The 42741-nt window shown below is 60.8% G+C and carries 36 protein-coding genes and 2 pseudogenes (1 of these 38 cut by a window edge); 27 read left to right on the top strand and 11 right to left on the bottom strand.

From position 1 onward, the window contains the following. Positions 1-326 precede the first annotated feature (326 nt). Complete coding sequence (locus AC3WL8_RS26995; RefSeq protein WP_492379161.1) at positions 327-590, bottom strand: helix-turn-helix domain-containing protein; 264 nt, start codon at positions 588-590, stop codon at positions 327-329. After that, positions 500-1273, bottom strand: coding sequence for an integrase/recombinase (locus AC3WL8_RS26990; RefSeq protein WP_492379160.1), 774 nt, complete (start codon positions 1271-1273; stop codon positions 500-502). The genes AC3WL8_RS26995 and AC3WL8_RS26990 overlap by 91 nt, the downstream gene beginning before the upstream one ends. 53 nt (positions 1274-1326) lie before the next feature. Between AC3WL8_RS26990 and AC3WL8_RS26985 the strand changes: the two are divergent. From AC3WL8_RS26985 to AC3WL8_RS26950, 8 genes and pseudogenes are all read left to right on the top strand, one after another. After that, positions 1327-2121, top strand: a pseudogene (locus AC3WL8_RS26985) (hypothetical protein). Next, a pseudogene (locus AC3WL8_RS26980) lies at positions 2105-2355 on the top strand (H-NS histone family protein). The pseudogenes AC3WL8_RS26985 and AC3WL8_RS26980 overlap by 17 nt, the downstream one beginning before the upstream one ends. A 259-nt stretch (positions 2356-2614) precedes the next feature. Further along, the gene (locus AC3WL8_RS26975; protein ID WP_492379159.1) at positions 2615-3766 is read left to right on the top strand and encodes a P-loop NTPase family protein; all 1152 of its coding nucleotides are present in this window, start codon (positions 2615-2617) and stop codon (positions 3764-3766) included. A gap of 200 nt (positions 3767-3966) precedes the next feature. Then, the gene (locus tag AC3WL8_RS26970) at positions 3967-4185 is read left to right on the top strand and encodes a helix-turn-helix domain-containing protein (protein WP_051591465.1); all 219 of its coding nucleotides are present in this window, start codon (positions 3967-3969) and stop codon (positions 4183-4185) included. 145 nt (positions 4186-4330) lie between these two features. Next, the gene (locus tag AC3WL8_RS26965) at positions 4331-5353 is read left to right on the top strand and encodes a sigma-54 interaction domain-containing protein (protein ID WP_492379158.1); all 1023 of its coding nucleotides are present in this window, start codon (positions 4331-4333) and stop codon (positions 5351-5353) included. A gap of 204 nt (positions 5354-5557) precedes the next feature. After that, the gene (locus tag AC3WL8_RS26960) at positions 5558-6919 is read left to right on the top strand and encodes an acyclic terpene utilization AtuA family protein (RefSeq protein ID WP_492379157.1); all 1362 of its coding nucleotides are present in this window, start codon (positions 5558-5560) and stop codon (positions 6917-6919) included. A gap of 28 nt (positions 6920-6947) precedes the next feature. Further along, positions 6948-7301 carry a DUF4387 domain-containing protein gene (locus tag AC3WL8_RS26955; RefSeq protein WP_013958725.1) on the top strand — a complete coding sequence of 118 codons (354 nt, stop codon included), beginning with the start codon at positions 6948-6950 and terminating at the stop codon, positions 7299-7301. Positions 7302-7438: 137 nt separating this feature from the next. Further along, positions 7439-8467 carry a tripartite tricarboxylate transporter substrate-binding protein gene (locus AC3WL8_RS26950; protein ID WP_049800698.1) on the top strand — a complete coding sequence of 343 codons (1029 nt, stop codon included), beginning with the start codon at positions 7439-7441 and terminating at the stop codon, positions 8465-8467. Positions 8468-9141: 674 nt separating this feature from the next. On the opposite strand, the gene AC3WL8_RS26945 is transcribed toward AC3WL8_RS26950, so the two are convergent. Continuing rightward, positions 9142-11118 carry an aconitase family protein gene (locus AC3WL8_RS26945; protein WP_492379156.1) on the bottom strand — a complete coding sequence of 659 codons (1977 nt, stop codon included), beginning with the start codon at positions 11116-11118 and terminating at the stop codon, positions 9142-9144. A 150-nt stretch (positions 11119-11268) separates the two neighbouring features. On the opposite strand from AC3WL8_RS26945, the gene AC3WL8_RS26940 reads away from it, so the two are divergent. From AC3WL8_RS26940 to AC3WL8_RS26910, 7 genes are all read left to right on the top strand, one after another. Then, entirely contained in the window at positions 11269-12159 is an 891-nt protein-coding gene (locus tag AC3WL8_RS26940) for a LysR family transcriptional regulator (RefSeq protein WP_041228985.1), read from the top strand. A gap of 128 nt (positions 12160-12287) precedes the next feature. Then, the gene (locus tag AC3WL8_RS26935) at positions 12288-13268 is read left to right on the top strand and encodes a tripartite tricarboxylate transporter substrate binding protein (protein WP_492379155.1); all 981 of its coding nucleotides are present in this window, start codon (positions 12288-12290) and stop codon (positions 13266-13268) included. A 491-nt stretch (positions 13269-13759) separates the two neighbouring features. Further along, positions 13760-14671, top strand: coding sequence for a LysR family transcriptional regulator (locus AC3WL8_RS26930; protein WP_492379154.1), 912 nt, complete (start codon positions 13760-13762; stop codon positions 14669-14671). 158 nt (positions 14672-14829) lie between these two features. After that, positions 14830-15498: a hypothetical protein gene (locus tag AC3WL8_RS26925; RefSeq protein WP_492379153.1), complete on the top strand. Its 669-nt coding sequence runs from the start codon at positions 14830-14832 to the stop codon at positions 15496-15498. A 71-nt stretch (positions 15499-15569) separates the two neighbouring features. Next, entirely contained in the window at positions 15570-16829 is a 1260-nt protein-coding gene (locus AC3WL8_RS26920) for an MFS transporter (RefSeq protein ID WP_492379166.1), read from the top strand. An 87-nt stretch (positions 16830-16916) separates the two neighbouring features. After that, positions 16917-17594 (top strand): DUF2848 domain-containing protein, encoded by a 678-nt coding sequence (locus AC3WL8_RS26915; protein WP_492379165.1) that lies wholly within the window; start codon positions 16917-16919, stop codon positions 17592-17594. Continuing rightward, positions 17594-18928, top strand: coding sequence for an amidase (locus AC3WL8_RS26910; protein WP_492379152.1), 1335 nt, complete (start codon positions 17594-17596; stop codon positions 18926-18928). Before AC3WL8_RS26915 ends, AC3WL8_RS26910 begins: the two co-directional genes overlap by 1 nt. Before the next feature lie 1038 nt (positions 18929-19966). On the opposite strand, the gene AC3WL8_RS26905 is transcribed toward AC3WL8_RS26910, so the two are convergent. The 7 genes from AC3WL8_RS26905 to AC3WL8_RS26875 all read right to left on the bottom strand — a co-directional run bounded on the left by AC3WL8_RS26905 (position 19967) and on the right by AC3WL8_RS26875 (position 29539). Then, positions 19967-20113 carry a hypothetical protein gene (locus AC3WL8_RS26905; protein ID WP_492379151.1) on the bottom strand — a complete coding sequence of 49 codons (147 nt, stop codon included), beginning with the start codon at positions 20111-20113 and terminating at the stop codon, positions 19967-19969. A 150-nt stretch (positions 20114-20263) separates the two neighbouring features. Further along, the gene (locus AC3WL8_RS26900) at positions 20264-21097 is read right to left on the bottom strand and encodes an enoyl-CoA hydratase/isomerase family protein (protein WP_492379150.1); all 834 of its coding nucleotides are present in this window, start codon (positions 21095-21097) and stop codon (positions 20264-20266) included. Positions 21098-21146: 49 nt separating this feature from the next. Then, positions 21147-22004, bottom strand: a complete 858-nt coding sequence (locus AC3WL8_RS26895) for a fumarylacetoacetate hydrolase family protein (protein WP_492379149.1) — start codon at positions 22002-22004, stop codon at positions 21147-21149. Between the two features lie 224 nt (positions 22005-22228). Next, positions 22229-25168, bottom strand: a complete 2940-nt coding sequence (locus tag AC3WL8_RS26890; RefSeq protein WP_492379148.1) for an FAD-binding and (Fe-S)-binding domain-containing protein — start codon at positions 25166-25168, stop codon at positions 22229-22231. Between the two features lie 141 nt (positions 25169-25309). After that, on the bottom strand, positions 25310-27031 hold the full coding sequence (poxB, locus tag AC3WL8_RS26885; RefSeq protein ID WP_492379147.1) for a ubiquinone-dependent pyruvate dehydrogenase: 1722 nt from the start codon (positions 27029-27031) through the stop codon (positions 25310-25312). Between the two features lie 630 nt (positions 27032-27661). Next, positions 27662-28015: a DUF3331 domain-containing protein gene (locus AC3WL8_RS26880; protein WP_492379146.1), complete on the bottom strand. Its 354-nt coding sequence runs from the start codon at positions 28013-28015 to the stop codon at positions 27662-27664. Positions 28016-28432: 417 nt separating this feature from the next. Next, complete coding sequence (locus AC3WL8_RS26875) at positions 28433-29539, bottom strand: porin (protein WP_492379164.1); 1107 nt, start codon at positions 29537-29539, stop codon at positions 28433-28435. 618 nt (positions 29540-30157) lie between these two features. Here AC3WL8_RS26875 and AC3WL8_RS26870 point away from each other — a divergent pair. Continuing rightward, on the top strand, positions 30158-30793 hold the full coding sequence (locus AC3WL8_RS26870; protein ID WP_492379145.1) for a response regulator transcription factor: 636 nt from the start codon (positions 30158-30160) through the stop codon (positions 30791-30793). Between the two features lie 49 nt (positions 30794-30842). Here the strand turns inward: AC3WL8_RS26870 and AC3WL8_RS26865 are convergent, their stop codons facing one another. Further along, positions 30843-31586, bottom strand: a complete 744-nt coding sequence (locus tag AC3WL8_RS26865; RefSeq protein ID WP_492379144.1) for a winged helix-turn-helix domain-containing protein — start codon at positions 31584-31586, stop codon at positions 30843-30845. 687 nt (positions 31587-32273) lie between these two features. On the opposite strand from AC3WL8_RS26865, the gene AC3WL8_RS26860 reads away from it, so the two are divergent. The 11 genes from AC3WL8_RS26860 to AC3WL8_RS26810 form a co-directional block, all read left to right on the top strand. Then, positions 32274-32639, top strand: coding sequence for a response regulator (locus AC3WL8_RS26860; RefSeq protein ID WP_492379143.1), 366 nt, complete (start codon positions 32274-32276; stop codon positions 32637-32639). Between the two features lie 218 nt (positions 32640-32857). Then, a complete protein-coding gene (locus AC3WL8_RS26855) occupies positions 32858-33541 on the top strand; it encodes a hydrolase (RefSeq protein ID WP_492379142.1) in 684 nt (227 codons plus the stop codon). A gap of 128 nt (positions 33542-33669) precedes the next feature. After that, positions 33670-35538 carry an amidohydrolase gene (locus AC3WL8_RS26850; protein WP_492379141.1) on the top strand — a complete coding sequence of 623 codons (1869 nt, stop codon included), beginning with the start codon at positions 33670-33672 and terminating at the stop codon, positions 35536-35538. Positions 35539-35564: 26 nt separating this feature from the next. Then, positions 35565-35993, top strand: coding sequence for a DoxX family protein (locus AC3WL8_RS26845; protein ID WP_492379140.1), 429 nt, complete (start codon positions 35565-35567; stop codon positions 35991-35993). 26 nt (positions 35994-36019) lie between these two features. After that, positions 36020-36316 carry a XapX domain-containing protein gene (locus AC3WL8_RS26840; protein WP_492379139.1) on the top strand — a complete coding sequence of 99 codons (297 nt, stop codon included), beginning with the start codon at positions 36020-36022 and terminating at the stop codon, positions 36314-36316. 3 nt (positions 36317-36319) lie between these two features. Then, the gene (locus AC3WL8_RS26835) at positions 36320-37063 is read left to right on the top strand and encodes a YoaK family protein (RefSeq protein ID WP_492379138.1); all 744 of its coding nucleotides are present in this window, start codon (positions 36320-36322) and stop codon (positions 37061-37063) included. Next, positions 37060-37635 carry an acyloxyacyl hydrolase gene (locus AC3WL8_RS26830; RefSeq protein WP_492379137.1) on the top strand — a complete coding sequence of 192 codons (576 nt, stop codon included), beginning with the start codon at positions 37060-37062 and terminating at the stop codon, positions 37633-37635. Before AC3WL8_RS26835 ends, AC3WL8_RS26830 begins: the two co-directional genes overlap by 4 nt. A 289-nt stretch (positions 37636-37924) precedes the next feature. After that, positions 37925-38224 (top strand): YtcA family lipoprotein, encoded by a 300-nt coding sequence (locus tag AC3WL8_RS26825; protein ID WP_492379136.1) that lies wholly within the window; start codon positions 37925-37927, stop codon positions 38222-38224. A gap of 22 nt (positions 38225-38246) precedes the next feature. After that, entirely contained in the window at positions 38247-39302 is a 1056-nt protein-coding gene (gene mdtN / locus AC3WL8_RS26820; protein WP_492379135.1) for a multidrug transporter subunit MdtN, read from the top strand. Between the two features lie 22 nt (positions 39303-39324). Then, positions 39325-41430, top strand: a complete 2106-nt coding sequence (locus AC3WL8_RS26815; protein ID WP_492379134.1) for an FUSC family protein — start codon at positions 39325-39327, stop codon at positions 41428-41430. Positions 41431-41489: 59 nt separating this feature from the next. Beyond that, positions 41490-42741 carry the 5' portion of an efflux transporter outer membrane subunit gene (locus AC3WL8_RS26810; protein WP_492379133.1) on the top strand. 167 nt of this gene lie beyond the right edge of the window, so the window shows 1252 of its 1419 coding nt (coding positions 1-1252); it begins with the start codon at positions 41490-41492; the stop codon falls past the right edge of the window.

The following is a 42741-nucleotide window of genomic DNA, read 5'->3' as shown; positions in this document are numbered from 1 at the left end:
TTGCTGAGCTCCGCACCGATCGTGCAAGTGACTTGCTCGACCTGGATCGAATTGCCCAGAGAGGTTGCGCGGACCACTGCGGGTGCCGCTTTGAGGCGCTGAATCATGAACCCTGTCTCCTATTGTCGATTAGGCCGATCGATCATTGAGAGTTTGGGCGTCGCGAGTTTCTCCCGCTTGTCAATACGTGACAGGCATTTATCATTCTATGTCAGTTGCCCGATGTGACTGGCACCCTCGCGGATCGCGACGCGGTGCAGACCTCCCTGCCGGCTCTGCCGTTCCGAACTGACACGCCGAGCAGAATGCTCGGGGGGGGCGGCTGCTCAGACAGAGGGCGCGCTGCCGCCGGTCCAGTCCTGGACCTTGTACCCAAACTCGTGCCTGAACCAGCGCGAGAATGAACTGGGGCCGCTGAAACCAAGGAGCAACGCAATTTCCGCATGCTTGCGCGACACCTCACTCAGGTATCGCACCACCAGATCCTTGCGTACCTCGTTCAGAAGCTCGTTGTACGACGTGCCCCGAGCCGGCGCCGGATGGTCCGTACATCCACGCCGAGCAGGCCAGCAATACGGGCGAGGGAACATTCCCCCGAGGGCATCAACGCGACAATCATTTGACGCACTTTCTCGTCCGCCGTCTGCCCGCTGCGCGCGCTGACCGACTCGACATACTGCCGTGCATACTGATCCAGGCTGGAATAGGTGGAGAGGGGCGTTTGCAGGGGACTCTGGAAAAATGCGATGCCATTGAATGCCGCGCCAAGTTCCACCCGGTGCGAAAAGAGGCTCTGTCGCAGTAAGTGGGTCGAGAAGTGAAGAACCCCTGAGGTGCGGGTCCAGAACGTCCCCATGGGGGTACCCGTCACCTCGGCGGCCCGCAACCCGCCCGGGTAGAGCACCGTCAGCACCCAGCGGCAGCGCGCCGGGTGCAGGCGTTCACGCTCGGTCGCGACCGGCATCGCCGCGACGGTCTCTTTGACCGCGTCCCACAAGTCGTGACTGAGGTAGCGCGTGATGCGCGGCCGGTTCGGCGCGCGCCGGCGGCGCGCCAGCGCGAGCGGATTGCCGGCCAGATAGCCGGCTTCGGTCAGCCAGGCGAAGAGGGCATTCAGAATGACCAGCGCGTGCCGCACGCTGGCCGGCGACAGGGGCCCGGCAAAGGGGCGCCAGTCGCGGTGGCCGCGGCCGAGCTTCTTGCTGCCGGCGGCGCCGGAGAGCGCCGGCGGCAGCTGCAGGCGTTCGAGCGGGCTGGGCAGCGGGGCCGCCAAGCTTTCCAGGGGGGTGATCGGGAGCTCTGACCGGCGCCGCGCTGCAGGCCGACCTGGCTGAACTGCGCGGGCGCTTCTCCGAGACCCGCGCGCTGTATCGCGAGGTCTGCGGCCTGCTGTTCTTCCGCTATGGCGTCACGCCCACCGCCAACAAGCTCTACAGCCTGGTGCGCAAGGGCAGCAAGCGGCAGGCGCACGCCGCCACCCAGGCCCGGCTGGAAGCGGGGCGGGCAGAAAAGGCGGCGGGCCGCCAGCTGACGGAGCTGCGTACCCAATTCTCGACCGAGCTGGAACGCGCCCGCGAGCAGGTGACCATTGCCCAGGAACGGGCCGAGGCCAGCGAGCGGCGGGCACTACGCGGACTGGATGCGGAGCGCACCGCGCGCCAGAAGAGCGAGCGCGCCACCGAAGAGTTGCGCGGCGAACTGGCAGCGGCACGGCAGGAGGCCCGCGACTCCGCAGTCGCGCAGGCCGAGGTCCGGGCCCGACTCGAAGCCTAGGCGGCGGCGCTCGCGGAGCGGCTCAACGAGCGGCTCGCGGCCGCCGAGGCGGCGCAGCGCCAGGCCGCCGGCGAGCGGGACGCGGCGCAGACGGAACTGGCGGCAGCACAGCGCCGGGCCGAGCGCGCCGAGGCGGAAGCCGTGCTGGCGCGCCAGCTGCTGGCAGAACTGCGCCTGCCGCGCGAGGGGGAACGGCGGCACAAATCCGGCGGCCCGGCATCGACCGATAGCGAAGCACCAGACGAAAAGCCGGCCGACGAGCACGGGGCGCCGACCGGCTCGAACCCGGAAGATGGCAGCGACAGCAGCGACCGCAACGACAACCAAAACGATGACAGTAAAAATTGAGCGGGCGGCGGCGATCCGCTGGATCCAGGGCCAGATGGCTGACTACGACCTGACCATGGAGGAACTGCGGGAGGCAGGGTGCTTTGATCCGCCGCCCCCACCCCCGCCAGCGCCGCCGCCGGTGGTCTGTTACCGCAACGCCGCGGGCCGAGCTGGGACGGGGCCGGCGAGATGCCGGACTGGCTGCGGCGGGCGGCCAATGCGGGGCGGAGCGCGGAGTTTTACCGGGTATAAGAGAGCGCGCGCTGGCCACGCGGGGGCGTCGAAGGCGAGCGTGCGGTACAGCAGCGGACTCCAGTTGCTCGCTGCCAGAGATTTTGCCCGAAGTACCGTGAAGCCCGATAGGAAGGAGGCTGCGCCACCGCAACACCGCCAAAGATGTGCATCAAACCTATCTTGGTGATGTATTGTAGCGGCGAGGAAGATTCATCAGATAACAGCTCTATAATTGTCTATAATTTCCTATAGTTGATAATAGAGCAGAGAAAGCAACATGGAATTCTTCCGGCGCGAGGAGCTTGCAACCAACCTCGCCAAGAAGGTTTTGGAAGTGTCGCCGACATCCGCTTCAAGTTCGGGGCTGTTTTTGGCGGCTCCGCGGCGCACGGGCAAGTCAACGTTCCTGCGAGAGGATCTGCGGCCGGCGCTCGAAAAGGAAGGCGCGCTGGTTCTTTACGTTGATCTGTGGGAAGACCGGAGCGCAGATCCTGGCGAAACCATCGTGCACATGGTGCGCGCAGAACTGGCGAAGCACGAGGGCGTCATTACCCGACTCGCGCGATCTGTTGGCATGGAGAAGGTCGCCGTGGGGGGACTTTCGTTTTCGCAGGATCGCATCGGTCTTGGCGATGGCATTTCATTGTCGACCGCGCTGGCCGAATTGTCTGACGAGGTGAAGCGCCCGATCGCATTGGTCATCGATGAAGCACAGCAAGCTATCGCGAGCGAAAAGGGCAACGATGCGTTGTTTGCGCTTAAAGCTGCGAGGGACGAGCTCAATAGCAGCCGCCATTTCGGCCTTCGTGTCGTGGCCACAGGCTCTAACCGCGACAAGTTGGCGATGCTGCGTGCCGGTCGCGATCAGGCTTTCATGGGCGCGCCGCTCATTAATTTTCCCACCCTCGGCATGGATTACGTGCAGTGGTTCTGCCATCGGCTGAACCTCGGCGCCCCCCTTGACCCTGCCCGAGTCTACGAACTCTTTAAGCGCGCTTCCTTCCGTCCTGAGCTACTCGGGGCCGCAGCGGATGCGGTACGCTTTGAGTTTGGGTTGCCGCCGGATCAGGTAAGCACGCGCTTCGCCGAGGCCATCGACGAGCAGATCGCAGAGAGCGAGCGCGAGCAATTGCGAGTGGTGCATAATTTGACGCTACCGCAATCGACGGTTCTTCGCGTCATGGCGGTCCGCGGTGAGAAATTTGCGCCATTCGAAGCCGCGACCATTGAGTCGTACAACGCTGTGTTGCAAGCGACATCACCCAATGTCGACGCTAAGATCGACGTATCTGGCGCTCAGCAAGCGCTTGCGGCGCTGCAGGAGAAGGCGCTTGTATGGCGCGCAGCCCGTGGGGTCTATGCGCTCGAGGAGACCGGCCTGGCAACGCTCATGGCCAGCGCCGGGATGCTCGACGATGTTCCTAGATAGCCCTATCGCTTGAGCCCGCGCCCAATCATTCAACGTACGACCGCAGGCGTCGAGTCCATACATGCAGCAAAAGGGCGATTACCCCGAGGACGACAGCTTGCTTCAGATGGGGGTGAGCGTGCTTTGAGCGCAGCATGATGATTTGCTGAGATCCGGACTTTCCAATGCCATCAACCAGAGCCACCCGCGCAGGGGAAGGGATGCCCATTGACCAGGCGGCGAGGCATTGCGGTGTCTCCATTGGCATGCTGTCCAAGCTGGAGAACGGCAAGGGCGTCAATCTCGAGCACGCCCTGCGTGTGATGGACGGACTAGGTTTGACGATGCTGGTCGTTCCCAAGACTCATGCGCCTTGGCTCGAACAGGCAGCGGCTCATGCGCTCGAGACCGGCGAGTTGGCTGCATGGGAACAGCCATGACAACAAGATGCGCCGCCCGCGAGCCATCTTGGCTAACCGTTTTTGGCCTCTCACACACGGCACTCGCAAATCCGGTAAATCAACAATTCATGGGCTACGATATGTCGGACTATTTTGGTGCGGTCGGCTACTTGGGTGCGTCGCGATGAATGCACCCTTGCAACTTGTCGGAGACCATCCGTCGATCGCCGCTCTGCGCGACCTGATCGCACGCGTGGCAGCGAGCCAAGCGCGCATAGTGTTGTTGTATGGAGAAACCGGTACTGGCAAGAGCTTGGTGGCTCGCATGCTGCACCAGCAATCGAGCCGCGCCAGGGCAGAATTCATCGATATCAATTGCGCGGCGATTCCGGCGCAATTGCTTGAATCGGAACTGTTTGGCCACGAACGCGGCGCCTTCACCGGCGCGGTCGGGAAGAAAGAGGGGTTAATCGAGGCCGGAAATGGCGGCACCGTCTTTCTCGACGAGGTGCGCGAGCTGGATCTGGTGATGCAGTCCAAGCTGCTGACACTGCTAGATACCCGGCGCTTCCGTCGCGTTGGCGCGGTCAAGCCCATCAGCGTGGATGTTCGCTTCATCGCCGCCACCAACAAGATCCTGCTTAGCGAGGTCAATGCCGGCAAGTTCCGCGAAGACCTGTACTACCGGCTACAGGTAATCGCGATCAATATTCCGCCCCTGCGAGAGCGCGGCGACGACATCCTGCTGCTCGCGCATAGCGCGCTGCATCGCTACAACCTCCAGTACGGCAGTCGGATGGAGCAGTTGGACCCGGAGGTCGAGCGGATATTCCGCGCGTACCCTTGGCCGGGCAATGTGCGCGAGCTTGAGAATCTGCTCGAGCGGATCTGCCTGCTGGAGCAGGGCGATTGCGTGCTTCCTGTGCATCTGCCCGCACGCATCCTCCGGGCAGTGGGAGTAATGGCGGCGGCGGCAGACCCGGCTGACGCAGCGGCAACCGTTGTCGAAGTCAACGCGTCGCTAGCAACTGCAGCGACGGATGACGGCTTGGATTACTACTCTGCCACGGCCCGCTTTCAGGCAGAACTCATCGAGCAGACCCTGGCCGCCTGCAACGGCAATGTCGCGCGGGCTGCGCAGCGCCTCGGCCTAAGCCGCCACGCTCTGCGGCACCAGATGATCAAGTTGGGACTAGCCTCGAACTGATTCGCGTGAAAATCACGCGCCGTAGTGTGCATCTCACGCGGGCCGCCGCATATACGCGTGCTAGTCACGCGATTCCCAGAGGTGTCGATTGTTGGTCATTGATTTAAAAGGGAAAAAATCAACCCGTTCTCCTGGCACAGCTTCTGCTCAGTATGTGTCGTGTGACCCGCTTTAAGGAAGCGTCACCTAACTGGAGAACGTTGAATGCAGTCGCTGAAGATCATTTGCCCCAATGGCCATCTCGGCTTTGCTCCCTTGCGCACGGGCAGCTTTGAGATCGGTGTGGCCGCCGGGCCGGACTATATCGCGGCCGATTCGGGCAGCGATGACGTGGGCCCGGTGCCGCTGGGCTCGGATACGTCGACCAGCCCCGAGGCGTGGCAGCGCCACGACCTTGAGCACATGCTGCTGGCATCTCGGCGGCTGGGCGTGCCGATGATCATCGGCTCGGCCGGCGATACCGGTACCAACAGCCGGGTCGACCTCTACGTGAACATCATCCGTGAGCTTGCGCAGAAGCACGGGCTGAAGCGCTTTCGCATCGGCTACTTCTACTCCGAGGTGCCCAAGTCGCTGTTGCGTGAAAAGCTCGGCGCGGGCGAGACAATCCGCGGGCTGGACGGCTTTGCCGACCTGACGCTGTCGGAGTTGGACGGCACCGACCGCATCGTGGCAATGGCTGGCGTGCATCCCTATCTCGAATTGCTGGCCCAAGGTGCGGACGTGATCATCGGCGGGCGCAGCTCCGACGCAGCGGTGTTCGCAGCGCCGGCTCTGCACCACGGGTTCGCCGCCGATCATGCCTACTATCTGGGCAAGGTGCTCGAATGCGCCTCGTTCTGCGCCGAGCCCTACGGTGGCAAGGAGACGGTGCTGGGCGAGATCTCACGCGACGCCGTGCGCGTCACCGCGATGCATCCGGAGCAGCGCTGCACCGTCGCGTCGGTGGCCGGGCACGCGATGTATGAACGCTCGAACCCGGTCGAGGAATTCGTCGCGGGCGGCAGGCTCGACATGAGCCAATGCCACTACGAACAGGTGGATCCGCGCACCACCCGCATCACCGGCTCCCGCTTTGAGCCCGACGAGGTCATCCGCGTCAAGCTGGAGGGGTCGGGCAAAGTCGGCGAGCGTTATGTGGGGCTGTGCGGCATCCGTGATCCGTACACGATCGCCAACGTGGACCGCGTGATCGCCTGGGCCAAAGATCAGGTGCGCGCGCGCTTCGGCGAGACCGGCTATGAGCTCCACTACAACGTCTATGGGCGCGATGGCGTGATGGGCGAACTGGAGCCGCTGCGCGACCGCCCCGGCCATGAGCTGTGCGTCATGGTGCAGGGGGTGGCGCCCACCCGCGAGATGGCAGAAGAGGTGGCGATGATTGGCCTTCGCCAGATGTTCTATGCGCGCTTGCCGGACGTCAAAGGCACCGCCGGCTCGGTGTCGTTTCCGCTCGACGAGGTACTGCACGCCAGCTCGACCTATCGTTGGACGCTAAATCACACTGTGGAGGTGCACGATCCGCTAGCGCTGTTTCCCACGCATCTCGTAGAGGCCGGCGTCTGACGCGCCACCGTTCCTTAGGAAGCCCATCATGACCACTGCCAATCCATCCGCACCCAGCCTGGCGCCGACCCAGAAGCTGCACGAGCTGGCCAAGACCATCCGCAGCAAGAACGCCGGGGTCAACAAGATCACCTTCGACGTTATTTTCCGCGAGGCAGCGCAATATGAACGCGTCAAGCGGTCCCGCGTGCTGAGCCGAGAAAGCATGGCCGCGCTGTTCCATGTTCCGGTGGAGCGCATCTCCGACTTCGTCGAATACGATCCGGCCTTCGCGATCAAGTTCACGATGTACCGCAAGCGTCCGAGCGGCAGCGCGGGCGATGGCGACATCTTCGGCGCGCAGCAGTACGCGCCGTTGCTGGAACTCGAGATCCCAGCCTGATACGAGTGCACCTTACCGCGGCCCGCCCCCAAGGGCCGGCCGCGGCCAGATGCCCGGAAGTGCGCACCGTTTCGCATTGCGGCTTCCGCAGTTGCGTCCCGCAGTTTTCCTGCATTACGATGAATTCGGATCCACATATGGACAAGACCTTTCTCAAGCGCATTTGGACCCTGCTGGCACGTAGCCTGCCTGGGACGGTCATCTTGGCGACGCTTGCCGTTGCGCCCTGGCCGGCGGGCGCGGCGCGTGCGCAGAGCGCAACCGCCGTGCCGCCGCTGATGCGGATTGTGGTGCCGTTCTCCGCAGGGGCCAGCAATGATGTGATCGCCCGCGCGATCGCGCCGGCGCTGGCCAAGCGCCTTGGCAACACGGTGATCGTGGAAAACCGTCCCGGCGTGGCCGGCGTGCTCGGTGCGGACTACGTCGCCAAAGCGCCGCGAGACGGCTCAGTGCTGCTGCTGACGTCGTCAACCTTCCTGACCGCGGCTGCGACGCAGGCGCGCTCGCCATATGATCCGCTGTCCGCGTTTGCTCCGGTGGCGCTAGTGGCTGACGGGCCGCTATTGCTGGCGGTGTCGTCTACGATTGCATCGTCGAAATCGATCCACACGCCGGTAGATCTGATTGCAGCCGCACGCGCGAAGCCAGGGACCATCACCTATGGCTCGGCGGGCGTGGGCTCGCTTGGACAGCTCGCGACCGAGTTGATGTGCGACACAGCGAAGGTGCAGATGATGCATGTGCCGTACAAAGGCGCGGCCAATGCGCTGATCGACCTTGCCGCTGGGCAGATTGACGTGATGATGTCGAACTACAGTTCAATCGCCACGCAGATCAAGGCCGGCAAAGTCAAGCCGCTGGCCGTTACCTCTGTCACGCCGAACCCCGCGTTCCCTGGCCTGCCGCCACTGGCGGCTTCGGTGCCGGGCTATGGCATCGAGATTTGGGTAGGTGTGCTGGCCCCGGCCGGCACGCCGGCTGCGCTGGTACAGCGGCTCAATCGCGAGATCGCCGAGATCGCCGCATCGCATGACGTGCGCGTGGTGCTGGAGCCGGATGGCTCGCATCCGCTGGCAGCGTCGCCTGCCGAATTCGGCGTCCGGATCAGGCAGGATCTTGCGCAGTGGAAACGGATCGCGGCGGACCGCAAGATCGTCGCGGAGTGAGCGGGGGCTACGCGTCCACGCGATAGTTGGTGAAAGGCGTCTAAACGCTTACCGCACCGAACCGCTATTCGACGCTGACTACGAGCGCTTGATGGCATTTTCCGAGTTAACTTGGAAAGGCAAGCGATGAACTGCTGGGGGCGTTGTAACCTGTATCGGTTCGAAAATGCGGGTTGCTTGCAACGCGGACACGCCTTACGTCTTGCTGGGGGAGTGGCAAAAAAGCGGGGGGCAAATCCGTCAGGAACGGCAGCAGCTGCCGGCGGCCAAGCAAGTCTCCGGCCGGTCGAGGTGCGAGTGTCGCTACGCTGTGGTCGCTAGCACGGCGGCCGCGTATCACGATTAGAACTTGTGGCGCAGCCCAAGCATTACGCCAGTTTGATTGCTTCCCGGCGTAATGTTTGTATCAAATCCATTCAACCCGCGCCTCGAACCTTCCTTGTTGCGGGCATACCCAACATTCAGGAACGCGTCCGTGCGCTCCGACAGAACATGGTTGGCAGAGCCCACGAGACTCCACGGATCATGACCAGTACGCTCGTCGTTAAAGTAGTGGTCCGCTGCAGTGAGAATCAGCGCAGGAAGATCGGGGCACAACATACGTTCGGGCCTAATACTTTACCGTTACGAGATGGGCGACAGACTCCAGCACTTCGAGATCGTACTGTACGTGTTCAGTGAGATGAGGCGGGTTGGTTCAGCTGCAGCTCTTTGAACGAAACGAGCTTGCCTGCGATGGCGCTGGCAGCCACAGTAGGAGGGCTCGCCAGCCAGACTTGGCCAGGGCCCGAACGTCCAGGGAAGTTTCGGTTGATTGAGCTCACGGTTACCTGCTCAGGGCTCGTGGATGATCCCGGGCCGCAGTTTGCACATGCGCCGCATGAGGGCTGCAGAATGCGTGCACCTACCGCTTCAAAGGCCTTAAGGTAGCCTTTGTTCTGGCAATAGTCCCGCACGTCGGTCGTGCCGAACTGGAGATAGAGGGTCACGTGTTCGGGGATTCTCAGGCCACGTTCGGCGGCCCATTGGAATACCGCGTGATACTGGTCGAAGTCCTCGCGCTTACCTGCAGTGCAAGAGCCTCCATAGGCGATGTCGACTTTCACAGTCTCATCGAGTGTAGCGAGCGGCAAGCCGTTGCCAGGGTCGCCAGGACGTGCAACCATCGGAGACAGAACGCTGCAATCGACCTCAAGATTTGCGGCGTACTTCGCTCCTTCGTCACTGTGCATCCAGGGCTCGAGTTGGAACTCGACGCCACGCCGTTCCAGGAGGAAGCGAACAGTCTCGGCATCTGGCGCGACGATGCCAGTGAACCCACCCAATTCGGCGCACATGTTGGTAAGCGTTGCCCGTTCGTCCACGCTCATGGCGGAAACTACCGGGCCGGCGAATTCGAAGACCTTCCCAACGCCGGCACCCGCCTTGATTGCGGGCTGGGCCAGCAGTTGGAGAACAACGTCTTTGGCGGTGACGCCTGCCTGCAGCTTGCCACCGAGATGCACGCGGATCGACTCTGGCAGCGTCATGCGCACAGCACCGGTAACGAAGGCGTTGGCCATGTCGGTGGTGCCAACGCCGAAGGCTACGCAACCCAGGGCGCCGCTGTGAGGCGTATGAGAATCCGTGCCAACAACCACTTGACCGGGCAGGGCATACTGCTCGGCCATCATGGCGTGGGAAATGCCGGCGACGTTGTTTCCATCGTCCTTCGATAGCTCTTCATCCGTAAGGGTACGGTGAAACGTGAGCCCATAGGTCTTCACGAAGTCGCGCTGCGCGAATCGCATCTGCACGACGTTCTCGACGAGGCCATTGCGAACGTGAGCGGGGCTTTCTGTCACGTACGAAGTGTGGTCTTCGAAGACGACAATATGGTCAGCATGTTTCAACTTCACTGGCTTGCCGAATGTCGCGTGCAGCATATGAGCGCACATGCCGGTGTAATACTCGTGAATGAATCGCCAGTGGGCCTGAACAAAGATACCGTCGCCAGGCTTGGGGTCGGAAGACGTAACTGGCGTCGCCAGCAAGTTGCGTCGAACAATCTTTTCGAAAAGTGTTTGGGGACGCTGTGCGTCGACCTTCGCGGCCGGCGTGACGTTGGTAAGGTACTGCTGGCCAAACTTGAGCAGGCCGCCATGCTTCAAAATGGAAGCTGCCAGCGCGTCTCGACCTCCCACGAGTTCGTCAAGTGGAATTGCTTCCCCAGCTTCAAGGCGCGGAACCAGGCTGAAGTCCGTGGACGTGTAAAGGCCAATGTTGTCCGCGTTCTGGCGATAGATCCGTTCGAAGCTTTTCGCGATGACTAGCCGGATGCCGGCGAGTTTTTCGGCCGCCGGGCTGTGTTCACGGGAGGAGCCTTTGCCGTAGCGATTGCCGGCGACGGTGATGTAGAACTTACCTTGCCGAACGGAATCGGGCTTAAACGGCAGCGTCGCACCGACCTTATATCCAGTGTACGGATACCGTCCTAGTGCGTCGTCGTAGTGGGTGAGAATGGGCACCGGCGTAATTTCGTCGGTGGAAACATCATTTCGAAGCGGCTCACGGTCGGCGGGAGTCAGTCTCTCCCCTTGCAGTTGCTTTTCCATTGCCGCCGTCGAGTGGACCAGATACAAGACGCGGCCATTCGGCTCGAGGACGTTCATGGGGATCTCCTGTGGGATTTCATTGGACTTTAAGTCGGTCTGTTCCCTAAGACCAAGCGCTGATGTAGCATTCCCGGTATCGCCGCAGAATATATCGGGAAAACCCTAGCCGTGCACGGCTGTCCGACACTGCACTTGCGCTCACAAACAATGCACCGCATAGACCCTGTCAGTATTCAACTTTTCCTTTCCGTCGCGCGAGAAGGTTCCATCAAGCGTGCGGCGGAGCTCGAGCACATCGCCCAGTCGGCCCTGAGCCGGCGAATTGCGGAACTGGAGCGCAACTTGGGGGTCGGGCTGTTTATCCGTTCCACCACCGGCGTGGCGCTTACAGACGCAGGGGAGCGTGCGCTGGAGTTGGGTAGGAAGCTCAATGCGGACATCGTTGCCTTCACTCGTGAGGTGCAGGATCTTGGGGACAAGGTCGCAGGCGTCGTAAGACTGTCTGCAAGTCCTTCGGCTATTATCGGTTTTCTTCCTGAGCGCTTGCATGGGTTCAAGCAGGCGCATCCGCTCGTCGAAATTGCGCTGTTTGAGCGATCGACGTCCGAGTCGATTCGCGCCTGTTTGGACGATGTCGTAGATGTGGGCATTGGCGTCGCAGCTAACGCTCCGCCTGGTTTAGAGTCGTGGCCTTTCGCCATTGATCCGCTCAACGTTGTAGTGCCGGTGAATCACTCGCTGGCAAAACGCAAGCGACTTCGGTATGCGGAGATTCTCGACCATCCTTTGGTAGTCGTGCAGCCTGGAGGTGCATTGGCGCAGGAACTCCGTGAACAGGCAACAAATCTTCGGGTGCCGTTTAACCAAAGCGTTGCTGTTTCCAGCTTTGAAGCCGGCTGTCGAATGGTGGAGGCCGGATTGGGCATAGCCGTGCTGCCAAATAGCGCCAGTGCGGCATATGCCGGCTCGGACAGATTCGTCAGAATACCGCTGCAAGAAACGTGGAGTAACCGCCGCTTACTTATCTACGCCCCCTATAAGAATCCGCGGCTCCGCGCGGTGTCAGCGTTGGTTGAGGCACTGAAACAGCAGGGTTAACAGTGGATATGCTCGGGTGCGATAGCGGGTCTACCGCATTAGCACTCTGCTACGGCAGACTACCGCACTAAACTCCGTCCAATAGGTCATCGCGGACACGCGGTGCCACACAGTAGACGGAGACATAAATGCCCATCTCGCTTCTGAAGCAAGTGCGCAATGCATTTGTTGTGGTGACATCGTGTGCGCTCGTTACAGGGATCTTTTCTCCTGTAATTGCGCAAACACCCATTCGCTTGATTGTTCCTACACAGGCTGGTTCACAAGCAGATGCTGTTGCCCGCGCTATGAGCCAGTCACTGTCCAAAAATTTGGGTCACTCCGTTGTGATCGAGAATTTGCCTGGAGCTGGAGGCGTGCCGGGGACGCAGCAACTTGTTCGTGCGCCGAAAGACGGCTCGACGCTAGGATTGATCTCCTCGAACCACGTCATCAATCCGTTCATATACAAGAACGTGCCGTATGACGCGTTGAAGGACATAACTCCTATCACCGTCATCGGCACGTTGCCGCTGGTCCTTGTTGTGAATCCGTCGGTACGCGCGAACAACACAAAGGAACTCATTGCAGTGCTGAAGTCCAACCCGGGCGAATACAACTATGGCTCGTCGGGTAACGGGACGGTTCTGCACCTTGCTGGGCAACTGTTCGCGAGCGAGGCAAAGGTCAATGTCAGCCACGTCCCGTACAAGGGGGCGGGCAACTATACGACTGATTTGGTCGGTGGTCAGGTTCAGTTCGGCTTCTTGACTCTTCAGACCGTCCTGCCTCTAGTTAAGAGCGGCAAGCTGAAGGCCATTGCAGTGTCGACGGCGCGGCGCGTGCCTGGCTTGCCCGACGTGCCGACGCTCGCAGAATCTGGACTGCCTCAGTACAACTTTGACGCCTGGCTTGCGATTGTGGGCCCGGCCGGCATGCAACCCCAAAACGTTACACAGTTGCAGTCGAAGATTAGGACGACTCTGCAAGAAAAGGACGTCCAGGAACAACTTGCGCAGCAGGGCGTGATCATCTCGACGTCGAGCGCTGAGGGTGCTCCCTCGTTCTTCAAGGCGGAATTGGAAAAGCACGCCAAAATCGTGAAGCAGGCAGGTGCGACCCTTAACTGATTGACTATTCATTGGCGGGCGACGTCCGGATGTTGCTGAGTTCACACATGATTCCCTCCACCAGCGACTTGGCGAATAACAACCTGAGTCTTGTGCAGGGATTTTGCTCGCCGTTCATGAGCTATGGCGGACGTCGAGCCTGAGGCCGAATTGCGCGAGGCGATCAAGACCTAGTGCCGCGAGGACAGCCTGGGGCAACTGCTTGCTCCAGGCTGGCTCAGATTGCTGTCGCCCACCAATTTGTATTACGTGGCGACGCACGGCCGAATGGCCTGCCCAAATGGCCGGGACGTAAGTAGGACCTGCGGATTCGCGAGGCGGCGGCTCGAGCGGGAAGCGGCACGGTGCTGCTCTAGGTCTGCCTTTCTGAAAGACCTTTCATCAAGTCCATAACGGGTATGGAGGTACAATCCTCGGCAAATTGGCTCACAAATACGAGGGGACGACACCATGGAAGGTGTGGATTCAGGCCGCTTTGCACCGAGGTGCCCTTGAATACACGTTTCATCGAGGCCTTCATGTGGGTAGCGCGGCTTGGCAGCTTCCGCGCTGCGGCCGACCATCTGCACATCACGCAGGCGGCAATGTCAAACCGCATCGCCTCGCTCGAGCAGGAGATCGGGGCCCGCGTCTTTGAACGCGAAGCGCGCGATCTGCGCCTGACGCCGGTTGGCCTGCGGCTGCTTAGCTACGGTGAGCGGATGCTCGAACTCCAGCGCGAAATCATGGTGTTGGGCCGCTCCGACCAGCAACTGCTCGGGCTGGTGCGCATCGGCGCGATCGAGACCGTGGTGCATACCTGGCTGGTCGACTTCCTGCGCCACCTGAGTTCGACATATCCCGGCATCGAGGTGCAGATCACCTCCGAGACGACCGAAGGGCTGCACAAGAGCCTGCGCGCCGGCGCAATCGATATCGCACTGCAGACCGACACTGCCGTCGGCGAAGGCATTGCCAGCATGCCCTGCCTGCCGATGGCAATGGGTTGGATTGGCCCACCCGGCGCGCCGCAGCCGGGTGAAGGCGTGCTGGTCGGGCTGCTGCAGCGTCCGACCATCACCATGAGCCGGGGCTCGCAGCCCCACGTTGCGCTCAAGGAGTTGTACCGCAAGGCCGGACTACCGGTTGGCAAGGTGCATTGCGTCAGTTCGATCGCGGCCATTGTCAGGCTGGTCAAGGGCGGGTTCGGCAATGCCCTGATGCCGCTGGCACCGGTGCGCGAGCAGGTCGAGCGCGGCGAATTGCGCCTGCTTGCCTGCGATGTTCCGCTGCCACCGCAGCGCGTCGTGGTCAGTTATCACGACCATGGCGTTTCCGAGGCCATCCGCTTCGTTGCCGAACTGGCCTGCCGCGAATCGGATCGGTTCGTCCAGTCGCTGCCTGCACCATATTCGGGTGCCTAGAGAGGCCGTTGCGCCACCTTGGTGCGGTTTCCCGGCCGCGTCCACAAGAAAAACTGATCGGATCGACCAACAATTTCCCGTTTGTCCTGACTCGCTGCTGCAAGGATCATCGACTCATCTGCCACACCCGGCGATTTCATCGGAGGAGATAGAGTTTGATGAGCAATCTTGTGGTCATTCCCCCACATGGCTTATTGTTCGTCGCATCCAATGTGGATGCGGCCGATGAAGCCGATTTCAACCTCTGGTACGACCGCGAACACGTAGAGGAGCGCGCACGCATTCCAGGCTTTATTTCGGCCGCGCGCTACCAGGCGGTGCACGGTGGCCCGAAGTACCTTGGCCTCTATCGCACCGAATCGCTGGCCGCGTTCACCTCGGCAGCCTACAAGCAGGCCTTCCGGCATCAGACCCCGTGGTCAGTCACCAATCTCGGACGCATGCGCAAGCCGATGCGCCGCGTGTGCGCGGTCAATGCCTCGGTGGGACAAGGTAGCGGCAGCTGGCTCGGGATCCTCCCACTGCCGCGCGCCTACGATGCCGTTGCCCTTATCGATCGGGCCGGCGAGGTCGGAGATGAACTGTCGCTGTGCGCAGGGTTCGTCCGCTCCTATCTCCTCGTCCCCGATGACGAACTCAGTCAGCCTTTGCCCAATGAGAGCCTCGAAGGACGCCAGTTGCTTCCCCTCTTCGTCGTGGAGAGCAGTGACGGACAGGCGAGCGAGCATGCGCTGAGCATGGCGGCGCAGGGCCTGCACGCCGATCCCGCCGGCGCGACGCGCTACATCCTCAAGTGGAAACTCTATGCAAAGGAACTGACGTCATGAGTGAAATGATTTCGTCCGCAGCCGACATCAGCGCCGCAGCCGGCGCGCGCGAGGGCGGTGCCAACGCCAAGATGCGCCGCCTGGCCGCGGCCAGCTCGATCGGGACTACGCTGGAGTGGTACGACTTTACCGTGTACAACCTGATGGCGGCGCTGGTCTTCAACGTCATCTTCTTTCCGTCGTTCGATCCGCTCACCGGCACGATCCTGGCGTTCTCCACGTACGCCGTCGGCTATGTATCCCGGCCGCTCGGGGGCATGGTGTTCGGCCATCTTGGCGACAAGCTCGGCCGTCGCTTCGTCCTGGTGACCACGCTGATCCTGATGGGCGTGGCCACCGGCATGATGGGCTTGTTGCCAACCTATGCGTCGTGGGGCATCTGGAGCCCGCTGCTGCTGGTGGTGCTGCGCTTTGTACAGGGCGCCGCCATCGGCGGCGAGTGGGCCGGCGCGGTGCTGCTGGCGATGGAGCACGGCAGGCAGGACCAGCGCGGGCGCAACGCGTCTTTTACGCAAGTGGGTCCGTCGGCCGGCACGCTGTTGGGCACTGGCTTCATTGCCCTTGTCTCGCTGTTCCTGAGCCCGGAGGACTTCCTGGCGTGGGGCTGGCGCATCCCGTTCGTATCGAGCGTGGCGCTGGTGGTCTTCGGCTTGTGGCTGCGGCGCGGCGTGGATGAGACGCCGGCGTTCAAGGAAATGGCTGCGCACAATGCCCAGGCCGAGACCCCGCTCAAGGAAGTGTTCGTATCGCACTGGCGCCGTCTGCTGGTGGCCGGCGGCGCGCGGATCGGCTCGGACGTGCTCTATGCCCTGGTCGTGGTATTCACGCTGACCTATGTCACCAGCGTGCTGCACCTGTCGCGTCCGCTGGCGCTGACCGCGACGATGTTGGGCGCGGCCGGCAATGCGCTGACGGTGCCGCTGTTCGGTGCGCTGTCTGACAAGCTCGGCCGCCGGCCGGTCTACCTGGCCGGAGCGCTGCTGGGAATCGTCTGGGCCTACGTGTTCTTCGTGCTGATGGACAGCAGCCAGCCGTGGCAGATTTGTCTGGCGGTTGTGCTGGGGCTGCAGATCCACGCGACCATGTACGGCCCGCAGGCAGCTTTCGTGACCGAGCAGTTTCCGACGCGCGTGCGCTATGCAGGCTCGTCACTGGCCTACACCCTGGCCGGCATTCTCGGCGGCGGCTTCGCTCCGCTCATCATCACGAGCCTGTACCGGTTCTATGGCACGACCGGCGCGGTGTCGCTCTACGTCTGCGTGGCATTGGGCGTGACGCTGCTTGCGCTGCTGGCTGCCCGTGAGACGGCCCACAAGCCGCTTGAGCATTAGATCGGGCGTGGCCCGTCGGTGTCAGACGGGCCGGGCCTGCCGGCTGCATTCCGCTCGCAGCCCATTCTTCCCAACTACTTGTACCGCATGCCTACTCTGCAATTCCAGCTCGCCGGCGAGGGACCGCTGGCCCTGCATATCGACCGGCTCGTCATTGCCGGCTGGACCGGACGCGATGCCGACGCCGTCAACCACCACATTCGGGAACTCGAACAGATCGGCGTGAAGCCGCCTTCGACCGTACCGTGCTTTTACCCGCTTGCCCCCTCGCTGCTGAGCATCGCGCCGCTGCTGGAAGTGCCGCGTGAGGATTCATCGGGTGAGATCGAGTTTGTGCTGCTGGCAGGCGCTGACGCTCTCTATGTCGGCGTGGGTTCGGACCATACCGACCGCAAGGTCGAGGCCTATGACGTCACCGTTTCCAAACAGATGTGCGCCAAGCCGGTCGGCAGCGAGGTCTGGCGCTTTGACGACGTCGCGGCGCACTGGGATCGGCTCGAAATGCGCTCCTGGCGCATTCGGCATGGCGTGCGCGAGCTTTACCAGGAAGGACTGGTGACACGCCTGCTCGATCCGCGCGATCTGATCCGCCGTCTGCACGGCGAAGGCGCGCTGCCGCCCGGCACCGCGATGTTTTGCGGGACCCAGGCTGTGATCGGAGAACTGGGAGGCGGTGAGGCATTCGAAGTCGAACTGCACGATCCGGTATTGCGGCGTTCGATACGCCATGCTTACCGCGTGGCAAGCCTGGAGGTGGCCCCTTGATGCCTACGGACCTTCCTGCCATCGCCGAACTGGCCGCCAGCCTAAATGCCGGGCGTACTACGAGCATCGCGCTGACTGAACAGGCGCTGGAGCGCATCGACCGTCATCGCACCTCGGGCGGCACGGCATTTCTTGAGGTCGATACTAAAGGCGCCCTGGCGGCGGCCGCTGCGGCAGACCAGGCACGTGCTGCCGGCTACGTGGCATCGCCACTGGCCGGCCTGCCGGTTTCAGTCAAGGACTTGTTCGATGTGCGCGGCCAGGTCACGCGCGCGGGGTCCAGGGCGCTGGATGGCGCTCCCGCGGCGGCCGATGCGCCGGCAGTGGCGCGCCTGCGCGCGGCGGGCGCGGTGCTGATCGGGCGCACCAACATGAGTGAGTTCGCGTTTTCCGGGCTCGGCCTGAATCCGCACTACGGTACGCCGCGCACGCCGTTCGACGAAGCCTGCATCGCCGGCGGCTCGACCTCGGGCGGCGCAGTCAGCGTGGCGCTCGATATGGCCGTGGCCGCGCTCGGTACCGATACGGGAGGCTCGATCCGCATCCCGAGCGCATTCTGCGGGCTGACCGGCTTTAAGCCCAGTGCACGGCGCGTGCCGTTGGGCGGCGCCGTGCCGTTGTCGACTTCGCTCGACTCGGCCGGCCCACTGGCGCGTTCAGTGGCTTGCTGCGCGGCATTCGATGCGGTCCTCAGTGGTGAGACGCTCGAGAGCCGACCCGCTGCTCTGGCGGGCCTACGGCTGTACGTGACGCGCGACTTCGTCACGGAGGCACTGGACAGAGAAGTCGCGCGTGGCTTCGATGCAGCCTTGGCCAGCCTGTCCAGGCTCGGTGCGCAGGTCATCCCGTTCGATTTCCCCGAACTGCACCGCTTGCCACAGATCAATGCCGGCGGGGGCCTGACCGCGGCCGAAGCATGGCACTGGCATCGTGCGCTGCTGGACGAGCGCGGTGCGGCCTACGACCCGCGCGTGGCGACACGGATACGCCGCGGCCAGCAACAGGGCGCCGACGACTATCTGACCCTGCTCACGGAACGAGAAGTCATGCGCCAACGAGCGGCCGAGCTTTTGCGCGACGCCGACGCCTGGCTGATGCCGACCGTGGCCGTCCGGCCGCCGCGGCTCGACGCGCTCGACAGCGATGAAGCCTTCTTCTCGACCAACGGCCTCGTGCTTCGCAATCCCAGCGTCATCAATTTTCTTGATGGCTGTGCGGTATCTCTTCCGCTTGCCGCTGCCGTGCCGGGCATTGCGCTCAGCGTCTGTGGATTGAACGGTGCCGACGAGCGCATCCTGCAAGTTGCCGGTGCGATTGAAACAGGCCTGCGCTGAAGTGGGGGGGGGCCGCATCGGCGGCCCCGCGCCTCTGCGGGGTCTCCATCGGCATGCTGTCCAACCTAGTGAGGGGCAGGGCGGGCCGAGAAGCGGTCGGCAAGGCCCTGTCGCCTGAACGCCTCGGTCACAAAGTCGACAAAGGCCCGGGTCTTGGCGGGCAATAAGGTCCGCGAGGAGAAATAGAGAGAGATTTCGCCCGCTTCCGCGTACCAGCGCGGAAGCACCCGGACCAGCGCACCAGTCTTCAGGTCTGCCAGCACATCAGGCCAACAGCGCTACGCCGAGTCCAAGGCGGGCAGCTTCGCGCATCGCTGACGGATCGTTCACGACGATGTTTTCGGACATTACGGCTGCCATCTCCTTTCGGCGTCCCTCACGCATGGTCCGTTGCCGAATGCGACCGGTATCGAGCGATCGCGAGCGACGCGCGAGGGGATACCATCACTGTCGAAGCCTGCAGTACGGTTCGTGCGGCCCCTTGTCCTGCCTGCCGTCATTGGAGTAACCGACTCCACGGCCGCTATGTGCGCCGGCTGGAAGAACGTCCGATGCTCGAGCAGCGGGTCGTTATCGCCGTTGAGGTGCGGCGCTTCAAGTGTACGAACGCCAATTGCTCCCTTCGTACGTTTGCCGAGAACCTCCACGCACTGGCCGGTCGGCATCAACGTCGTACGCGATCGCAGGCTGGGCGTTGCACGCGCTGGGCCACGCCCTCGGTGGTGAGGCGGCAGCCCGGCTTGCCAACGCCTTGGTCTTGCGCACCAGTGCCGATACCGTGCTGCGGGAGTTGCCCAGAGCGAATTTGTCACTGGCGGGGCGGTGTGTGGGCGACAAGGAGCCGCGCGCAATGGGCCGCCTGCACGAACCCGTCCACCGCAGGGCCGCCATGCCTTCTGGACGGCAAACTGACGATGGCTCGTACGGGGTAAGCCGAATATTGGCATTTTAGGTGTCCCGTCCCGCGTTGCCTTCTGGGCGCAAGCGCAAACCGCGACCGCGGGTCGTCGGCATCGATGACTGGGCGATTGCCCGCGGTCACCAATACGGAACGATCATCGTCGATTTGGAGCGACGTGAGCCGATCGAAGTGTTTGCTGGCAGGGAAGCAACAGCAGACCGCGTGGATGCGTGCACACCGATCGGTTTGCCGAGATCAATGCCGATCAATGTGACTTCGCTCATGGCAGTCTCCTCCGGAAAGTGACGCCTCCGGCCTAGGCGATGCATCGGGGGATCGGGCTGACCATTTCATTACGACCGGCCTGCCTTGTCCTGCTGGACACACTAGTCCGATCGCCATCGCAGGCGGGTGAGATCGCCGCAGTCGTGGGGTTATCTTATCGGGGAGAGTCTAGATAAAAAGTCCATCTCCAGCTCGCCTTCATACGTTTCGGCGCCGACCTTCAATGCGTCGGCCACTCGCGCTTGCGTTACCTCACTTGCGACACTCAAGTCCGACTCGTGAGCTTCTACCAGAAAGCCCTCTGCCAGGGAGTGAAACGCCCCAATATCCACGGCCGCCTTGGTATGAGCGATGGTATGCGGGGGAAATGAGGCGATGCGGTGAGCCAGTTGCTCGACAAAAGGCGTTAGCTCGTCCGCTGGCAACGCGCGATTGATATAACCATAACGTTCTGCCTGCTCCGCCGAGAGATCATTGCAACCCATGAGCACTTCCAAGGCGCGTCCTCGCCCGATCAGGCGTGGCAATCTTTGCGTAGCGCCGCCGCCAGGAACAAGCCCGACCGCCACCTCCGGATGGCCGAAGACCGCCTTGCCAACGGCTGCAAAACACATATCCAGAGCCAGTGCGATTTCACTGCCACCGCCTCGGGCCCGTCCCTCAATCTTGGCGATAGTTGCCTTGGGCATACTCCTGAACCGTTCGCCGATCATCTGCGTCAGACGAAAGCTGCGCGTATGGGACACTACTTTAGGTGCGGCTCCAACCCGGCCCAAGCCAGAGTGGGCGATGAAGAAATCCGGAAGCGCACTCTGCAGAACCACAACCCGGACGCTGTCGTCGACTTCGAGTTCCCTGCCGAGTTTGTCGAACTCCTGCGATAGCACTTCATCCAGAAGATTGATCGGCGGGTGGTTGATGCTGACGAATGCGACGCCAGAATCAAATTCGAACTGGAAACATTTGTAATCAGAATATGGCATGGCGGTTGGTTTGTTTCTGTGATCATATGTTGAGAACCGGATGCGCCAACTATTCATCCGTGATTGGATTCGTCAGGCTACCGAGTCCATCCGCGGTTACAACACAAATGTCACCCGGCTTCATCCATAGTGGCGGCGTGCGCGCCATACCGATGCCGGCAGGAGTACCCGAAACAATCAGGTCGCCAGGGGACAGCGTCATCACTTCACTGACAGTTTCGATGAGCGTTGCGACATCAAAAATCATTTCGTCGGTGCTACTTTCCTGAACGATCTCTCCATTTAGAAGTGTCTGAAGTTTCAATCCCTTTGCGCCCACGGGCAGCTCGTCTGCCGTGACAATGTAAGGTCCGAACGAGCCAGTACCGTCGAAGTTCTTGCCAATGGTCCATTGAGTCGTACGCATCTGATAGTCGCGCAGGGTCGCGTCGTTGAACAGCGAGTATCCGAAGACGTGATCTAACGCGGAGGCCTTCGGAACTGCCCGTCCACCCTTTCCGATGACGACGACTATTTCGCCTTCATAGTCGAGGTTCCCGGACACCTTGGGCCGCACGATAGGCTTCCGGTGCCCGATGAGGCTTGAGGCGAAGCGCGAGAAAATGACCGGGTAATCGGGTTGTACCGACCCGGTCTCGTTCGTGTGATCACGATAGTTCAGCCCGATGCAGACGATCTTCCCTGGTGAAGTGAGTGGGGGCAGATGGTCGAGGCCTTCGAAGTCCACAGGTTCTCCCTGTGAAAGGCACTCGGCAAGCGAAGCAAGTGCCACGCCGCCTGCAGCTATGGCGTCGCTCAGGTCACCAAATTCCGGAATGTCGGTGAGAAAGCGGCCATGGAATTTCTCTCCTTTTGCGGCTGCAGCCAACCCAATACGGCCGTCTTTGGCAAAGCGTGCAAATTTCATTGTCTGGATCCTGGTTGAATCGAGATTGGACGAGATGAGGTCACAACGATCCCGGGTACACGTCTGGTGGAGCGAAGCCAGTGGTTTGGCTCACAGTCTCGTGCGATGTGCGGGTTCGGAGTCAGCGCTGGACCTTAGCTTCAGGATAGGTAGCAGGCTCGCTTACCGCTATTACACAAATGTGGAGGTTCCCGAGTTTCGCGATGACGGGGAACAGGCGCCACTCAGGTTTCCCGGGTGCATTGCTCCAGACTGAAGACAAAAGACTCGTAAGGTCGTCCCGTAACATGCCGCAAGCCCATTTCGCAGGTACGGTTTGCCGACACATATGCGTCGGCAGTTGTCGCATCGACATATGCATGCTCGTCCTGCGTGGCCGAGGCAACGAGTTCCGGATGCAGCAGACCCCGGTCGCCGGCGGTGCCGCAGCAGGTAGCGCCAATCGGAATGACGACCTCTTGTGCCATGTGCTGTGCCAGCTCCTTGAGTTGCCCAGACAGATTAAGATGCAACATCGCGCAAGTCGGATGCAAGACCATGCGCCGCATTGGCGTGCTCACCTTGAGGTTGGGCAGGAGGCTTGCACACCAAGTCACTGAATCGATAATGCTGAGACGCGAGTAGCGCTCGCGGAGTTCAGGGTCAAGATGCTGAGCTATCCCGCTCACCAGGCCGTGAGTACAAGATGCCGCGTCGACCACGACTGGTAAACGTCCTTCATCGGTCCACCGCAACAGGGCACGCGCAGTCGAAGTCGCCATGAAATCATGCGCCGCGGCGTAACCCTTTGAACTGAACGGCATTGAACAACAGAATCCCTTGACGTCCGGCGGAATCCACAACGTCTTCCCTGCGCGATGTGAGACGCGGACGAGCGCCTTCTGAATCGATATCGCGTCGCGAGGAGAGTCGGGATCACGACCGAACATCCGATTGACGCAAGCAGTAAAGTAGACCGCATTGGCGCCCTCGCGGGTGGTCTCCGGCATACGGCTTGCGGCCGGTTTCGGCATCGGTCCTGGTACGGTGGGAAAGATATCGGTGCTGACCACTTTGCGCGCCGTGTCTGCGATGGCTTTCACAGACCGCCAACCCAACGTATCGCCGAGATACTTCGCTCCACTCAGCGCCACAGTGCTCGCGCGCTCGACAATGCCAAAATTCCTGGCAACGGACAGGGCAACGCTCTCTGAGGTCTCGCTCTGTGAACGCCGGCGAAACTCGCGCATCAGTTCGCCTGTATTGATGCCAATGGGACAAGGCAGAGAGCAGGTCCCATCACCGGCACAGGTCTGGATGGCGTCGTACTGATATTGCTCCTGGAGCCGTCGCAAGTTGGGAGATTCCTCCGGTTGCCGCGCCATTTCCCGGCGCACAACGATACGCTGTCGCGGCGTCATGGAGACATTCCGACTCGGGCATACCGGCTCGCAAAACCCGCATTCGATACACTGGCTGGCGTCGGAAACGCCGTCTATCGGAGGCAGCGACTTGAAAGATTTGAGATGAATCTCCTTGTCCCTGGTGAGGATGACGTTCGGTGCAAGAACGCCATGCGGGTCGGCGAGTGCCTTGACTCGCCACATGATGCTGGTCGCCTGCTCGCCCCATTCGTGCTCGATGTACGGCGCCATGTTCAATCCGGTTCCATGCTCTGCTTTCAGGGATCCGTCGTATTTGCGCACCACGAGGTCGACGAGTTCCTCCATGAATTTTGCATAGGTCGCCCTGCCATTTTCCTCATCGAATCGCGCGATGAGCGTGAAGTGCAGATTACCGTGGGCGGCATGCCCCGCAACCCCTGGCATGAACCCGTGCTTCTCCAGGAGGGCCTGCAGGTCGTGCGCTGCGCTTGCCAGAAGGCGGGGTGGAAAACATACGTCCTCCGTGACAAGCATAGAGCCCTGCGGTCGCTGCTTTCCAACCAGGCCTAGAAGTCCCTCCCGTACATGCCAGGCAAGCTCCACGGCCTCCACGCGACTCGTAAAGGTCAAATCTCCAAGCAGTGCTACCTGGTCGGTCAAATGCATGACGAGAGCCTGCTTTTCCGTCAGGCTCTCCTCGTCACTGGCCCCTAGCTCCACCAGCAGTGCGGCAGCCTGCAAGTCCAGCGTTTTCCAGTACTCAGGCGTGCCGGGGAACGCCGCGGCCGCGGCTCGCAAGGCCGGTGCGATCATCAATTCGACGGCAGCGGCACCGAGTGCAACCAGTTCCGGTACAAGCGCGATGGCATCGTCAATGGAAGGAACGGCAATCCATGCGACGCTCGTGGCGGCCGGGATCGCGACGGTATCAAATGTCACATCCGAGATAAACCCAAGCGTCCCTTCCGAGCCCACCAGGAGACGACGAAATATCTCAAGGGGAGAGCGACCGTCCAGGAATGCGTCAAGCCGGTAGCCATGCGTGTTCCGGATGGAGTATTTCCGACGGATTCGCTCGGCAAGTGCGTCGTCCGCGAGAATCTCCGCCTGTAGCGCCATGAGTCCTTCCGCGAGCTCGGGTTCGCTTGCCTGGAAGTGTCGTTCAGCGTCCGGGTCCGATGTGTCGATCTTCGTCCCGGATACGAGGACGAACGTTAGCGCCTTGACGGTCTGGTAGGCATTTTGAGACAAGGTGCACCGCATGCCCCCTGAATTGTTTGCAACGACGCCACCGAGCGTACACGCCGCGGAGCTTGCCGGGTCCGGCCCAATCTTGCGGCCGAACACTGCCAGATGAGCGTTGGCGTGGGAAAGAATGGTTCCGGCGCCGGCTTTCAGGCTGACACCATCCTTCCCGATGCGCTTGATACCGCTGAAAGACTTGCGAACGTCTATGAGAATTTCATCCGATTGTGCTTGCCCGTTCAGACTTGTCCCAGCAGCGCGAAACGTGGCGTGTCGACCTGTTTCAGCACAGAATCGAAGGACCTTTGCCACGTCGTCCGCATCATGCGCGACAACCACTACCTGCGGCACCAGCCGATATGGACTGGCATCTGAGGCATAGCGGACAATGTCAACCAGCCGATGCAACACGCGATCTGGTCCAAGTAGCTGCGCTAGCGCCTGTCGCAACGGCGCAGGTGTTCCATCACAGAGTTCCTCGGGTATCGCGTCCGGAGATGCCTCGCCCGGAGGCCGCCCAATTTTTGCTGGGTCCACGGAAAGGAGTTTTTTCATCTTGAGTTGGGGAAAAAGGGAGTGGAATCAAATGAAATGCTGCCGAGGCCTGATGGCTTTCCCTGAAGCTGTTCGACTCGAGCGCGGACTTAACTGCTAGTTGGAGGCCGCCTGGCGCAGGTATGCACTCGCGCAAAAGCACTACCGGAACAGATTGACCTTTGCGAGGTCCATAAGCTGCTGTCCCCGACCGTCCATCACGGCACGGAGCATGAACAGGCCAAACTTGACCGCCTGGTCAGCGGCGGTCGTAGGCGGCATCACGAGCTCCTGGCGCGCGCTCACGACATCAACCAGGGCGGGGCCGGGGTGTGCAAAGGCTTCGCGCAGGGCGCCTTCCAGGTCTGCGGGACGCTCGACGCGCACGCCCTTGATGCCCATTGCATTGGCCATCGTGGCAAAGTTCGGATTCTTCAAGTCACATCCGGTATCCAGGAACCCATTGGCCTTCATCTCCATTTCCACGAAGCCTAGTGTTCCGTTGTTGAGTACGACGACCTTGACCGGCAATCCTGCCTGAACGAGCGTCAGGAACTCACCCATCATCATGGTGAATCCGCCGTCACCGGACATCGAAATCACTTGTCGGTCCCTGAAGGCGGCCTGAGCGCCAATGGAATGCAACAGCGAGTTGGCCATCGATCCGTGATTGAACGATCCAATCAAACGCCGCTTGCCGTTCATCTTCAGGTATCTGGCGGCCCATGCGACGGGCGTGCCGACATCGCAGGAGAAGATGGCGTCGTCATCCGCAAGCTCGCTGACGATCCGCGTCACGTATTGCGGATGGACGGTGTTTCCGCCTGCTTCGAGCTCCGCCAGCGCGTCGAGATGACTCCGAGCCTTGCGATAGTCTTCGAGTGCGCGGTCGAGGAAGCTGCGGTCGGTCTTCTCCGCAATCAGCGGAAGCAGCTCGCCGAGCGTATCCTTGACTGTTCCCAGCAACCCGAGGTCTAGCGGGCACCGGTTGCCGAGCGCCTCCGCCCTGATATCGACTTGCGCGATGGTGACCCCTTCGGGGTAGAACTGGCGATAGGGGAAATCGGTACCCAGCATCAGCAGCATGTCGCAGCTTTTCATCGCGGAATAGCCGGAAGAAAATCCGATAAGTCCCGTCATTCCCACGTCGAACGGGTTGTCGTATTCGATGTACTCCTTGCCTCGCAGCGCGTGCACGATGGGGGCCTGCAGCTTGCGGGCGAGTTCGATGACATCCGCGTGCGAATCCTTGCAACCGGCCCCACAGAGCAATGTCACTCGCGACGACCGGTTCAACAGATTTGCGAGTCTGGCGACTTCGGCGTTCGATGGGCGAATCAGCGGAGCCGCAGGCGCGCTCCAGTTCGGCACAGGTTTTGGGAACGGACTGAGAGCTACATTTCCCGGGACGACAACGACTGCGACGCCTTTACGCGCGATTGCCGCCCGCATGGCACGGCCGAAAATCTGAGGCAATTGGTCCGGACTCGATACGAGTTCGACATAGTGACTACATTCCTTGAACAGCACCTCGGGATGGGTAGCCTGAAAATAGTCGGTGCCGATTTCCGAACTCGGAATATGCGCAGCGATAGCAAGAACAGGAACACCGTTCCGATGGCAGTCAAACAGACCATTGATGAGGTGTAGATTCCCAGGACCGCAGCTTCCGCAGCATACGGCGAGCTGCCCCGTGAGATGCGCTTCGGCGCCAGCGGCGAACGCCGCGCTTTCCTCATGCCGCATGTGAACCCATTCAATCGAACCATCGCGACGCAGGGAATCCGTGAATCCGTTCAGTGAATCCCCCACCACGCCATACACACGCTTTACTCTCGCGTTTACAAGTGCACCAACCATGTAGTCGGCAGCTATCGTTGCCATTTCGCATCTCCATTCAAGGTGAGTTATTGCTGCAGATCCGCCGCTTGCTCAAAGAGATAGAGCAGACACAACCTGCGTGAGCGCATCACCCTCTGTCATGGGACGGTGCAGACCTGTCCCGGCGATCACCAATCGCGGAGCGCTGGTGTTCGTGGTCTTCGAGGGAAAGTTAAGAAGAGTGCTGCTTATTGAGCTGAAGAGGCCCCGCAAAAGGACTACCGTGTGCAACCACAAACGGCCCCCATCGAAAAGCTCCTTATCACGCAGCTCGTGCTAGCCTTCAGCATCAATTGTTGGTTTGATGATAGAAGCAGGAGTGGATTGCGCCCATTACATGAATCTGGGATCTTGGGATTCCGGGAGTAGAACGGTGAACGAGAACGGCCGCTATCGCGTTTTATCACGGCCTGGAGCCGACATTGAACGAAGCGGAGATCGATCGCCAAAGGCGTACAGGAGCCTGTGTCCAGGATAGCGAGAGCGCCGATGGCTGCCGAAGGAAATGGGCCGTGGCTCCCAAATGAGTCGCTGGCGACGGCTGCGGGACGGGCCTGTGCTCGACATAGGCATTGCTGCCCTTGGCGCGAGCACCTGATGCCACCTACACCAGCGATGCTGGACCACATTAGGTTAAAGATAGTCCGCTGATGGGATTGCTTTCATTACCGAGGCCAGAATCATCGCCGCGGCGTTTCGAGGAGCAGGCAGCGCAAGGCGGGGACGATACACGGCATCCCCTTCGGCGATGACCAACCCGCTCGCCGCACAGATTCCACTTCTCCGTGTGATAACGCGTTGCCAGGGTTGTTCGCCATAGTGGCCAGTGGTCGAGTCGCTCCATGCGACGGTGGCGGTAGTCAGACTGCGTCGCTCCAATACCTTGATTGCACACGGCTGGAACGAGTCGTGCTGATACTCTGGGCAAGCAGGGTGAGGTTGAGGTGGATGGGTGATCCCGTCACCCTCAGGGTTGAGCAGGGCCATGGTGTGGAACCAGGCGCGATCGACTTTGGAGGCATCTTGTATGGTGGTGCTCCTTCGAACAATCGAAAAGAATCAGCGTCAAAGCGTGGTGACGTGCCTTCCAAAAACGGGCCCACTACCAACTGGGAAATCGACTGAGCGCCCAACGAGCGTAATCCGGTTTCACCGTGCATGAACGGGGCTACGTGCCAGAAACGGCATGTGGATAGGCCAGCGCGTTGAACGTTAATCGATCCGCGCTTCGCTTTAGCGTCCTACCTGGAATGATAGTTAAGACGGGAAGAACGGCCATTACATGTATCTGGGATCGTGTCCTTCACCTTGCCAACGTTAAGGCCTCCAGTTCAATGCAATAGCCGTCCGGGAGTGCCTTCCGCGCACAGGCAGGCCACGTACCGGGGCCAGTCATTCTCGATGCTAGAAGTTGTGGCGGATGGCCAATGCAAAGGTCTGAGGATCGGCGCCGGCCTTGACACCGAGGTTATTGATGGCGAAGTCGTAGGTGGCGTTTCGTTTGTTATTGATTCGACTGTAGTAGGTATAGATCGATGTACGCTTGGACAAGGGATAGTCATAGCCGAGGGTGATCTGCGTTGCGCCGGTCTCCGCACCGCTTCGGAAGGAGCCAATCGTCTCGGTTGCGCTTCCCGCTCCGTTGCTGGCGAAGGTGAAGCCAAGCTTTACGCTGCCCGGGCCCAGCTTCTGTACCAGCGAGGTGTAGTAGCTGTTGCGTGTCAGGTCCCCTGTGGCCGTGCGGTAGTGCAGTCGCTCATACACCAGTGCAAGCGTTGTAGTCGGGAACTGGTACGAGACCCCCACCTTCATGCCGTCGTCATTACGGCCAGCGGTGTGATAGTGCTGGTGGACTTCATAGGCCAGCGTGACATTGAGCGGGCCATTATCATAGGCACCGGAAAAAGAGTACAGCACGGGATTGCGAGGCACACTAAGCTTTTCCTCAGGCAGACCCCAGGCGACGGCGCCACTCAGTCCGTGCCACTGTGACGACTGGTAGTGGAGCGAGTTCTGTTGACGCCGGTCGAAGGAATTGGGGTCCTGCACGTTGTCTGAGCTAGCGGCCGACCCATTGCCCATAAGCGCCATATAGCCGGCGGTGGTCGGATAGTATGGATCATAGCCTTTGGTCGCCCTGGTATATGGGGTGTCCCAATTGCCCATGAACACGCTGCCATAGGGGCTGTCCAGGCCGATTCGCGTATCGCGGGCGGCAATCTGCCCGGAACCAGTGTCGATCGATACCGCACTCTCAATTTGCCAGATTGCCTTGAGCCCGTAGGCGAGCGACTCTTCTCCGTGAATGCCAACGACGGACCGGTTGTTGGTAAGGCGGGCAGTGCCACCGGGATGCGTGCCATCCGTTGCGGTCGTGGCGTTGGAATACTCGAGTGCGGTATTCAGTCTCCCATAGAGAACAACCGACGACTGGGCATGGACCACACCAATCATGCACGCCGTCGAAGCCGCCAGTGGGAAGATCCCACGCCACACGCCAATCTTTGTCATCATTGAGCTCTTCTCCCTGGGGCTGGCCTGTACCCGAAATGCTGGTCATGCTTGTGCCTCTTTTGAAAGGAAGCAAACGCTTTAGGCGCTCAGACCACCTGAGCATTTCCGTCGTGGATTTGTCCTGTCAAGTCGGCAATCCACAAAAAGAATGGTGGCCGGCCGAGAGCGGGCCGGGCGCACCAAAGGGCGGGAGGTCGAGGCTGGGATGACGCCGACATACCCGAAGGCGGTGGCCGAGCACGGGAACGACTGCGGCGCACCGAGGACCCTGTGTTTGCCGCTGTCGCAAACTCAAGGTGTTCCGATAGTAAATTCGACGAAACAGGATCGCTATTACATGAAGCTGGAGTGTCGGCGACCTCTTTCAAACTGGGGCCGTCCCGCCGGCTGAGCGTTATGAGGTGATCGAAGGGGCTCGTTACCCGGTCGCTACGTCGTCTTGTGATTTCGCGAAATTACATATTCATGTAGTGCAACTTGCCGGCTACCGGACGTTGGTCGGATACTCGCTTTGCTATAATTCAGGCGACATTTCTATTCACAGTGATGGCGCGCCTCATCCCCTCCTGCCACAGTGAGGGGCGGCGCACGCTGACGCAAGATGGAGAGCGTTTCGTGGAGTCGGTCAACGAATTTGTGTGCATAGTAGACGACGATTCACGCGTCAGGGAAGCGCTTACAAGCCTGCTGCGCGCTCATGGCAAAAGTGTGCGTTCGTTCAACTCAGGGCATGAGTTTCTGGAAGAAACTCAGTGGGACACAGTGGCGTGCCTGATTCTCGATATGCGCATGCCCGGCATGAGTGGCCTGGAAGTCCAGGAGCAGGTTATCAATAATTCTCATGCTTCCATCGTCTTCATCACGGGCAGGAATGATGTGCCTTCCACTGTATTGGCGATGAAAGGCGGGGCCGTCGATTTTCTGACGAAGCCCGTCAGTGAGGATGCCCTGCTCCGAGCCGTTGACACCGCAATTGCCAAGACGCGAGCACAGCGCAGGGAGGCCGGCGAGGCTGCTGCGCTTCGTGCGCTCTACGAAACCCTGACACCAAGAGAGCAAGAGCTTCTCCCCTTGCTTGTCGGGGGTATGCTGAACAAGCAGGCAGCTGACGTGCTTGGGATCACTGAGTACACCGTGCAGGTGCATCGCGGTCACATTATGAAGAAGATGCAAGCGGGCTCATTTGCCGCACTCGTCAGGCAAGCAAGCCGGCTGGGGCTAGAGACACACCAGCCTGCGGGGGGCGGCTAGCGCCGCCAGAGGATTCCGAGGCGTCACCTGGTGTATTTTGGCAAGCCAATCAGCTCACAAGTACCGCCGCGGCGGCGAAGACGTAGCCAAAGCCACGCTCCGTGCGAATGATGTCTCCCGCGACCGGGCCCATGCCCAGCTTTTTGCGCAGGCGCGCAACTTGTGCATCGATCGCGCGCTCATAGACTTCGTCGTTGTGCAGCCGAGAACGTTCAAGTAGTTGGTCGCGACTCAGCACGCACTGCGGTGCGTTCAGAAATGCGGCCAGCAAGTTGAACTCGGCATTGGTTAGAGCGACGACAGCGCCATCCGGTCGGATCAGACGACGCAATCGAACGTTCAGCTCCCATCCCTGGAAACGATAGGCGCGAATACGCGTCAACCGGTCCGCTACCGAGTACCGTGAACGGCATCGGCGCAGCAGGGCACGTATCCTGGCCAGTAGCTCGCGGTTAGAGAAAGGATTGACGAGATAGTCATCAGCCCCCAGCTCCAGCCCCATGACACGATCCGCCACGTCAGACCGACCGGCTAGCAGGATTATCGGCAAGTCGGAGTTATCCCGTAGTCGTTGGATTAGTCGCAATCCATCATCGCCGGGAGGCTTTACGGCAACGATCAACAGGTCGATGGTCTCGCGAGCCAGTGCATCCTCCACTCCGCGGGCATCCGGCAGCGACGTGACGCATATGTCGTTGGTGCCAAGATAGTCGACGATCAGCTGGCGCATCTCAGGATCATCGACGGCGACGAGGATATGCACGGTATCGGTAGGGGAGGTTGCTGATCTCATGTCTGTCGCAAGATATTAGCGGTCGCAATACAAATTATCGATGCCTGACTCGACCCGGGATGTTGCCGCCATGCTTGGGGCGGCGTCGCCACCGTTGGATTTGAAGGAGTCTCCGTTAGATTCCCTGCGCTTCGCAATTACATAAAGTTGGAATCCGATTCGCGGGATGCAGTGTAGGGCGGGCCGGCGCTTGTTCGTCGATATGACGTCGTTCAGTTGCCCAGGGGCGCGAGGTAAATATGAATGCTCTACAACATTCATGTTATTGGAATCGGGAGGCTTGCCTTATAGAATCCCTCGTTGCGGAATTCCATCGCTGCGGAGACCAGCTACTCGTAAAGGGCAGTTTGCCAGAGCGTCAGGGTGGGGCGGTCGCGTAGACAGTTCAGCGATATGGCGCCGTGACTGATGGTACGGCTCCATCTTGCATCGTGGATCGTCCCTGCGCTACTACATATTCATGTACGTCTACCCTTCAGCAGTGGGGCATCGCTGCCCGCCTTTCGCTTCGAGTGAGGAACCATCACTGTGCCGCCCAGAGATCGTAGCTGCCGCAGACTCGGTCATATCCGTCGAGGCGAGCGCTCGCTCTGCGCTGATCATGCAATGTGGTCGAAGTGGCCGCTAAGTGTCCGGAAGCGGCTATATTTCTCCTATACCGTGCGGCCGAAGGGAGGCTTTGCCTAGATGCTGTCCCGAAATGCGAAAGCCATCGCAGTTGTCGACGATGACCGCAGGGTACTGAATTCGCTTGCGAACCTTCTTGCATCCTGCGGCTATGAAACTCAGCTCTTCATTTCAGCCGAGCTGTTTCTGGCTGCGGACATTTCCGAGTTCCTATGTGTCATTACGGATCTCGGCATGAGGCCGATCGATGGTCTGGAGGTGCTCCATCGTGTCCGAAGTCGGGCAGTTGCGCTACCTGTAATCATCATCACCGGGAAGCCCGGCGATCACGCTGAGTCGTTCTTTCTGGACCACGGTGCAGCAGGCTTCGTTCGCAAGCCAGTCGGTGGAGATGCGCTTATCGCGCTCATTGAGCAATGTCAGTGACCCCATCGGCGGACGGAATGTCGGTGGGAGCGTCCGCTGGTCCTTGCGCTCATTGTCCGCGGGTCCTCGCCCCGCTGTTCAGCAGGTCACGGTACACAGGTCATATTTCAATTGTCATCGAATCTCGCTGATTGGTCACAAGCCTGAAATCGGTGTTGGACAGAGTCAAGCTCGCCTACCAATGGCATCGTCCATACACCGACTACAGGAGTTCCGTCATGAACGAGAAGTTAGAACTGCTCACTCCGGGCAACTGCCAGCTGATCTTTATCGATCATCAGCCACAGATGGCATTCGGCGTGCAATCCATCGACCGGCAGACGTTGAAGAACAACACCGTTGGCCTGGCCAAAGCCGCAAAGATCTTCAACATTCCGACGACCATCACGACGGTGGAAACCGAATCATTCTCCGGATACAGCTATCCGGAGCTGCTCGACGTGTTCCCGGACCACAAGCTGCTGGAACGGACGTCGATGAACTCGTGGGATGATCAGAAGGTGCGCGACGCCCTGGCGGCAAACAAGCGCAAGAAGGTGGTCGTCGCTGGCCTCTGGACTGAAGTTTGCAACACTAGCTTTGCACTCTCTGCAATCGCTGGGGGGAACTACGAGATCTACATGGTCTCCGACGCTTCCGGCGGAACCAGCAAGGAGGCTCACGACTACGCCATGCAACGGATGGTCCAGGTTGGGGTCGTTCCGATGACCTGGCAGCAGGTACTGCTCGAATGGCAGCGTGACTGGGCCCACCGGGACACCTACGACGAGGTCATGAAAGTCGTCAAGGAACATTCCGGTGGCTATGGTATGGGTGTCGACTACGCGTACACGATGGTCCACAAGGCCGCGCAACGTACGGCAGTACCCCACGAGATGCTGGCCGCTGTACCGGCACGCTGACCAATACGAATTCCGAAGGCGCCCCTGCATTCGGAATCCACCGTCGGACACGCTTTAGGCATTGCCCGCGGGTAACACATCGACCTGACTGCCGTGCCGGCCACGGCAGCTCCTCGGAGCTTTTCGCCATGTCACCGATCCCGACTCCCGATCTCGTTCTCGTCAACGGCAAGTTCACCACGCTCGACCGCGTCAACCCGCAAGCCGACGCGGTCGCGATCCAGAACGGCCGCTTCGTCGGCGTGGGCACGCGCCAGGACGTCATGAAGCTGGCGGGTGCGCAGACGAAGGTCGTCGACCTGAATGGTCGGCGAGCCATTCCCGGGCTGATCGACAGCCACATGCACATCATCCGCGGCGGCCTGAACTACAACATGGAGCTGCGCTGGGACGGGGTGCGCTCGCTGGCCGATGCGATGCGCATGCTGAAGGAACAGGTCGCGCGCACGCCAGCGCCGCAATGGGTGCGGGTGGTGGGCGGCTTCACCGAGCACCAGTTCGCCGAGAAGCGGCTGCCCACCATCGACGAACTGAATGTCGTGGCGCCCGACACCCCGGTCTTCATCCTGCACCTGTACGACCGCGCCATCCTGAATGGCGCCGCACTGCGCGCCGTTGGCTACACCAAGGACACGCCGAACCCTCCGGGCGGCGAGATCGTGCGCGATGCACGCGGCAATCCCACCGGCCTGCTACTGGCCAAGCCCAACGCGACCATCCTCTACGCCACGCTGGCCAAGGGTCCGACGCTGCCGCCCGAGTACCAGAAGAACTCGACACGCCATTTCATGCGCGAGGTGAACCGCCTGGGGGTGACCGGCGTGATCGACGCCGGCGGCGGCTACCAGAACTATCCCGAGGACTACAGCATCATCGAGGAACTGCACAAGGAAGGTCAGCTCACGGTGCGCCTGGCCTACAACCTGTTCACGCAGAAGCCCAAGGAAGAGCTCAGCGACTTTAAGACCTGGACCGCGAAGGTAAAGCCCGGCCAGGGCGATGACCTCTACCGTCACAACGGTGCCGGCGAGATGCTGGTCTACACCGCGGCGGACTTCGAGGACTTCCGCGTCGGGCGCCCCGACATGCCGCCATCGATGGAGGCCGACCTAGAACCCGTGATCCGCCTGCTCGCCGAAAAGCGCTGGCCGTGGCGCCTGCATGCAACTTATGACGAGAGCATCACGCGCGCGCTCGACGTCTACGAGAAGATCGCCAAGGACATTCCGTTCGACGGGCTGAACTGGTTCTTCGACCACGCCGAGACCATCTCCGACCGCAGTATCGACCGCATCGCCGCGCTCGGCGGTGGCATCGCGGTGCAGCACCGGATGGCCTACCAGGGCGAGTATTTCGTCGAACGCTATGGCGCGCGCGCCGCCGAAGCCACCCCGCCGGTAAAGAAGATGCTGGAGAAGGGCGTCAAGGTCGGCGCCGGCACCGATGCCACCCGCGTGGCTTCGTACAACCCGTGGGTATCGCTGTACTGGCTGACCACTGGCAAGACCGTGGGCGGCATGTCGATGTACCCGCAGGCCAACCTGCTCGATCGCGAGACCGCGCTGCGGCTGTGGACCGAGGCCAATACCTGGTTCTCGTCAGAAACCGGCAAGAAGGGCCAGATCAAGGCGGGCCAGCTGGCCGACCTGGCGGTGCTGTCCGCGGACTATTTCAGTGTGCCGGGCGACGACATTCAGGACATCACCTCGGTGATGACCCTTCTCGGCGGCAAGGTGGTCTATGGCGATGGCGACTTCGGCAAGCTCTCGCCCGAGATCCCGCCGGCGATGCCGGACTGGTCGCCGGTGCGGCACGTCGGCGGCTACCAGCCACGGCCGCAGGCGCGCAAGCAGCTGGCGCTGAACACCGCTTGCGGCTGCACCAGCGCGTGCGGCGTACACGGCCATGCGCATGCCAAAGCCTGGACCTCCAGCGCGCCGACCTCGGACGAGAGTTCGTTCTGGGGCGCGCTCGGCTGCTCGTGCTGGGCGTTCTGAGGCAGGACGCATATGGAGAAACGCTCATGAACCCATCGACATCCTTGCTGGCCAACACTGGCGAAGACACGCACCGGTTGCCGCGCTGGCTTCGCTGGATCGCGCTCTTGTTGCTATGCGCGGCTTATCTGCAGGGCGGGCTGGTCAAGCTGTTCGACTTTGCTGGCGCCATGGCGGAGATGCAGCACTTCGGCCTGTCACCGGCGACTCCGCTGGCTGCGGCGACGATCGCACTGGAGCTTGGTGCCTCGGCAATGATCCTGCTCGGCCGCTGGCGCTGGCTCGGCGCGCTGGCACTGGCTGCCTTCACGCTGGCGGCCACATTCCTGGCCAACCGCTTCTGGTGCGCGCCGCCGCAGGTGCAGTTCATGATGGCCAACGCGTTCTTCGAGCATCTGGGCCTGGTCGGCGGCTTTCTGCTGGTGGCTTGGGAAGACATGCGCGGCACCCCGTAATTCAAAGTCATGATGGAGATGAAGCCATGAAGCCTTATATCGCATCCCTGGCCGCCGGGATTCTCGTCGGCATCGTTTATGCGGTAATACACGTGCGTTCGCCGGCGCCGCCGGCTATTGCACTGGTGGGTCTGCTTGGGATGTTGGTTGGGGAGCAGATGGTCGCCCCTATCCAGCGCATGCGTGCCGGCGCACCGGTTACTGCAGCTTGGTTTCGGCAGGAATGCGCGCCGAAGAAATCCGGGCTTCCATCCAAGTTATCGGATAAGCAAGAAGCAGTGATCCTTACAAGAAAAAACAAAGATCCTTCCGCGCGAGATTGAATCATGTCGTCCGGTGACCTTGGCGCACCCCACGCGGTAGTCGCTTCTGCTTCCTCAAGGCTGCTTCTTTCGTTCGTGGCAGGCTATGTCGATGTGGTGGGTTTCACGGCATTGTTCGGCCTGCTTACCGCACACGTAACCGGGAATTTCGTCATGATTGGCATCGAACTATCGTCGCCGACGGCGCACGTCCTTCTCGCGAAGATCTTGGCCCTCCCGACTTTCGTGCTGGCCGCCGCGGGCACGAGAGTTTCGGAATCCAGATTGGTACGTAAAAATAGGCAGCCCGTTCCCGTATTGCTGTTTGCCGAGTGCTTGCTCCTGGCGACATTCATGGGTTTCGCCTATCTGTCAGTCCCAATCAGGAATGCCGATGCGCCTGTCGCCGTTCTGGCGGGTCTGAGCGCTGTCGCTGCAATGGGGATTCAGAATGCTCTCGCCAGGACCGCGCTCGCCGATTTTGGTACCACGACCGTCATGACAGGAAACACCACTCAACTAGTCATCGATCTGGTCGATCTGCGAGGCGCTTCGCAGGATCAACGGTCTGTGCTGAAGAAGAGGATCGGGAAGACGGCTCCCGCTATCGCCGGATTCGTAATCGGCGCAGGCTTAGGCGCTGCCGCCTACACGCATATTTCTTTCTGGTGTGTCCTGCTACCCATTGGAGCGCTCGCATTCGTCAGCGCCAGCACCGCGCGGCAAAGGAGGGGCAGCGTGAGGCCAAGAATTGAATATCGCTCATGATTTCGCGCCGTCAAAACACGTACCTGGCGTGCGCCCGTCTTCGTGCATGGGTTGCAGCCATTTCGCTTTCCGCCGCGATCTGTGCACCGGCCTGCGCCGATCCGGCGGTCCACCTGGCATTTGGTCGAGATCCGTCGCATGGTATCGACAAGTACGAAGTCGGCATCAACTGGGACTCAGGCTTTGCCTGGGGCAACCCGGTGGGTTGGCAGGCCAGGCTGCAATGGGAGGTGGAGCTTGCGCAATGGGATTCGAGAAGCGGCACCAACCGTCAAAGTCTGACCGAATTCGGGTTCTCGCCAATCTTTCGTCTCGAGAGACGTGGCGGGTCGGTCGTGCCGTTCCTGGAGGCCTCTGTCGGACCCAGGCTATTGAGCCATACGAGCACGTCGGATCAGCACAACTTCAGCTCGGCATTCCAGTTTTCGGACATGATCGGCATGGGCGTCGCGTTCGGTGCCAGGCAAGCAGCTGAAGCCGGCTTCCGCTTCCAGCATATCTCGAACGCAGGGATCAAGGAGCCCAACCCCGGCAGCAATTTCTACACCGCTTACTTGCGCTACCGTTTCTAACGGGAGATATAGGGCGGCATCGGCTGAGCGTGACCCAGTAATGCGAGAAGTTGCGCCCGCGGGAATGCCGGTTGACAGGCTGAGTACGGCGCCCGGCAACATGAATATGTAATACCCACCACCGCTAGCGTCCCTTACGATGAAGGCTAGTATGGTGCGAACGTCCGGTCAGGTGATAGTCGTCGGATTCTCGCCTCCATATCGCAATCCATCGTCTCCGCCGCGTTGATCTCTGCTCAGCCGTTGGGGGACGCTTGTCGCTCAATCTGGAAATAATGGTGACGTGGTCATGGAGTTTAGCGAGAAAGAAGGGCGTCGATGCGGCTGCATGGCTCACCGGCCAAAGTTCGCAAGTGTGGTCTGGACCCTTGGCCTGCTGCATGGCTGCGGCCGGTCCCCGTCGACCAGCGTGCTTGGGGCGTATTACCCCGACTGGCTCTTCTGCATCGTCGGTGCCGTTGTGGCCACTGTTCTGATTCGGTTGCTGTTGCTGCGCGCCGGGCTCAACGACTGGCTCAACCCACCAGCCGTTGCTTACCCAGCCCTGTTGGCGCTGCTGGCGTTCGCGGGTTGGCTGTTGTTTTTCTGAGGTCTATCGAGAGCAGAAGCACATGGAAGACAACGCGCACAGCCGAAGGAAGAAGTTGTTGACCATCCTTCTTCTGCTGACGGCTATCGGATTAGGCGTCATTGTTGTCTGGCGCGTGGATACGGAGCCTCGGACCGATGATGCATTCGTATATGCCGACACGATCAATGTGGTTCCGGAGGTGTCGGGTCGGATCGTGAACCTCGCAGTTCGAGACAACCAGCGTGTGAAGAAAGGCGATCTCCTGTTCGAACTGGACCGCCGTCCCTTCCAGGATATGTTGGACAAGGCCCGCGCTTCCCTGGTCCAGTTGGACCAGCAGATCATGCTGTCGCAGCGTTCGGTCAACGCACAGGCATTGAATGCGTCTGCGGCTCGGGCCAGCGTCGATCGGGCCCGGTCTGCAGCGAAGCAAGCGGCAGACACACTGCGTCGGATGGAGCCGCTTGTCGAGAAGGGATATGTTTCGGCCGATGAACTGGACAAGGCGCGAACCTTGGCGCGAAGCACCGCAGCGGAACTCGAGGCCGCGGAGCTAAAGGCGCGCGAGGCGACGGCTGCGGTCAGCGGCGTGGACGCATTGCAGGCGCAGCGCTCGGTCGTACAGGCGGAGATTGCATCCGCCGAGCTGAATCTTGAATTCGCCACGGTGAGGGCACCGTTCGACGGTGTCGTGGTCTCGCTTCGAACCACACGCGGTCAGTTTGCGTCGGCGTCTTCGCCTGTGTTCACGCTCATCGACACGACACGATGGTATGTCATAGCGAATCTGCGCGAGACAGAGTTGGCGAATATCAGGCCCGGCACTCGGGCCACGGTGTACCTCATGAGCAAGACTGCGGTGCATTTCGAGGGGGAAGTCGACTCTGTCGGATATGGCGTGGCCCCCGACGATGGCGGGAGCCTGGCGCAAGGGCTGCCGAAAGTCCAACGCAGCCTGAACTGGGTGCATGTGTCACAACGGTTTCCGGTGAAGATCAGGATCAAAGACCCGAATCCGGAGCTCTTTCGAGTTGGAACTTCCGCTGTGGCGACATTCCACCCAACCGAGCGGAGTGACCGGCACATTGCGGAGTGAGAATACACAGGCGTGCTGAGACATGAATCGCTTCCTGCAATTTCTGCGTGACGAGCTTACCCCGTTCCCCGGTCGGATGAACGTCACGCTACGCTGCGTGGCCAGCGCCGCAATTGTGATCGTCATTTCCATGACGCTGCAGGTGCCGTTTCTCGCGCTGTCGATTCTCGTGACGTACTTTGCAACTCAGTCGAATGTCGTCCTCACCAGGATAACGGGAATCCTTTTTCTTGCCGGGGCCACGCTTGCATTGGGCAGCTCGATTCTTCTGCTCAAGTTCACCTTCGATTATCCGCTGCTACGAATCGTATTTGCCAGCCTGATATTCTTCTGCTGTGTCTATGGAATGCGGGTCTTCCAGCTTGGCATTGTTTTCTTCATTGGCGCCATCGTAATCATCTACGTCCAGTCGTTTGTCGACGTAACGCCGAATGCGGAAGCGCTGATCCGGGCAATCCTTTGGGTATGGGTTTCGGTGTGCTACCCGATAGCCCTCACGCTCATCATCAACACATTACTCTTGCCGGCTGAACCTCGGCAGCAATTGCGCCAGATGTTGGTTTCGAAGCTCATGGTAGTGCAGGCGAGATTGGGCGCATCGCTTGGCAGCGCATCTGCGCCCGGACCCATTACCGCGCGGGACGTTGAGGGCACAACGACTGCTCTCCAGAAGCTGCTGAGATTTACAGCAATGCGCGGCAGGCGCGATGACATTGCCGAGGCGCGCGATCTTGCGACGGTCACAACGGTTTCGAACCTCTACGTCGCCGCGTCGAACTTGCAGCAGACTTCATTCGTCCCAGGGATGCTCGAGGATAGGGTCAGGTCCCTGCACAAGGCGTGCGGAGCACTGGCCGGTGCGATCGGTAGGGACGAACCCTTTCCCATTGCAGAAGAGCGAAGGGACCCCGCCGTTGGCTCGACATCTGCCGCCGGATCTCCCTGGGCCTTGGTGGCGATGAATCGCGCTTTTCTGGAACTCGACGCCTTCACGGTGGCACAGGGCGACGCCATGCACAAGGCGCCGAGACAGCCTTTGCTCGCACCGGACGCCTTTAATAGCCCGATATACGCAGAGTTTTCACTCAAGACCTTGTTGGCTGTGCTGGTGTGCTATCTCTTCTACAATTCCACCGACTGGCAAGGTGCGCATACCGTGATGCTGACGTGCCTGATTGTGGCCCAGCCCAGTCTCGGTGCATCAAGCCGACGGTCATTGCTGCGTTTTTGGGGAGCCGCTATTGGCAGTCTGCTGGCGCTGTTCGAGATAGTATTCATTCTCCCAAGAATTGACGGCGTCGCAGCGCTGATTGTGAACGTTCTGCCGGCCTTGTTTATCGGAGCATGGGTGGCATCTGGCTCGGAGCGCATCAGCTATGCGGGTGTGCAAGTATGGTTCACATTCTCGCTGGCGTTCCTGGAGCAATTCGCCCCCACGTTTGAGCTGACAGAGATTCGGGACCGCATCGTTGGCATCTTCCTGGGCATAGTAGTTGCCACCTTTGTGCAGATGAGCCTATGGCCGGAAGGTGAGGCAGCGTTGCTCAGGCGCCGGCTCTCGGCCAGTCTCGTTTCAACGGCCAGGCTGCTGCAGAGTCTCGGGCATCCGACAGTCGCCGAAGACAGCCCGGATATTGGAAAGCAGCGAATGGCGGCATGGGCTGCGCTCAATGACTGCGAGGGTATGTTATTGCGGGTCGCGCTTGAGCCAACCTGGCGCGAAGGTGAAGAAGAGCGCGTCACGTTGCGTGCAAATTCCGTGCTTGTTGCCGCGCGAGAGTTGCTGCTTGCCGCGGACGCCCTGCGAAGCGCCTTTGATGTCGCCAGCGGCAGGATGCCTGCGCTTCTCAGCGATGCCGCACGCGACTTCGCATCGAACGCCGGCTCGGCAATTATGGAGTATGCCACGGGGCTGAAAGAATCGACGCCCGGCGCAAGGCCCCTCAGGCTGGCGGCCCCCGAGGCATACATGGTCGGGAGAGAACTGCCTGAGGGCGCCGATGGCAGCGCCGCGGAGCTGAGTGCCGAGGTCAATCGCATACTGCAAGCAGTGTCGGGCTTGCCGGAGTGGGTTGGGGAGGCTGGCTCTCGCTCGCCGGGTCTTTCAGCCAGCGTGCGAGCACAATGATGGATTCCATGTCGCCGGCCCCGCGGGGCAGTCTCTCTCGTCATTTGCGTTGTCTTGCCATGGCAAGCGTTACGGTATTGGCGGGTTGCGCGTTGATTCATCACGACGGCGCTCCCGTTCCGCAGGTGGATGCAGCGCAGGTCGAGATCCCGCGGCAACTGGACTTGACCGCAGGCGATTGGCCGTCCGAGAAATGGTGGTTGCAATATGATGACCAGCAACTGACTGCCTTTATCGACCGCGCACTATCGGTCTCCCCGACGATGGCGTTGGCACATCAGCGTGTGGCACAGGCTCAAGCGCGCGCGGAACTGGCGGCAGCGGCATCCGGACCGCAGGTCAGCGCCATCGGGTCTGTCGACCGTGAACGCGTGTCATCCCACGGTTTCCTGAGTGCATATTCAGGATTTGAGCCGGCAATCGGAGCGAACGGCCCGTGGTATACGACGGGGCTCGTCGGCTTAGGTGGCGCGTGGGACCTGGACATCTGGGGGCGGCATCGAGCAGAGATTGCTGCGGCCATTGGCGTTGAGAATGCGCAGAAAGCAGAGGCAGCACAGGTTGCGCTCGTACTGTCGACGGGTGTCGCGAGACTCTACTATTCCGTGCAGACCGCGTTGTCCGCCATCGACCTGCTGAAACGGGAGCGCGACGCCATCGCCATCGAGGTCGATGGTCATCGTTCGAAGATTGCGCGCGGGCTTGAACCCGAGACTGCCGCCAAACAGGCGGAGGCTAAGCTACTCTCTGTCGAACAGAAGATTTCGCAGGCCTCTGATGAGGTGACCAACGGACAGGAGGCAATGCGTGCCTTGATTGGCGCGGATTCTCGCGAACCGGTGGACATTTCGCCCAAGACGCTCCCGGTCGTGGCAACGGGGATACCGTCAAGTCTCGGCTTTCAGCTCCTTGCACGCCGCCCCGATCTGCAGGCGCTGCATTGGTATGTCGTCTCATCCGTGAAACAGGTAGAGGCGGCGAAAGCGGCGTTTTATCCGAGCTTTGACATCAAAGCCTTTTTCGGATTCAATGCCCTCGACCTTTCCCAACTCTTTCTGCATGCAAGCCAGCAAATCAACATTGCACCCGGCCTTTATCTCCCGGTGTTCGATAGCGGTCGGCTCAACGCCAATCTTAGGGGAGAGAAAGCGGCAAGTAATGCCGTCATTCTGCAATACAACCAGGCCGTATTGAATGCGGTTCGCGATGTGGCGCAAACGGGCAGCGCACTCAAGGACCTGGGTGAGCGCACCGCCATGCAGCAGAGGAAACTTCAGGCGGTGCAGTTCACGCTGGACAGCGCATCAGCGC

Source organism: Cupriavidus sp. FW305-F7 (assembly GCF_058782875.1).
Note: the sequence above shows the minus strand (reverse complement) of the source record. Positions and strands in the feature narration are given on the sequence as shown.

Bases quoted from the DNA above. Each gene is read 5' to 3' on its own strand.
- AC3WL8_RS26875 (WP_492379164.1), bottom strand. From the start codon at position 29,539: ATGACAAAGATTGGCGTGTGGCGTGGGATCTTCCCACTGGCGGCTTCG.
- AC3WL8_RS26830 (WP_492379137.1), top strand. From the start codon at position 37,060: ATGATTTCGCGCCGTCAAAACACGTACCTGGCGTGCGCCCGTCTTCGT.
- AC3WL8_RS26900 (WP_492379150.1), bottom strand. From the start codon at position 21,097: ATGCCATATTCTGATTACAAATGTTTCCAGTTCGAATTTGATTCTGGC.
- AC3WL8_RS26935 (WP_492379155.1), top strand. From the start codon at position 12,288: ATGCCCATCTCGCTTCTGAAGCAAGTGCGCAATGCATTTGTTGTGGTG.
- AC3WL8_RS26910 (WP_492379152.1), top strand. From the start codon at position 17,594: ATGCCTACGGACCTTCCTGCCATCGCCGAACTGGCCGCCAGCCTAAAT.
- AC3WL8_RS26905 (WP_492379151.1), bottom strand. From the start codon at position 20,113: ATGAGCGAAGTCACATTGATCGGCATTGATCTCGGCAAACCGATCGGT.
- AC3WL8_RS26840 (WP_492379139.1), top strand. From the start codon at position 36,020: ATGAAGCCTTATATCGCATCCCTGGCCGCCGGGATTCTCGTCGGCATC.
- AC3WL8_RS26970 (WP_051591465.1), top strand. From the start codon at position 3,967: ATGCCCATTGACCAGGCGGCGAGGCATTGCGGTGTCTCCATTGGCATG.
- AC3WL8_RS26855 (WP_492379142.1), top strand. From the start codon at position 32,858: ATGAACGAGAAGTTAGAACTGCTCACTCCGGGCAACTGCCAGCTGATC.
- AC3WL8_RS26865 (WP_492379144.1), bottom strand. From the start codon at position 31,586: ATGAGATCAGCAACCTCCCCTACCGATACCGTGCATATCCTCGTCGCC.
- poxB (WP_492379147.1), bottom strand. From the start codon at position 27,031: ATGGCAACGATAGCTGCCGACTACATGGTTGGTGCACTTGTAAACGCG.
- AC3WL8_RS26995 (WP_492379161.1), bottom strand. From the start codon at position 590: ATGTTCCCTCGCCCGTATTGCTGGCCTGCTCGGCGTGGATGTACGGAC.
- AC3WL8_RS26915 (WP_492379165.1), top strand. From the start codon at position 16,917: ATGCCTACTCTGCAATTCCAGCTCGCCGGCGAGGGACCGCTGGCCCTG.
- AC3WL8_RS26835 (WP_492379138.1), top strand. From the start codon at position 36,320: ATGTCGTCCGGTGACCTTGGCGCACCCCACGCGGTAGTCGCTTCTGCT.
- AC3WL8_RS26955 (WP_013958725.1), top strand. From the start codon at position 6,948: ATGACCACTGCCAATCCATCCGCACCCAGCCTGGCGCCGACCCAGAAG.
- AC3WL8_RS26895 (WP_492379149.1), bottom strand. From the start codon at position 22,004: ATGAAATTTGCACGCTTTGCCAAAGACGGCCGTATTGGGTTGGCTGCA.
- AC3WL8_RS26945 (WP_492379156.1), bottom strand. From the start codon at position 11,118: ATGAACGTCCTCGAGCCGAATGGCCGCGTCTTGTATCTGGTCCACTCG.
- AC3WL8_RS26925 (WP_492379153.1), top strand. From the start codon at position 14,830: ATGAGCAATCTTGTGGTCATTCCCCCACATGGCTTATTGTTCGTCGCA.
- AC3WL8_RS26825 (WP_492379136.1), top strand. From the start codon at position 37,925: ATGGAGTTTAGCGAGAAAGAAGGGCGTCGATGCGGCTGCATGGCTCAC.
- AC3WL8_RS26965 (WP_492379158.1), top strand. From the start codon at position 4,331: ATGAATGCACCCTTGCAACTTGTCGGAGACCATCCGTCGATCGCCGCT.
- AC3WL8_RS26940 (WP_041228985.1), top strand. From the start codon at position 11,269: ATGCACCGCATAGACCCTGTCAGTATTCAACTTTTCCTTTCCGTCGCG.
- AC3WL8_RS26845 (WP_492379140.1), top strand. From the start codon at position 35,565: ATGAACCCATCGACATCCTTGCTGGCCAACACTGGCGAAGACACGCAC.
- AC3WL8_RS26920 (WP_492379166.1), top strand. From the start codon at position 15,570: ATGCGCCGCCTGGCCGCGGCCAGCTCGATCGGGACTACGCTGGAGTGG.
- AC3WL8_RS26960 (WP_492379157.1), top strand. From the start codon at position 5,558: ATGCAGTCGCTGAAGATCATTTGCCCCAATGGCCATCTCGGCTTTGCT.
- mdtN (WP_492379135.1), top strand. From the start codon at position 38,247: ATGGAAGACAACGCGCACAGCCGAAGGAAGAAGTTGTTGACCATCCTT.
- AC3WL8_RS26950 (WP_049800698.1), top strand. From the start codon at position 7,439: ATGGACAAGACCTTTCTCAAGCGCATTTGGACCCTGCTGGCACGTAGC.
- AC3WL8_RS26815 (WP_492379134.1), top strand. From the start codon at position 39,325: ATGAATCGCTTCCTGCAATTTCTGCGTGACGAGCTTACCCCGTTCCCC.
- AC3WL8_RS26850 (WP_492379141.1), top strand. From the start codon at position 33,670: ATGTCACCGATCCCGACTCCCGATCTCGTTCTCGTCAACGGCAAGTTC.
- AC3WL8_RS26880 (WP_492379146.1), bottom strand. From the start codon at position 28,015: ATGGCCCTGCTCAACCCTGAGGGTGACGGGATCACCCATCCACCTCAA.
- AC3WL8_RS26890 (WP_492379148.1), bottom strand. From the start codon at position 25,168: ATGAAAAAACTCCTTTCCGTGGACCCAGCAAAAATTGGGCGGCCTCCG.
- AC3WL8_RS26860 (WP_492379143.1), top strand. From the start codon at position 32,274: ATGCTGTCCCGAAATGCGAAAGCCATCGCAGTTGTCGACGATGACCGC.
- AC3WL8_RS26975 (WP_492379159.1), top strand. From the start codon at position 2,615: ATGGAATTCTTCCGGCGCGAGGAGCTTGCAACCAACCTCGCCAAGAAG.